The 57,671-nt window shown below is 71.7% G+C and carries 39 protein-coding genes (1 of these 39 only partly in view); 27 read left to right on the forward strand and 12 right to left on the reverse strand.

Features of this window, described 5'->3' with window-relative positions:
* Window positions 1-291 carry the end of an NACHT domain-containing protein gene (locus tag M8542_RS43045; RefSeq protein WP_257926166.1) on the forward strand. It extends 2,166 nt beyond the left edge of the window, so only the last 291 of its 2,457 coding nucleotides appear in the window; its start codon lies off the left edge, out of view; it ends in the stop codon at window positions 289-291.
* Between the two features lie 6 nt (window positions 292-297).
* On the opposite strand, the gene M8542_RS43050 is transcribed toward M8542_RS43045, so the two are convergent.
* On the reverse strand, window positions 298-5,208 hold the full coding sequence (locus M8542_RS43050; RefSeq protein ID WP_257926167.1) for a fibronectin type III domain-containing protein: 4,911 nt from the start codon (window positions 5,206-5,208) through the stop codon (window positions 298-300).
* 144 nt (window positions 5,209-5,352) lie between these two features.
* Here M8542_RS43050 and M8542_RS43055 point away from each other — a divergent pair, with 144 nt between their 5' ends.
* Window positions 5,353-5,733 (forward strand): hypothetical protein, encoded by a 381-nt coding sequence (locus M8542_RS43055; RefSeq protein WP_257926168.1) that lies wholly within the window; start codon window positions 5,353-5,355, stop codon window positions 5,731-5,733.
* Window positions 5,734-5,742: 9 nt separating this feature from the next.
* On the opposite strand, the gene M8542_RS43060 is transcribed toward M8542_RS43055, so the two are convergent.
* Window positions 5,743-6,501 (reverse strand): TetR/AcrR family transcriptional regulator, encoded by a 759-nt coding sequence (locus M8542_RS43060; RefSeq protein WP_257926169.1) that lies wholly within the window; start codon window positions 6,499-6,501, stop codon window positions 5,743-5,745.
* A gap of 102 nt (window positions 6,502-6,603) precedes the next feature.
* Between M8542_RS43060 and M8542_RS43065 the strand changes: the two genes are divergently transcribed.
* The 3 genes from M8542_RS43065 (at window position 6,604) to M8542_RS43075 (ending at window position 9,630) form a co-directional block, all read left to right on the forward strand.
* Entirely contained in the window at window positions 6,604-7,557 is a 954-nt protein-coding gene (locus M8542_RS43065) for an ATP-binding cassette domain-containing protein (protein ID WP_257926170.1), read from the forward strand.
* Window positions 7,550-8,332: an ABC transporter permease gene (locus tag M8542_RS43070; RefSeq protein WP_257926171.1), complete on the forward strand. Its 783-nt coding sequence runs from the start codon at window positions 7,550-7,552 to the stop codon at window positions 8,330-8,332. The genes M8542_RS43065 and M8542_RS43070 overlap by 8 nt, the downstream gene beginning before the upstream one ends.
* A 599-nt stretch (window positions 8,333-8,931) precedes the next feature.
* Window positions 8,932-9,630: a GAF domain-containing protein gene (locus M8542_RS43075; protein WP_257926172.1), complete on the forward strand. Its 699-nt coding sequence runs from the start codon at window positions 8,932-8,934 to the stop codon at window positions 9,628-9,630.
* Here M8542_RS43075 and M8542_RS43080 read toward each other — a convergent pair.
* Window positions 9,566-9,898, reverse strand: coding sequence for a cupin domain-containing protein (locus M8542_RS43080; RefSeq protein WP_257926173.1), 333 nt, complete (start codon window positions 9,896-9,898; stop codon window positions 9,566-9,568). The genes M8542_RS43075 and M8542_RS43080 overlap by 65 nt on opposite strands.
* Window positions 9,899-10,018: 120 nt before the next feature.
* Between M8542_RS43080 and M8542_RS43085 the strand changes: the two genes are divergently transcribed.
* On the forward strand, window positions 10,019-10,546 hold the full coding sequence (locus tag M8542_RS43085) for a TetR/AcrR family transcriptional regulator (protein ID WP_257926174.1): 528 nt from the start codon (window positions 10,019-10,021) through the stop codon (window positions 10,544-10,546).
* Between the two features lie 13 nt (window positions 10,547-10,559).
* Here M8542_RS43085 and M8542_RS43090 read toward each other — a convergent pair whose 3' ends face one another.
* Complete coding sequence (locus tag M8542_RS43090; protein ID WP_257926175.1) at window positions 10,560-11,405, reverse strand: phytanoyl-CoA dioxygenase family protein; 846 nt, start codon at window positions 11,403-11,405, stop codon at window positions 10,560-10,562.
* A 98-nt stretch (window positions 11,406-11,503) separates the two neighbouring features.
* On the opposite strand from M8542_RS43090, the gene M8542_RS43095 reads away from it, so the two are divergent.
* From M8542_RS43095 to M8542_RS43105, 3 genes are all read left to right on the forward strand, one after another.
* Window positions 11,504-12,499, forward strand: a complete 996-nt coding sequence (locus tag M8542_RS43095) for a LacI family DNA-binding transcriptional regulator (RefSeq protein WP_257926176.1) — start codon at window positions 11,504-11,506, stop codon at window positions 12,497-12,499.
* Window positions 12,500-12,634: 135 nt separating this feature from the next.
* Window positions 12,635-13,657, forward strand: a complete 1,023-nt coding sequence (locus tag M8542_RS43100; protein ID WP_257926177.1) for a hypothetical protein — start codon at window positions 12,635-12,637, stop codon at window positions 13,655-13,657.
* 45 nt (window positions 13,658-13,702) lie between these two features.
* Entirely contained in the window at window positions 13,703-15,025 is a 1,323-nt protein-coding gene (locus M8542_RS43105; RefSeq protein WP_257926178.1) for a hypothetical protein, read from the forward strand.
* Between the two features lie 14 nt (window positions 15,026-15,039).
* On the opposite strand, the gene M8542_RS43110 is transcribed toward M8542_RS43105, so the two are convergent.
* A complete protein-coding gene (locus tag M8542_RS43110; RefSeq protein WP_257926179.1) occupies window positions 15,040-15,450 on the reverse strand; it encodes an STAS domain-containing protein in 411 nt (136 codons plus the stop codon).
* A 310-nt stretch (window positions 15,451-15,760) separates the two neighbouring features.
* Between M8542_RS43110 and M8542_RS43115 the strand changes: the two genes are divergently transcribed.
* Complete coding sequence (locus M8542_RS43115) at window positions 15,761-16,018, forward strand: hypothetical protein (RefSeq protein ID WP_257926180.1); 258 nt, start codon at window positions 15,761-15,763, stop codon at window positions 16,016-16,018.
* Between the two features lie 265 nt (window positions 16,019-16,283).
* Here the strand turns inward: M8542_RS43115 and M8542_RS43120 are convergent, their stop codons facing one another.
* Window positions 16,284-17,030 (reverse strand): GAF and ANTAR domain-containing protein, encoded by a 747-nt coding sequence (locus tag M8542_RS43120; protein ID WP_257926181.1) that lies wholly within the window; start codon window positions 17,028-17,030, stop codon window positions 16,284-16,286.
* 110 nt (window positions 17,031-17,140) lie between these two features.
* Here M8542_RS43120 and M8542_RS43125 point away from each other — a divergent pair, with 110 nt between their 5' ends.
* From M8542_RS43125 to M8542_RS43160, 8 genes are all read left to right on the forward strand, one after another.
* Window positions 17,141-18,823 carry a hypothetical protein gene (locus tag M8542_RS43125; RefSeq protein ID WP_257926182.1) on the forward strand — a complete coding sequence of 561 codons (1,683 nt, stop codon included), beginning with the start codon at window positions 17,141-17,143 and terminating at the stop codon, window positions 18,821-18,823.
* 110 nt (window positions 18,824-18,933) lie between these two features.
* Entirely contained in the window at window positions 18,934-19,686 is a 753-nt protein-coding gene (locus M8542_RS43130) for a D-Ala-D-Ala carboxypeptidase family metallohydrolase (RefSeq protein ID WP_257926183.1), read from the forward strand.
* A gap of 123 nt (window positions 19,687-19,809) precedes the next feature.
* Window positions 19,810-20,103 (forward strand): hypothetical protein, encoded by a 294-nt coding sequence (locus tag M8542_RS43135; RefSeq protein ID WP_257926184.1) that lies wholly within the window; start codon window positions 19,810-19,812, stop codon window positions 20,101-20,103.
* A 146-nt stretch (window positions 20,104-20,249) separates the two neighbouring features.
* On the forward strand, window positions 20,250-32,594 hold the full coding sequence (locus M8542_RS43140; RefSeq protein WP_257926185.1) for a DNRLRE domain-containing protein: 12,345 nt from the start codon (window positions 20,250-20,252) through the stop codon (window positions 32,592-32,594).
* Between the two features lie 14 nt (window positions 32,595-32,608).
* Window positions 32,609-33,106, forward strand: a complete 498-nt coding sequence (locus M8542_RS43145; RefSeq protein ID WP_257926186.1) for a DUF4265 domain-containing protein — start codon at window positions 32,609-32,611, stop codon at window positions 33,104-33,106.
* A 31-nt stretch (window positions 33,107-33,137) separates the two neighbouring features.
* Window positions 33,138-36,902 carry a S8 family peptidase gene (locus tag M8542_RS50200; protein WP_276587905.1) on the forward strand — a complete coding sequence of 1,255 codons (3,765 nt, stop codon included), beginning with the start codon at window positions 33,138-33,140 and terminating at the stop codon, window positions 36,900-36,902.
* On the forward strand, window positions 36,899-37,945 hold the full coding sequence (locus M8542_RS43155; protein WP_308210333.1) for a Dyp-type peroxidase: 1,047 nt from the start codon (window positions 36,899-36,901) through the stop codon (window positions 37,943-37,945). The genes M8542_RS50200 and M8542_RS43155 overlap by 4 nt, the downstream gene beginning before the upstream one ends.
* Before the next feature lie 351 nt (window positions 37,946-38,296).
* Window positions 38,297-39,055 carry a hypothetical protein gene (locus M8542_RS43160; protein ID WP_257926187.1) on the forward strand — a complete coding sequence of 253 codons (759 nt, stop codon included), beginning with the start codon at window positions 38,297-38,299 and terminating at the stop codon, window positions 39,053-39,055.
* Here the strand turns inward: M8542_RS43160 and M8542_RS43165 are convergent, their stop codons facing one another.
* Genes M8542_RS43165 through M8542_RS43175 form a run of 3 tightly spaced genes read right to left on the reverse strand, consistent with a single transcriptional unit; the run spans window position 39,056 to window position 41,626 of the window.
* Window positions 39,056-39,712, reverse strand: a complete 657-nt coding sequence (locus M8542_RS43165; protein WP_257926188.1) for a winged helix-turn-helix domain-containing protein — start codon at window positions 39,710-39,712, stop codon at window positions 39,056-39,058. It lies immediately after the preceding gene.
* Between the two features lie 31 nt (window positions 39,713-39,743).
* Window positions 39,744-40,376: a helix-turn-helix transcriptional regulator gene (locus tag M8542_RS43170; protein WP_257926189.1), complete on the reverse strand. Its 633-nt coding sequence runs from the start codon at window positions 40,374-40,376 to the stop codon at window positions 39,744-39,746.
* The gene (locus M8542_RS43175; RefSeq protein WP_257926216.1) at window positions 40,373-41,626 is read right to left on the reverse strand and encodes an AfsR/SARP family transcriptional regulator; all 1,254 of its coding nucleotides are present in this window, start codon (window positions 41,624-41,626) and stop codon (window positions 40,373-40,375) included. The genes M8542_RS43170 and M8542_RS43175 overlap by 4 nt, the downstream gene beginning before the upstream one ends.
* Before the next feature lie 56 nt (window positions 41,627-41,682).
* Between M8542_RS43175 and M8542_RS43180 the strand changes: the two genes are divergently transcribed.
* From M8542_RS43180 to M8542_RS43190, 3 genes are read left to right on the forward strand one after another with little or no spacing between them, the layout of a single operon-like run.
* Window positions 41,683-42,354: a response regulator transcription factor gene (locus tag M8542_RS43180; protein ID WP_257926190.1), complete on the forward strand. Its 672-nt coding sequence runs from the start codon at window positions 41,683-41,685 to the stop codon at window positions 42,352-42,354.
* Window positions 42,351-43,601, forward strand: a complete 1,251-nt coding sequence (locus tag M8542_RS43185) for a sensor histidine kinase (protein WP_257926191.1) — start codon at window positions 42,351-42,353, stop codon at window positions 43,599-43,601. Before M8542_RS43180 ends, M8542_RS43185 begins: the two co-directional genes overlap by 4 nt.
* 46 nt (window positions 43,602-43,647) lie before the next feature.
* Entirely contained in the window at window positions 43,648-45,456 is a 1,809-nt protein-coding gene (locus M8542_RS43190; protein WP_257926192.1) for a fibronectin type III domain-containing protein, read from the forward strand.
* Here the strand turns inward: M8542_RS43190 and M8542_RS43195 are convergent.
* Window positions 45,453-46,709 carry a serine/threonine protein kinase gene (locus tag M8542_RS43195; protein ID WP_257926193.1) on the reverse strand — a complete coding sequence of 419 codons (1,257 nt, stop codon included), beginning with the start codon at window positions 46,707-46,709 and terminating at the stop codon, window positions 45,453-45,455. The genes M8542_RS43190 and M8542_RS43195 overlap by 4 nt on opposite strands.
* Before the next feature lie 147 nt (window positions 46,710-46,856).
* Between M8542_RS43195 and M8542_RS43200 the strand changes: the two genes are divergently transcribed.
* From M8542_RS43200 to M8542_RS43225, 6 genes are all read left to right on the forward strand, one after another.
* The gene (locus M8542_RS43200; protein WP_257926194.1) at window positions 46,857-47,582 is read left to right on the forward strand and encodes a hypothetical protein; all 726 of its coding nucleotides are present in this window, start codon (window positions 46,857-46,859) and stop codon (window positions 47,580-47,582) included.
* Window positions 47,583-47,586: 4 nt separating this feature from the next.
* Entirely contained in the window at window positions 47,587-47,907 is a 321-nt protein-coding gene (locus M8542_RS43205; protein WP_257926195.1) for a hypothetical protein, read from the forward strand.
* 19 nt (window positions 47,908-47,926) lie between these two features.
* Window positions 47,927-49,288 carry a hypothetical protein gene (locus tag M8542_RS43210; protein WP_257926196.1) on the forward strand — a complete coding sequence of 454 codons (1,362 nt, stop codon included), beginning with the start codon at window positions 47,927-47,929 and terminating at the stop codon, window positions 49,286-49,288.
* 152 nt (window positions 49,289-49,440) lie between these two features.
* Window positions 49,441-50,400: an AAA family ATPase gene (locus M8542_RS43215; RefSeq protein ID WP_257926197.1), complete on the forward strand. Its 960-nt coding sequence runs from the start codon at window positions 49,441-49,443 to the stop codon at window positions 50,398-50,400.
* A 2-nt stretch (window positions 50,401-50,402) separates the two neighbouring features.
* Window positions 50,403-51,527, forward strand: a complete 1,125-nt coding sequence (locus M8542_RS43220; protein WP_257926198.1) for a DUF58 domain-containing protein — start codon at window positions 50,403-50,405, stop codon at window positions 51,525-51,527.
* The gene (locus M8542_RS43225; protein ID WP_257926199.1) at window positions 51,524-53,653 is read left to right on the forward strand and encodes a transglutaminase TgpA family protein; all 2,130 of its coding nucleotides are present in this window, start codon (window positions 51,524-51,526) and stop codon (window positions 53,651-53,653) included. The genes M8542_RS43220 and M8542_RS43225 overlap by 4 nt, the downstream gene beginning before the upstream one ends.
* A gap of 137 nt (window positions 53,654-53,790) precedes the next feature.
* On the opposite strand, the gene M8542_RS43230 is transcribed toward M8542_RS43225, so the two are convergent.
* Window positions 53,791-56,802 (reverse strand): AfsR/SARP family transcriptional regulator, encoded by a 3,012-nt coding sequence (locus tag M8542_RS43230; RefSeq protein ID WP_257926200.1) that lies wholly within the window; start codon window positions 56,800-56,802, stop codon window positions 53,791-53,793.
* A 129-nt stretch (window positions 56,803-56,931) separates the two neighbouring features.
* The gene (locus M8542_RS43235) at window positions 56,932-57,066 is read right to left on the reverse strand and encodes a hypothetical protein (RefSeq protein WP_257926201.1); all 135 of its coding nucleotides are present in this window, start codon (window positions 57,064-57,066) and stop codon (window positions 56,932-56,934) included.
* Between the last annotated feature and the right edge of the window lie 605 nt (window positions 57,067-57,671).

A 57,671-nucleotide genomic window follows, 5' to 3' on the forward strand; every position in this document is an offset into this window, starting at 1 on the left:
GTCGAGAACCCGGGCTTGCTGGGGCTGCCCTCGCTCAACACCGGCCCGATCAAGCTCGTCGTCGGCGAGTTCGACCGGATGAGCCCACAGGAGCGCGGAAAAGTGGCGGACCAGGCGCGGGAACTCGGCGGCGATCTGCGATTCATCGAGCTGTCCGATCCACTGCCCTCGGCGGATGTCGTCCCGACCCTGCTACCCGAACTGCTGAACACGATCGACGGCGCTTTCGGCCCGTATCGCCGTTATCACGCAACTGTCCACAATGGAGTCGTCGAAATCACCGAGTGGTGAACCCCGCTACCGCGCACCCTCCATCCGCCCCGTCCCCGGATCACCTCCGCAATTGCCCGTGTTGCTCGAGATCATCTTCCCGGTGGCCTCGTCGTTGACGACCACCCTCGCCGGCGACACCGGCGCCCCGTGGTCGTTCTGGTAGTACCACTCCCCGGACGCACTCGTGGTGAGCACGATCGTCTTGGTCTCGACGAGGGTGAAGTAGACCTTGATCCGCCGGTTCGGCGGATACCCGGTGCCGTGCACGTAGGTGTCCGAGTGGGGCACCTCGGCGTGCCAGTCACACCGGTGGTCCACATTGGTCCACGGTTGCCACAGCTGCACCGAGATGGTGCTGGAGAAGTTCCCGTAGAGCAGGTAGTTGAGGGACTGCAGGTAGAACTGGTAGTTGTGCCCCGGCGTGAGGCCGTCGACCGTCCACGACACCCCGGTCACCGGGTAGGGCAGCTGGTGGAACCCGGTTTCGAACGCCGTCACGTCCCTCATGTAGATGAAGTAGCCCGTCGTGTTCGCCGACGGCGTCCACAGCAGCGTCACCGAGAACACGTCCCGCACCGCACGGAGGCTGGTCGGCCCGGCCGGGATGTACCCGCCCGCGATCGACGACGTGACGTTCGAGTACCCGCCGCCGAGGTAGCCGTTGAGGGACCGCAGCTGGAACTCGTAGGTCGCGCCGGGCACGAGGCCGTCGGCGTTCCACGACGACCCGGTCACCGGGTACGGCAGCTGCTTGAAGGCCTCCCGGGCCGTCACGTTCCGCTGGTACACGTAGTAGCCGGTCGCGTTCGCGGCCGGGGTCCACGACAACGCGACCCGGCCGTTGGCCCCGCCGGCCGCCACCCCGACGAGGTTCCCCGGCCCCGCCGGCGTGACGCCGCCCGACGTCACCGTCACGACACTCGAATAGCCGCCTTCGAGGTAGCCGTTGATCGAGCGCAGCTGGAACTGGTACACCGCGCCCGCGACCAGGCCCCGCGCGGTCCAGCTCGAGCCCGGCACCGGGAACGCCAGCCGGGTGAACCCGGGCTCGGGCGCGCTGGCGTTGCGCACGTAGACGTAGTACGCGGTGGCGTTCGCGGCCGGGGTCCAGTTCAGCGTGACCGCGCGGTCCCCGGCCGTGGCCCGCAGGTTGCCCGGCCCGGCCGGGGTGACGCCGCCCGCGGTGACGCCGGCGACGTTCGAGAAGCCGCCGCGCAGGAGCCCGTTGACCGACTGCAGCTGGAAGTCGTAGCGGCCGCCCGGAGTCAGCCCGCTCGCCACCCAGCTCGACCCGGTCACCGGGAACGGCAGCTGGGTGAAGCCGGTTTCCCCGGCGCTGACGTTGCGCTGGTAGACGTAGTAGCCGGTGGCGCTGCCGACCGGCGTCCACGTCAGGGTGGCCGCGCCGTTGCCCGGCGTCGCCCGCAGGTCGGCCGGACCGCCCGGGGTGGTTCCCCCGGCCGTGACGCCCGCGACGGTGGAGAAGCCGCCGCGGACCAGCCCGTTGACCGACTGCAGCTTGAACTCGTAGCGGCCGCCCGGGGTCAGCCCGGCCGCCACCCAGCTCGACCCGGTCACCGGGTAGCGGAGCTGCGTGAAGTCGGCTTCCCCGGCGCTGACGTTGCGCTGGTAGACGTAGTAGCCCGTGGCGCCGCCGACCGGCGTCCACGCCAGGGTCGCTTGGCCGTTGCCCGCGGTCGCCCGCAGGTCGGTGACACCCGGCGGCCGGGTGCCGGTCAGCGTGACGTCGGCGGTGTTCGACAGCGCGCCGAGGATGTTTCCGTTCACGCCCTGGACGCGGTACTGGTAGTGCGCCCCGGGCACCAGCCCGGCGCTGACCCAGGACGGCCCGGCGACCGGCCACGGCAGCTTCGTGAAGGCCGTTTCGCCCGCGCTGACGTTCTTGACGTGGATGTAGTAGCCGGTCGCGTTGGCCACCCGGGTCCAGGACAACGTCGCTTCGCCGTCGCCGGAGGCTTCGGCCGTCAGGTCCGTCACGGCGGCGGGAGCGGGCCCGGTGACGGTCGCCGTGGCGGTGTTGGACAGTCCACCGCGGAGCCGGCCGTTGGCCGCCTGCAGCTGGAACTGGTACGTGGCGCCGGGAGTCAGCTGCTCGGCCACCCAGGTCGGCCCGGACACCGGCCACGGCAGCTCCATGAAAGCGGTCTCCCCGGCCGTGACGTTCTTGCGGAAGACGTAGTACCCGGTCGCGTTGGCCACCGGGGTCCACGACAGCGTCGCGCGTCCGTCACCCGGGGTCGCCGTCAGGGTGGTGACGGCGGCCGGGGTCGCGCCGGTGATCGCCACCGTGGCCACATTGGACAGTCCACCGCGGATCCCACCGTTGACCGCCTGCAGCTGGAACTGGTAGGTCTCCCCGGCGTTCAGCAGCTCCGCCACCCACGTCGGGCCGGACACCGGCCACGGCAGCTGCGTGAACGTCGTTTCCCCGGCCGTGACGTTCTTGCGGAAGACGTAGTACCCCGTCGCGTTCTCGACCGGGGTCCACTGCAGCGTCGCGGACCCGGTGCCCGCGGTCGCCGTCAGGTCGGTGACGACGCCCGGCGCGGGTCCGGTCGGCGTGGCGGTCGCGACGGTGGAGAACACGCCTTCGGCCGTCCCCTTGGTGGCCTTCAGCTGGAACTCGTAGGTGTGCCCGTTGGTGAGCAACCCGGCTGTCCACTGTGGACCGGTGACCGGGTAGGGCAGCCGGGTGAACGCGGTCTCCCCGGCGGTGACGTCCTTGGTGTGCACGTAGTAGCCGGTGGCGCCGGGGGAGAGCGTCCACGACAGGTCGACCTGCCCGCTCCCGGCCGTGGCGCTCAGCTGGGGCACGACCCGCGGCCCGAGCGGAACCGCCGGGTACGGCCGCGGGTAGGCCGTGCCGACGGAGAAGTCGCGCGCGAGCGTGTCGGCGAACGCGGCGGCGATCTTGCCCTCGCCCCGCGCGTTCGGGTGCGTGCCGTCCCACAGGTCGTCCTGCGGCACGATGTCCTGGCCCGGCTCCGCGACGGAGATCTCCGAGTCCATCGTGGACAGTTCGGTCGCGGCGCGGCGGAGACGTCCGTTGAAGTCGGCCACCGAGGCCGCGAAGGCGGGTTCGCTCTGCGTGCGCTGGGTGGGCAGCAGCGTGCCGAAGACGAACTGGACGCCGGGATCGGCGCCGCGCGCGTTGGCGACGAAGGTGCGCAGGCTCGTTTCGGTCCCGGCGGGATCGGCCATGCCGAACCCGAGGTCGTTGATCCCGAGCAGGACCAGCAGGTAGTCCGGGTGGTGGGCCGCGACATCGTCCCCGACGCGCGCGGCGGCGCCCGCCATCGACTCGCCCCAGATCGCGTCGTGGTGCTGCGCGAACGCGGGATCGGCGTAGGTGTGGTTGTCGTTCCAGGTGTTCGCGACGTTGTCGAACAGGTCGTCGCGGGGTCCGACGAGCGCGAGGTCCGCCCCGGCCGCGGTTTCGTGCTTGTCGAAGCGGTAGCGCCAGGTGAAGTCGCCCGCGCTGCCCTGGCTGATCGAGTCGCCGACCACCATCACCTCGGACGGCACGGAGAGCCGGATCGGCGTCGTGCCGACGCTCGCGCCGCGGCGGTTGACGGCCCGGATGACGACGGTGAGCGGCAGCTGGTCGTCCCGCACCGTCACCGACGCCGCTCCGGCGTGGTCGACCACCGCGACCAGCTGCCCGTCCGGGGTGACGACCTCGTAGCCCTCGGCGGGCGGCGGGCCGGCCAGCGGCGGCTGCCAGCTGATCGTGGCCGATTCATGGTCCGCCGCGGGCGCCCACGTCACCGCCGTCGGCGCCCCGGGCAGCCCGGTGTACGGCCCCGGCGAACCGACGTGCACCGAAGTGGTCGCGACCGCGGACTGCCCGGCGTCGTTGGTGACCTTGAGCCCGACCGGGTAGTCCCCGGCCGCGGCGAACGACGTCTCCAGGAGGGCGCCGTCGGAAGCGGTGGCGTACCGGCCGGAGCCGTCGAGGTCCCACGCGTAGCTCAGCGGCCGCCCGGCGGGATCCGACGACTCGGCGGCGGAGACGACGAAGGGCTGCCCCGGAACCGCGCCGTCGACCGGGGTGATCGTCGCCTCGGGCCCGCTCGACGGCGGCGCCGGGCGCACCCGCGCGGCGAAGAACTTCGCGGCGTCGACCGGGTAGGTGTCCTGCCCCGGGCCGTCGCCGACCGTGGGGTAGTTGCCGTGCTGGGCGAACTCGAACGTCTTCACGAGCGGGTTGAGCAGTGACCACCGCAGCAGGCCCTGGCAGACCGGGTCCAAGGCGTGGCAGTACGAGCGGACCTTGTCCCACGGCGCCGGGAACTCCGCCGGGGGCGCGCTGTTGAACCAGTTGGTCAGCAGGCCGTTGCGGTTGCGGTCCAGGGTGCCGAGGCTGGTCCGTGACCGCCCGTTCAGCAGCGGGTTGCCGAACAGCGCGACGCCGAGCACCCGGTCCCGCTGCGCGGAGGTCAGCGCCCGGTAGACGGTCTCGGTGACCTGGGCGCCCTGGCTGAAGCCGGACAGGACCAGCTGGGTCCGCTCCTGGCAGGCCGAGATCACGGACTCGGCCTTGCGCTTGAGGTTCGCCACGCCCTTGGTGACCGATTCGTTGTACCGGCCCAGGATTCCCGTCCCCACCGCGGCCCCGGCGCCGAGCCCGTTGACCCAGCCCTCCCAGCCCTTGACCGGGACAGCGGGGTACTGCTCGGCGGTCTCCTCCGGCGTGGGCGCCACGCCGTTGCCCCAGATTTCGACGGTCTTCCCCGCGGCCTCGGCGGCGGTGCGGAACTCCCGGGCGAACTCCTCGACGGTCGGCCCGAGCCCGTTGACGTCGGTAGCGCTTTCTCCGGACCCGCGGGAGCCGAGGACCAAGAGGTCCGGACAGGATTCGTCGGCGCGCGCGGCCGGAGTGGGCAGCGCGAAAACGCCGAGAAAAAGGGCCACGACCACAAAGAGGATTCCCCAGCAGCGCATTCCGGCTTCCCCCCAGTAGAACCACGGAACCCAAAACCTAGACGGCGCCGGACGGCCGGGCTATCCGCTGCACGGGCCTACTTTCCGGCGACATCGCGAGGTAACCTGCGGGACATGGGACTCCTCGGCCGGCGCCGGTGGCGCGCCCGGCAGCGCGTGCGCCTTTCGGCCGTCGCGGACCGCATCGGCGCGCGGAACGGTTCCGTGCTGAAAGACGAGTTCTCGGGGGGAACGGGGTTCAACGGACCACTCACCTTGGGGGTTATTACCCTCCGAAAAGGATCGCCGGTCGAAATCTCACGCGAGCAGATCGACGCCGCGCTCGCCATCGGCTACACCCGGCCGTCCCCGCCGCCCTGCGACCAGGTGTGCGGGTTCGCCGTCACCCCGGACCTGCCGGTGCTGCACATCAAGACTTATGCGGCGGGCAAAGTCATTCCGCACCACGGTGAAGTCCCCGAGGGGCAGACTGGCGTCTCGGTGAGCTTGACGTAGAAGGCGTTCTCACGCCTGGCGGTCGATGAGTGTCTCGATGCCGTCGAGGACCCGCTCGAGCCCGAACCGGAAGTCGTGGTCGAGGCCGTCGAACTCCTCCTCGGCGAACGTGCCCGCGTCGACCACCGCGTGCAGCGCGGGGAACTCCGCCCGCGTGGTCAGCTTCTTGATCAGCTCGCCGTACCGCGGCATGACGCGCGCGGTCGTCGGGTCCGCCGATTCGAACGCCGCCGTGATGTCGCTGCTGAGCATGGCGAAACTGCGCGTGAAGCTGGTGACGAGCAGGACGGCCGACAGCTTGTCGTGCTCGGCCAGCCCGGTGCTGCCGAGCGTCCGCAGTCCCCACTCCATGAACCGCAGCTGGTGGGGCATGACCGGCGCGCCGGTGACCGGGATGCGCAGGACCCACGGGAACCGGCGGTAGGCGGCGAGCTCGATCTCGGCCCACCGCTCGAGCCGCGCGCGCCAGGTGCCCTCGGCGGGCTCGACGGCGTCGAGCCCGCCGAACGCGCCGTCGACCATGAGCGCGAGCAGCTCGTCCTTCGAGGCGAGGTAGCGGTAGAGCGACATCGCCGACGCGCCGAGCTCCCGCGCGACCCGGCCCATGGAGACCCCGCCGATGCCTTCGGCGTCGGCGACGTCGATGGCCGCCGCGACGATCCGGTCCAGCGACAGCCCGCGCTTGGGGCCCTTGGCCGGCCGGTCGCGCACGCCCCAGGCCAGCTCGAAGCTGGCCGGGAGCCCGGTCTCCGTGTCGTCGCCGCTCATCACCCTGACCTCATCTCAGGGATGTCCCTGATTCACTGTTTACGCCTTACGCAATAAAGTTTATCCGGTACGCAGTAAGTCCGCCGACTCCCAGGGGGAACCATGACCGGCGAACCAGCGATCGAGGCTACCGGCCTCACGAAGTCCTACGGCTCGGTGCCGGTGCTCCGCGGCATCGACCTGCACGTGTCGCCGGGCAGCGTGTTCTCGCTGCTCGGCCCGAACGGCGCCGGCAAGACGACCACCGTGCGCATCCTGAGCACCCTGACCCGGCCCGACACCGGTTCGGCCTGGGTCGCGGGGCACGACGTCGAGCGTGACCGGGGGCTGGTGCGCCGCAGCATCAGCCTCACCGGCCAGGACACGGCGCTCGACGAGACGCAGACGGGCGCGGAGAACCTGCTGATGATGGGCCGGTTGTGCCGCCTGTCCCGGCGCGCGGCCGGCGTCCGGGCGGCCGAGCTGCTGGCGCGGTTCGACCTCGGCGAGGCCGGTTCGCGCCGGATCAGCACCTACTCCGGTGGCATGCGCCGGCGGCTCGACCTGGCCGCGAGCCTGATCGCGGCGCCCGCGGTGATCTTCCTCGACGAGCCGACCACCGGCCTCGACCCGCGCAGCCGCGCGGCGATGTGGACGGTGCTCACCGAGCTCGCCCGCTCCGGCGTGACGATCTTCCTGACGACGCAGTACCTGGAGGAGGCGGACAAGCTGGCCGACCGGATCGCGCTCGTCGACGGCGGCCGGATCGTCGCGGAGGGCACCGCGGCGCAGCTCAAGCAGCGGGTGTCGGGTCACCGCCTGGACCTGACACTCACCGACGGGGCCGCGTTCGACGCGCTCGCCGCGCACCTGCGCGACCGGGCGCTGTTGCCCGATCGCGAACGGCTCTCGCTGTCGGTCGCCACCGACGGCACGGCGGGCCACATCCGGTCACTGCTCGACACGCTCGACCCGGCCCGCACCGCGGTGACCCGGTTCGCCGTGCACTCGGCGACCCTCGACGACGTGTTCCTGGCGCTGACCACCACCCACGACAAGGAGCGAGCCGGTGTCTGAAGTCCTTTCCACTCCCCGTCCCGCCTCGACGCTGGGCGACCTGGCGGTGATGGTCCGCCGCGCGACGACGTTGACGCTCCGCAACGGCGACGCGCTGATCACGTCCCTCGCGCTCCCGATCATGCTGATGCTGTTGTTCGTCTACCTGTTCGGCGGCGCGATCCGGACGGGCACGGCGTACGTGACGTACGTGGTGCCCGGCGTGATCATGCTGTGCGCGTCGTTCGGCGCGTCACTCACGGCGGTGGCGGTCACGAACGACATGACGAACGGCATCATGGACCGCTTCCGCTCGATGGACGTCCGAGGCGCCTCGGTGCTGGGCGGCCACGTCGCGGCGAGCACGGCACGCAACCTGGTGTCGACGGCACTGGTGCTGGGTGTGGCGTTCCTGATCGGCTTCCGGTCATCGTCGTCCACGGTGGACTGGCTGGCGGCGGCGGGCCTGCTGCTGGTGGCGATCGTGGCCCTGTCCTGGGCATCGGCGGCGGTCGGCCTGCTGGCGAAAACCCCGGAAGCGGCCAGTGGGTTCACGTTCTTCGTGATGTTCCTCCCGTACCCGAGCAGCGCCTTCGTCCCGGTCGACACGATGCCGGCGTGGATCCACGGGTTCGCGGACAACCAGCCGTTCACGCCGCTGATCGAGGCGCTGCGCGGATTCTTGCTGGGCACGCCGGTGGGTGACAGCGCGTGGATCGCGTTGGCTTGGTGCGGCGGGATTCTCGTGGTGTCGATCGCGGCGACGGGACGGTTGTTCAAACGCCGCACGGCGTGACCAGCTCGGCGGGCCGGGCTGTTCCACTCCCACGTCGCGGGCGGCACCGCGCGGGTTGGGCCCCGTCCCGGTAGCGTTCAGACCGCGGGCGGCGCGCTACCTCCCCCCTCGGTGCGCCGCCCGCCCCCCGACACCGGTCACTCGGCCGGACACCGGAGCAGGCCGCGAGGCTCGCCGCGGACCGGGCGCGCTGAAATGCGCCTGGGAGCGACGCTCGCCCGCCTGGCTTCGGGACCGCCGATCGCGGTCGCCGAGCGGGCGAGACGCCGTGAAGGCGAAGGGTTCGAGAGCCTGTGGACGCAGCAGAGCGTCGGCCGCGGGTTCCTGGTCCACCCCAAGCGTCCGGTGGGCCGCCGCTCCTGCTCGGCTCGTGGGGCGCGAACGTCGAGTGGGCGGCCCGGGAGTTCGACGGCTGGCTGGTGTCGGCCTACCGCCGCACCCCCGAGCAGATCATCGCCGCGCATGATCGCTTCCGGACTGCCGGTGGCGGGCGGTCGTGTGCGCGATCCCGGTGTCCGTCCGGGTTCGCGCCCTCCTCGATGCGGGCTGAACGCCGGGACCACTTGTCCGGGCCGCGGTTCGCGCGTGACCATGGGGTCGTGACGGGTCCGGACACGAGGCGGCTGCTGGCCTCGGCCATCGAGGTGCGACGCCGCTCCGCGCACCAGCGTGGGCGGCTGACTGCCGAGTTCGACCAGCGTCTGATCGACGCCGAGGTCCGGGACACCCGAAGCCGCTTGGTGCGGTCGGCCCACCGCCGGGCCGGGGGTGCGGCGGCCGTGTTGTTCGACACCGAGTTCCTCGCCGTCGCCGACGCGCCCGCGACCTGGCACGCCATCCTGGACGCGGCCCTCGGCGTCGCGGAGGCGTGTGACCTGCAACTGCTCGACGGCGGCACGCTGATCATCGGCGCGCACCACGGGTTCAGCCGGGAGTTCCTGGACTTCTTCGCGGCCGTCGACGCCACCTCGCCGACGGCGTGCGGCCGCGCGTTGGCGACCGGTGCACCGGTCGTGGTCGACGACGTCGCCGTCAGCCCGGTCTTCGCCGATCGCGCCGTCCGCGAAGTCCTGCTCGACGAGGGTTCCCGGGCGGTGGCGTCCTATCCGCTGCACACACCCGGCGGCGCGGTCTTCGGCGTCCTGTCGTTCCACCGGACCCGCCCGCCGGCCCGCTTCGGCGGCCTGGAGCACCTCATCGCCCGCGGCGCCGGCGCGGCATTGGCCCGCACGCTCAAGCGGGGCTGGGACCCAGCGGCGCCGGACTCGGCGCAGTCGAAGCGGGACGCGCTTCCTTGAGCTCCACGAAGATCGAATGAGTCGCGGTCTCGCCGATGTTGCGGCCGGCGTGTTCCTGCGCGGGAAGCCAGCGAGCCACACCGGAGGGCAGATCCACCTCCACCGCGGTGTCGCCGGTGCTGATCCGGCGCCGGAACGCGCTCAGCGTCACCATCACGGAGTCCGGATGCCGGTGGGGGGACGTGCGGCCGCCGGGAGCGTCGAGGTATTCGAGGACGCGGACTCGGTCGTTCTCGAGCACCACGCGGTAGAGGTCCGGATTGGTCACCACTGGGTCTTCGGACATGGCCTGACTCCATTCATGGGACTTCGGTACCATGATGGCATGGACGTCCCATATGAGTCCACGGGTCGACGTCATCAGAAGGCGCGGACTCGGGCAGCCCTGGTGAGCGCGGCGCGGCAGCTGCTCGCCGATGGTCTTTCCCCGACGGTCGAGGACGCGGCGACGAAAGCGGCGATCTCCCGCACGACCGCTTACCGGTACTTCGCCACTCAGCGCGCCTTGCTGCTCGCCGCGCACCCCGAGGTGCGCCCGGGAACGAGCCTCCTGCCCGCGGACGCGCCGTCCGATCCGGTCGCGCGCCTCGAACTGGTGATGCGGGAGTTCACCCGGATCACCGTCGAATGGGAACCGCAGCTGCGCGCGCAGTTGCGGTTGTCCCTCGAGCCGGGGGCCGGCCAGCCGGAGCTGCGGCAAGGGCGGGCGATCGGCTGGATCGAAGAGGCGCTGAGCCCGCTCGGCGGCACCCACCCCGGCATCGACATCCACGCGCTCGCGGTGTCGATCCGGTCCGCGACCGGCATCGAGTCCCTCGTCTGGCTGACCGACGTCGGCGGGCTCGACCGCGCGGCCGCGTCGGCGACGATGACCCGGTCCGCGCTGGCCATCTTGCGCGCGGCGATGGAACCGTGAACCCACGGCGCGTTCAGGAACCGGATTCGCCCATGACGAGGCCTTCGATGGTGTGCTTCTGGACGATGGGCGTCAGCTCGTCGACCACCGGGCAGCCGAGGTGCGCGCGCACCGCTTCCGGCAGTGTCGCCCAGAAGCCGCGGGTCACGGCCGTGTCGTGCCGCTCGTCGTTGCCCGCGCCGGGGGCGTTGAGCCCCAGCACCAGCACCGGGCGGCTCTTCGCCGAATGGTTGGCGGTCCCGCGGTGCACGGTCAGCGCGGAACGGATCGAAATGTCGCCCATCCGCGGGAACTTGCGCACGGCGAGCTCCCGGTAGCGCGGGTACGCCTCGCGGGGCGGGAACATGCCGTGCTCGAACGCCGTCCCGTCGTCCCACTGGGTTCCGGGTGCGATCTCGAACGGCCCCATGTCCGGTTCGGTGTCGACGGCGGTCACGTTGACCGCGAGGGAGTTCAGCCTGCGGTGCCGCGCGGTCTCCTCGGGCATCGGGAAGTCGCGGTGCCACGGCTGGTCCACCGCGCCGGCGAGCGGGACGTCGAAGCCGACCTCGACGATCCGGTAGTCGGGGCCCAGCACGGCCGCGGCGATCGCGGTGACCCACGGGTGGGACACCAGTTCGGCGAACCCCCGCAGCTGTTCGGGGTGGATTTCGACGTAGTGCCGGTTCGGGCCGCGGCCGACCGCGCCGCCGGCCCGGGAGCGGGCCTCGGCGAACGCCGCGTCGATGTCCTGGCCGAGCCGCCGGACCCAGTCGCGGTCGAACGCCCGCGGCAGGCCGATGATGCCGTCCTCCCGCAGGCGGCCGGTCAGCTTCGCGAGCTCCGCGGACGGCAACGCGGCGGTGTGGGGTGCGGTCACTGGGCCTCCCGGGTTGGCACGACATCGTGACAAGTCCAGTTTGCAACGTGGCATGCCACGTTGCAAGGTCTATGCTCCGGGTGCGCGGAAGGAGCCCGATGAACCCGAAACTGCGAGACGTCGCCGAACACGCCGGCGTGTCGGTGCGGACGGTGTCCAACGTGGTCAACGGCTTCCGCTACGTGGCCCCGGCGACCCGGGAGCGGGTGCAGGCGAGCATCGACGTCCTCGGCTACCGGCCGAACCTGGCCGCCAGGACGTTGCGCCGCGGCCAGACCGGGCTGATCGCGCTGGTCGTCCCGGAGATCGATTCGCCGTACTTCGCCGATCTCGCCGCGCGGACGGTGCGCATCGCCGAAGCGCGCGGGCTGACGGTGCTCATCGACCAGACTGACGGTGACCCCGAGCGGGAGAAGCAGCTGCTGCACGGCAGGCGCGGCCAGCTCGTCGACGGGGTGCTGTTCAGTCCCTGGGCGGTGCCGCCGGCGGAACTGACCGCGCGCACCGACACCGTGCCCCTGGTGCTGCTCGGCGAGCACGACGGCCCGGCGGGGGTCGACCACGTCGCGATCGACAACGTCGCGGCCGCCCGGGAAGCCACCGGACACCTGCTGTCCCGGGGCCGGCGCCGCATCGCGGCGATGGGCGTCCAGCCCCGTTCCCTGAACGCGACCGCTCGCCAGCGGCTCGAGGGCTACCGGGCGGCCCTGTCCGCCGCGGGCCTGCCGGCCGACCCGGCGCTCGAGGTGCCGGTGCGACGGCTGCACCGCGCGGACGGCCACCAGGCGATGCTGGGCCTGCTCGACCGGCCCCAGCCCCCGGACGCGGTCTTCTGCTTCACCGACGAGCTGGCCTTGGGCGCCCTGCGTGCGGCGGCCGACCGCGGTGTCGCGGTGCCGGACGCGCTCGCCGTGGTGGGGTTCGACGACATCGAGGACGGCCGCTTCAGCGTGCCCGCACTGACGACGGTGAGCCCGGACAAGACCCGGCTCGCCGAGCTGGCCCTCGACCGCCTGGTTTCCCGGTTCACGGGTCCGCAGCCGCCGAGATCGCTGGTCGCGCCGCACCGCCTGGTGGTGCGCGAAACGACGTGACCACGGAAGTGGGGCACCGCCTGCGGCATTCGGGTGAAGTAGCTCCGCGGTCGTCAACCTGCTCTCCGATGCCGGCGTGGTGGCCGCGAGCCCGGCACCTCCGGGTTCGTCCGACCGGCTTTCCGGGGAGGCGAAGTGTCCACCCACCGTGGTCTGGTGTCGCGAGCGCTCTTGGTGGTGGTGACCGCGCTGGCGGCCGTGGTGCCGCCGGCGGCTGCTGGTTCGCCGCCGCCACTGTCCGTGGTGCTCGGATCGAGCGGGCCGGCGAACGCGGCGGCCGTCCGGCTGCAGAATTCGACCGCGCGGTCGCGGGACGTCACCGGCGACGGCTGGCCCGACCTCATCGCCCGGCAACCGGACCTGAACAACGGGACGTTGTGGATCTACCCCCACACGCGCAACCCGCAGGGGGCCGTCTTCGGGGCCCGGGTGCTGGCCGGCACGAACTGGAACACGATGAACTGGATCGGCGTCGCCGAGCTCACCGGTGACACGCCGGAGTACGAAACCTCGGCGTCGGCACCCGCGGACCTGCTCGCTCGGCGCACCGACGGCACGTTGTTCGTCTACCCGCACAGCGGAGCCCTCAACGGCAAGTACACCTGGGGGACGCCGGTCACCGTCGGCACCAACTGGAACATCTACGAAAGCCTGATGCTCGCCGACATCAACACCGACGGCTACGACGACATCTTCGCGGTCGACAACGACGAGCAGAAGATCTACTTCTACCTGCACACCGGAACGTTCGACGGGAAGTCGACCTTCCGGCCGCGTCAGCTCTTCGGGGACGGTTACTCGGACCCGACCGGCACGCTGTTCTTCACGGAATGGAGCCGCGAGGACCCGGACCTGGGCGGGATCGAGGCCGGTGGTCTCGGCACCGCGATCCGCCATACCCACAAGCTCACCGTGGGCGCGGGCACATGGGACACCAGCGACCCGTGGACGTTCACCGCCGGACAGTTCGCGCCGGCGACGACGCAACGGGTCTTCCTGATGGATGTCAACGGAGACGGCAAGAACGACGTGGTCAAAGCCACGCCCACGGGAACGTTGGTCTACTACCCGTTCAACGGCTGGAAAGCCAACCCCGCGCTGGGAACACCGAGAACGATCGGCACCGGCGGCTGGCAGGCCATGGATCTGCTGACCTGAGCCCCGCCGGCCCCATCGGTCCCCTCCGAGACAGGTGATCACGCTGTGAAGACGACCATCAAAGTTGCCGTGTGTGCCCTCGTGGCCGGCTTGGCCGCGCCGCCGGTGTCGACTGCCGCGACGCCGCTCTCCGGTGTCGACCCGGCGGTGCTCGACCCCAGCCGGTCAGCGGTCTTCCACGGCTCGGCGACCGACGCCGAGGCTGTCCACCGTGCGAGGCTCGGCTCCGGGCCGCAGGGCGCCGCGCTGTACGACCTCGCGGAATCGAGCGGCTACGTCGTGCAGACGACGCCCGCGATGCTCGCCGCCGGTGCCGAGATCGACCCGGTCACCTTCGACGAGTGTCAAGCGCACCAGGTCACTCCGGAAAAGCCGTTCTGGTACAAGAACAAGTACAACGCGTGCAGTTCGGAAAGCCTGGGGGTGCAGTACTGGGAGATCGGGGAGGAGGGGCCGTACCTGGCCGGAACGTCCGTGTTCACCAGGAGTTCCATCGCGATCGCGCAGGCCGGGGAGAACCGGGTGAAGTTCGGCGTCCGCCTGGTCCACGACTACGACCTGGGCCGCGTCGACGACGGCACGACGTTGGCCCTCAAGATCGGCTGCCTGGAGACCGACCTCGACCCGAACCGCGTGGGCACCTGCACGGTCTCGCCGGGTGAAGTGAAGAAGACGCTGGGGCAGTGGAAGGCGGAGCAGGGGGCGAACCCGGCGTGGTTCGAGTCCACGATGGTGATGACCAAGGTGCCGGCCGACAAGTACAGCGCGGAGAAGCGTGGCTACTTCTCGGTGGACGAAATCGCCACCACGGAGGACTCGACCGGGGTCAGGACGGTGTTCCACCCGGCCGCGAACGTCCGGTGCGACGAGGCCACCTACGTGTCCGGAAGCAGGTGCGTGTTCCAGAACGTCGCTTCTTCGCTGGCCCTTTACACCAGCGACCCGAGGCACGGGGAGTCGGCGAAGTTCATCAAGGACGCGCAGACCGATCTCGTGCTCACCTACCCCGGTCTGCTGGGCAAGAAGGTGCCCGGCCGGTGGGGAGAAGAACCGCTGCACCGGCTGTACAAGGACTACGACACCGAGCACGACATCGCGGGCTCACGCCGCAAGGTCCGCCGCGCCTGCCAGGTTCGGTGGGGCGTCGGCTACACGCTCAACGCGGCCGGCGAAGTGCTGCAATGCGACGAGTACCCCTTCGCGACCACTTACGAGAACTCCGCCAGGGTGGACGACAGCACCCAGTTCACCTACGCCGTCAGGCCGGTCAACGCCCTGCAGAACGAGACGGCGGGACAGGTGTACGCGAAGTGGCTGGCCGACGACCACATCCTGGACGGCGACCCGTTCTACGTGATCATCTACTGAGGCTCTTCGCCGGCTCAGCGGTCGACGTTCCAGCTCGCGTTCGCCCGGCTGACGAAGGACGTCCGGCTGCCGGCGTGCAGCGCGGCGGACCGGGTGGGGTAGCAGTCCAGCACCGCCGCGAACCCGGTGGTCCGCAGCACGTACTCGACCAGGCGGTTGCCCCCGGTGACCACCCGCAGGCGGGTCGCGCCCGCGGCGTCGTGGGTGAGCCGGATCGAGCGCGCCCCGGCAGCCCCGATGAACGCCAGATCGGACAGGTCCAGGACGAGCACTTCGCGTTCTTCGCCCAGCAGCCGGACCACGGCACCGGACAGCTTCGGCGTCGTCCCGGCGTCCAGCTCCCCGGACAACGCCAGGGCCACGACCCCCGTGCTCGTCTCCAGGCGCACGATCCCCAGGCGCTCCGGCTCGAACGAGATGCCCACTGCCGCCACCTCCCCGCAACTCCTGGCTCCTACCCCGTGCGGTGGTTCGCCAAACGGTCCGCTTCGGCACGACCGTCTCAGCCCGTTGTCGCCCGTGACACGACGGCATAACGGCGCTGCCACCGCGAGCACCCCCTTGTGGCTGCAATTAGCCCGAGTGGGGTACGGCCGCAACACGACAGTGTTGATCTCTTCGGTAAGAGGTAACCCTGTCGGCTCAAATCTCGACCGAAACCGGTAACACGTCGCGACACTACGTCACAGCCAGCTCGGCGTTGCGTGTCGCCCGGGCGACGGAGAGGACGGCCGGATGAGCGCGCACCACCCCTTTCTCGGGATGCTGACGTACCGGGCGCGGCATGCCCGTGCGCCGTCGCGGTGGTGGCCGGTGCCGGCGTTGCTGGTCGTGGCGGCAGTCATCGCGATCGCGGACAGCCCGGGGGTGATCGTCGTGGTGAGTGTGGCGGCCGCGGTCGTCGGGGTGCTCGCCGGGGTCTGGCGGCGGTGTTCCCGCGCCGTCGCTCAGGTCGAGGAGATCCTTTCGGCCGAGTTGGATCGCGACGACTGAGCCGGACAGCCGGGCCCTGGTCCGGTGCGGCGATCATCGTGACGGTCACCGGCTGCGGCCTTCCGGCGCGGCGCGAACCGGCCGGCACCGGAGCCGTCACGGGCGGCCGCGGCCTCCTGCTGATCGGCAAGACCGCCGACGAGCCGCACGTCGCCACCGGCAGCGACGGCACGAAGATCACGATGAGCCGGCGCCCGGCCGGCTTGCCCGGTGGGGCTGAAGACCGAAGTCACCCGCTGCGGCCGACCGCCTCGGGGATCATGGGTCACTGCCGCTTGGGGGACGCGGTGGCCTCGGCCACGAAGTTCTCGGCGACGTCGCGCAGTTTGACGTTCTGGTCCTGCGACGCCTTGACGAGCAGGTCGAAAGCGTCGTCGGGCTGGATGCTGTGCAGGGCCATCAGGATGCCCTTGGCCTGGTCGATCACCGCGCGGGAAGTGAGTGCGGTGCGTAGCTGCCCCATGGTCTCGCGCGCCGCCTGGTGCCGGCGTGTGCTGCGCAGCGCGGATTCGGCGGCGGCGGTGTAGAGGTCCAGCAGTGCCGCGTCGAGCGCGCCGAAGCTGTTGCCGCCGGTGTCGAACAGGTTGAGCGAACCGTGGTACTGGTGGTCGATGAACAGCGGTGCGGACAGGTAGGCGACGACCGAGAGATCGTCGGCGACCGCGGCGAACTCGGGCCACTGCTGTGCCGCGTCGGTCACCTTGACGCGTTGGAGCTCGCCGGTCCGGGCGGCTTCCAGGCAGGGCCCTCGCCCGGCGTCGTACTGCGCCTGGTCGACGTGGTGCGCGCTGTCACCGGTCGCGGTCGCCGTGTACGGGGCGCCGTCGCGCAGCAGCGTGACGCTGGCGATCTCCGCGTCCGGCACCGCGTGCAGCACCTGTCGGCAGATCCGCTGCAGGACCACGAGCAGTTCCTCTTCCCCGGCGAAGGTGCCGGCCAAGCGGTCCAGCGCATCGGTGACGTCGTCCACTCTTCGTACGGCGTGCCGTTCGGACAGCAGCTTCTCTTCCATGTACGTGCTCCCTCGTGGTGGGCTCCGCGCCCATCCTCGGCGGCGCGAGCGGCGAGCGCCAGCCTCGTCGATCCACCGTGCTCGGCCACCGCTTGTGGAATCCTCGGTGGGTGGAGATCGACGAACTCGCCGAAGCCGCCCGCACCGGTCGCGAACTCGACCTGACCGGCGGGGCGCAGCTCGACGCGGCCGTGCTCGTCGAGCTGCTCTCGCGGGAACGGCCACCGCGTGCGGTGCGGCTCCGAGGCGCCCGGATCACGGGCGAGCTGGACCTCGGCGCCATGACGATCGACTGCCCGCTGGCGCTGGAGGACTGTGTCTTCGACGGTGCGGTGCGCTTCACCGAGACGGTGGCGAAGTCGATCAGCATGCGCGGGAGCCGGTTCGGCTACCTCCGGGCGGATTACCTCCGGACCAGCGGATTCCTCGATCTCGCCCGGGTCGAAGTCGCCTATTTGCTGAACATCGGGAGCGCGCACGTCGGCCACGACCTCTACCTGGGCGGCGCCCGGCTCGGCCGGACCGACAAGACCGCTCTGCTGGCCCTCGGGATCGAGGTCGGCGGCAACCTGCACGCCCGGGACCTGAAAGCCGAAGGAGCTTTGGTCTTCACGGACGCGCTGGTCAGCGGCCACTTCGACTGCTCCGGCGCCGACGTGCGCAACCCCGGAGACCGGGCCCTGACCGCGGACAACCTCCAGGTGGGGACGTTCATGGGGGCCGAAGGGTTTTCGGCGCAGGGGGTGGTCTTCCTCAGCGGGGCCCGGATCGGCGCGGAGCTGGTCTTCGATGACGCGCAGCTGTCCAACCCGGACGGTTTCGCGCTCTCGGCGGACCGCATTTCCGTGGCCGGGGACCTTTCCTTCCGGAACGGCTTTTCGGCGGACGGTTCCCTTCGCCTGGTGCAAGCACACGTCGGCGGCCGGATCGTCTTCGACGGGCAGGTGCGGGCCGAGCAGCATCCCGCGTTCGTCGGTGACGGCATTTACGTCGACGGCGATGTGGAGTTCCGCCGGGAGTTCACGACGAACGGCGAGATCCGGCTGTTCGACGGCCGCGTCGGGCACACACTCCGGTTCGCCGGGACGAGCACCGTGCCGGCCGGCGGGGCAACGCTCGAGCTGAGCTCGTTGCAGGCGGACGTCATCGAGCTGCTGAACGCCGAACCGTTCCAGGGCAAGGTCGACCTGATCCGCACCCGGGTCCGGGACTTCGTCGACCGGCCGGAAAGCTGGTCCCCGGCGATCGGGCTGCTCGGGTTCGAGTACCAGACACTGCGCAACGACGAGGTGAGCGTGCGGCAACGCCTGTCGTGGCTGCGCAGTGACGGGTTCGGCTATTCGCCGGCCGGCTACGACCAGCTGGCCGCGGCCTACCGGCGGCTCGGCCGGGTGGAAGCCGCTCGCCGGGTGCAGGTGGCCAAGCAGTGGCGGCGCCGCCGGGTCCTGAACCCGGTGGGAAAGCTGTGGAACTGGCTGCTGTACGTCACTGTCGGGTACGGGTACCGCACGTGGCTGGCCGGCCTGTGGCTGGTGGTGCTCGTCGCACTGGGGACGACGTTGTTCGGCGGCGCCTTCCGGTCGGACATGCGGGCGTCGGCGCCCGTGGGCCCGGCGTTCCAGCCGGTGGCCTACGCACTGGACGTGCTCGTCCCGATCGTCGACCTCGGTCAGAAGAAGGCGTGGTACCCCCAAGGCGGCGCTCAGGTGTGGTCGTGGGTGTTCACCGGTGCGGGCTGGGTGCTCACGACAGCGGTGGTCGCCGGTCTCACCAACGCGCTGAAACGGGACTGACCGGACCCATTGTGGTGCGAACACCCCACAGTGCGGTGCCGAGAACCGGATTAGCGTGCGGGACGGTGAATCGCCGACCTCACCTCCCTCGCTCGAAAGGTGTTCCTGTCATGCGCGTTCGTCTTGTCCTGCCCCTGCTCGCCCTGATGGCCGGGATCGGCTCGGCGGTGGCCGCGCCGGCAGCCGCCGACCCGGGTCCGGTGACGGCGGAGTCCGCCACCGATGCGTGTTACAGCTGGGGACGCACGCTGGCGCAAGGAGCGTCCGGCGACGACGTCCGGCAGCTGCAGATCCGGGTCGCCGGCTACCCCGGTTACGGTGGCGTCCTGGCCATCGACGGCCAGTTCGGCCCGGGGACCAAGGCGGCGGTCACCCGGTTCCAGCAGGCCTACGGGCTCGGCGCGGACGGCATCGCCGGGCCCGCGACGTTCGCGAAGATCTATCAGTTGCAGGACAACGACTGCACGCCGGTGAACTTCGGCTACGCCGAGCTGAACCGGTGCAACTCGGATTGGTCGGGCGGCAACGTTCCCGCGGCGACGGCGAAGGCCAACGCGCTGGTGTCGATGTGGAAGCTGCAGGCGATGCGGCACGCGATGGGGGACCGCCCGATCGTCGTCAACGGCGGTTTCCGCAGCGTCGCCTGCAACAACGCGGTCGGCGGGGCGGCCGCGAGCCGGCACCTCTACGGGGACGCGGTCGACCTTGGCGCCGGGGCGCAGGGCTTCTGCGGGCTGGCGCGGCAGGCCCGCAACCACGGCTTCGCCGAGATCCTCGGGCCGGGCTACCCGGGCCACAGCGACCACACCCACGTGGCGCACCGATCGGGCCGCTTCTGGTCGGCGTCGTCCTGCGGGATCTGACTCCGTCGAGGTCGTCGGCCCCGACCCGTTCCCGGCTGGGCAGGTGTCCACAGTGGACGATGTCGGGGCCGGGCCGGGCGAAGTGGCTGTCCCGCCGTGCGTGGCGCCGCTACGCTGGCTCGCATGACTCGACTTGCTCGGCTGGCAGCCGTCGCCCTCGTGCTCGCGGCGACGCTCTCCGCCTGTGGTGACGAGCCACCCGCGCGGGACGCCTTCGTCGCGAAGCTCAAGTCCGATCCCCGGACCGAGGGGACGCCGGACCCGGCCGTGCAGTGTATCGCTGACTGGTACGTGGCCTACGCTACCGAGGAAGAGCGTGACGCTTTCCTGAACGGCCAGGTGGTGCCCGCCGCCGGGGGCGAGCAGGCCCGCGCCGCGATGGTGGACTGCCTCAAGAGTGCCGCCGAACCGCGGTGACGGAATAGCCTGTTTGGCCCTGTGGCACGGATTGCCCGATTCGCTACGATCTTCCCGGGAAGATCGGCAAGGCTTCTTCGCCTGGGGGAAGGTGGCCGCCGGTCCATGATGTGGGGGGATCGGTGCGCGAGTCGCGTCGTTTTTTCGTGCTGTCCAGAATCGTCGTCCTGGCACTGGTGCTGGCGCTCGTGTGCGTCGGTCTGCCCGGATCTTCGCCGTTCGGCACGTCCGGGCCCGCACCGGGCACGGCGGCCGCGAAGGACCCCGGCCCGCCGAAACGCGTGCGCGAGCTGCCCGACCGGCGCACCGCCGGGGCGCGGGTCTTCGAACTGTCCGACGGCCAGTACGAAGCCGAGGTCTCCGCGCGCGCCCAGAACTACCGTGACGGCCAAGGCGCCTGGCAGCCGATCGACACGACCGTGCGCGAGAACGCGCGCGACGGGTACGTCTTCGCCAATGACACCAACGCTTTCGCCAGCCGGTTCGGCAACCGCACCGACCGCCTGACGAGCTTCGCCCTCGGCGGCACGCAGGTCGAGCTGGGGATTGACGGGCCCGCCCGCGGGATCGAGCCGAAGGTCGAGCGGAACTCGGTCAGCTACTCCGGCGCGTTCGACGGCGCCGAGGTCGGCTACCAGGTGACCCCCGGCGCGCTCAAGGAAAACATCGTCCTCGCCGCGCCGCCGAAGGACGCGACGTACCGGTTCACCCTGCGGCTGGCCGGGGTGGTCGCGCGGGCCCAGCCGGACGGGTCCATCGCCTTCTTCCCGGCCACCTCCGACGGCCCGCCGCTGTACGTGATGCCCAAGCCGTTCATGGTGGACTCCGCGCCCGGAACCAAGTCCGTGCACGGGAAGTCGCGCAGCGACAAGGTGACCCAGCGCGTCGAGCAGCGGGGCGACAAGATCACCGTGGTGGTCGAGGCCGACCGCGGGTGGCTGGCCGCGCCGGAGCGCGCCTACCCGGTCGTGATCGACCCGACCATCAAGGTCGAGACGTCGTCGAACGGCGGCCAGGACGTCCAGCTGTGGTCGGATGCACCCAACGGCAACGACTCCGGGCTCTACCAGCTTTCCGTCGGCACCGACACCGCGGGCGTGGCCCGCAGCCTGGTCGCGTTCGACACGACCGTCGTGCCGACGGGCACCAGTCTCACCTCGGCGAAGCTGCGCGCGTACTACGACAACGAGCTCTACACCGGCGTCAACGACGTCACGGTCGAAGCCCGCCGGGTCACCGCCGCCTGGAACGCGAGCACCGCCACCTGGAACAACGCCGCCGGCGCGTTCGCCGAAGCCGGGTTGTCCCCCGCGGTCAAGCGCAAGGGCGTGACGAACACCTGGTCGGAGTGGGACGTCCGCAACATCGCGCAGTCCTGGGTTTCCGGCACCACCGCGAACCAGGGCCTGCTGCTCAAGTCCACCGACGAGACGCTGGGCCGCGGCGGCGCGATCTACCTGGCCGGCGACTTCGCCTACAACGGCGACACCGAGACGTTCCCGAAGCTGCTCCTGACCTACGGCCGCCCCGGCGCCACGCTGGCGCCGATCACCAAGACCTACGCGACCGGCGCCGAACTGGCCTGGTCGCCCTACACCGACCCGGACCCGGCCAGCCCGAACGACGACATCGTCGAGTACCAGGTGCACCGGTCGGTTTCGCAGGTGTACACGCCGTCGGCGTCCACTTTGGTCACTTCGCTGGCTCCCCAGGCGAGCCGGTTCGTCGACACGACCGCCCCGGTCACCCCGGACAGCGCGCCCGACCTCGGCTGGAACGCCGCCTACTACATGATCGCCGTCAAGACCCGCGACGGCCAGGTCATCCCCGGCGCGACCCAGCTGACCCGGACGCCGAAGGCGGGCCAGGTCCGGCAGATCTTCCGCGCCGGCGCGGACACCACCCTTTCGGCCACCCAGCCGAACGCGAACCTCAACAGCCTGACCGGCCAGCCGTGGCTGCAGGTCGGCAACAACGGCGCCACCCTCGGCAAGACCCGGACGGTCGTCAAGTTCGACGGCGTCTCCGCGATCCCGCCCGGCACCACCGTCGTGGACGCCGACCTGTCGCTGTGGGGCTTCTACTCCAACGGCTCGGGCGCGACCTTCGACGGGCACCCGCTCGCCAAGCCGTTCGTGGAGACCGAGGCCACCTGGAACCGGGCTTCGGCGGCGACGGCGTGGACCACACCCGGTGGTGACATCGGCACTCGCGCGGACTTCGTCTCCGGCCTCCCCGACCGGCCGACCTGGCACATCTGGGAAAACGCCGGGATGGTGCAGAACTGGGTCAACACCCCCTCGGCCAACAACGGCTTCGAGGTGAAGCTGCGCGACGAGGCCGGTGCTCAGCAGCGCGTGCTGTTCCTCTCCGACGAGGCTTCGGAGCCGATGCTGCGCCCGTCGCTCGCCGTCTCCTACCTCGGCTCGCCGCCCGCCCAGCCCGCCGCGCCGGTGGTGTCCTCTGTGGACTACCCGGCCGACGGGCAGCCCCACGGCGCGGCCGGCCGGCCCGGCGTCTTCACCCTGAAGCCGGGCAACGGCGTCGCGATCAGCAAGTTCACCTACCAGCTCGACTCCGACGCGCAGCCGACGGAGGTGGCGGCGACCGGCCAGCTCAACCTCACCCTGACTCCCGCCGCGTCCGGCACCCGCAAGCTCACCGTCCGCGCGCTCACCGCCACCGGCTATTCCTCGGCCGCGACCACCTACACGTTCGTGGTCGCCGACGCGCCGCGGCACAAGAAGGTCAAGAGCGACTTCAACGGCGACGGCAAGGACGACGTCGTCACGTTCACCCGCGCGGACACCGGGGACGTCTACGTCTCGCTGTCCGACGGCACGAAGTTCGTCCAGGACGGCGCGAAGTGGCACGAGCTGTTCGCCGGATCGACCGAAATCCCGCTGACGGGTGACTTCGACGGCGACGGCAAGGCCGACATCGCCACGTTCACCCGTGGCACGGACGCAGCGGTCTGGGTCGCGTTGTCCGACGGCACGAAGTTCGCGCCGACGCCGGTGAAGTGGCAGGCCCACTTCGCGACCGGGGAAGAGATCCCGCTGGTCGGTGACTTCGACGGCGACGGCCGCGACGACATCGCGTCCTTCACCCGCGGCACCGACGCCGACGTCTGGGTCGCTCTCTCCGACGGCACGAAGTTCGCCGCCAACCCGGTCAAGTGGCACGATTCCTTCGCCGCCGGCACCGCCATGCCCGCGGCCGGCGACGTGAACGGCGACGGCAAGGACGACATCGTCTCCTTCACCGGCGGCGACGCGGCCGACGTGTTCGTCGCGCTGTCCGACGGCGCCAAGTTCACGCCGTCCGCGGCCAAGTGGCACGACAGCTTCGCGCCCGACGCCGCTCGCGGTGCGGTCGCCGACGTCGACGGGGACGGCAAGGACGACGTCGTCGCCTTCACCGGCGGCCAGGTCACCGTGGCGACGTCGACCGGTGCGGCGTTCGGCGCCGCCCGGCAGTGGCACGCGAGCTTCGCGCCCGGTGACGAGCTGCCCGGCGTCGGCGACTTCACCGGCGACGGCAAGTTCGACATCGTCTCCTTCACCCGCGGCACGACGGCGAAGGTGTTCGTCGCGCCCTCGGACGGCGCCCGCTTCGGCACGGGCGTCCAGTGGCACGGCCACTTCGCGGTCGGCGCCGAGGTCCCTCGCCCGAGCATCTTCGCGGCCGGCCCCGGCACTCCCGCACCGGTCCCGCCCGCGGCGCCGGTGGTGACCTCCGCCGACTACCCGGACGACGGCCAGCCGCACGGCGGCGCCGGCCGGCCGGGCGCGTTCGTCCTGCGCCCGGGTGACACCGTGCCGATCGCGAAGTTCGTGTACCAGCTCGACACGGACACGCAGCCGACCGAAACGCCCGCCACCGGCCAGCTCTCGGTCACCCTCACGCCGGGTTCGGCGGGCGCTCGCACGCTCACCGTCCGCGCGGTCACCGCCGGCGGCCTGGTGTCGCCGCCGTCGGCCTACACCTTCGTCGTCGCCCAGCCCGCGCAGCCGCCCGCCGCGCCGGTCGTGTCGTCGGCGGACTACCCGGCCGATGGGCAGCCGCACGGCGCGCCCGGCCGGGAGGGCACGTTCCTCCTCAAGCCGGGCAGCGCGGTGCCGGTCACCGGCTACCGCTGGCAGCTTGACGACGGCGGCCCGGCCGACGTCGCCGGCACCGGCGAGGTGCTGGTCAAGGCCACTCCGGCGACGCCGGGGCAGCACAAGCTGACCGTCCGGGCGCTCGGCGCCGAGAACACCGTGTCGCCGGTCACCACCTTCACCTTCGTCGTCGCCGACCCGCCGGGCGGGCCCGGCGCGCCCCAGGTCGTTTCGGCGGACTACCCCGCCGGCGGCGCCCCTCACGGCGCGCCCGGCCGGGAAGGCACGTTCACCTTCCGCCCGACCGGCTCGACCGCGATCGCCGGCTACCGCTGGCAGCTCAACGGCGGTCCGGCCGCGGAGGTGGCCGGTGCCGGCAAGGCGCTGGTCAAGGTCACCCCGGTCACCGCGGGGACGCAGACGCTGACCGTCCGCACGTTCACCACCGCGGGCGCGGTCTCGGCGCCGACGGACTACGTCTTCGAGGTGGCCCAGCTCGCCGCACCCGACGCGCCCGGCGTGTCCTCCGTGGACTACCCGAACGACGGCCGTCCGCACGGTGACGCCGGTCAGGAAGGCGCGTTCACGTTCCGGCCGTCCGGGACGACACCGGTTTCCGGGTTCCGCTGGCAGCTCGACGACGGCGCGACCACGGACGTGCCGGGCAGCGGCGAGGTCACCGCGCGGATCACGCCGCCGACCGGGGGCACCCACACGCTGACCGTGTGGGCGCTCGGCGGCGCGGGCGCCGCGTCGGCCCCGGCCGTCTACACCTTCGCGGTGGCGGGCGCGGCCCCGACGCCGGATCTGCCGACCGTCAGCTCGACCGACTACCCGGCGGACGGCCAGCTGCATGGCAGCCTCGCCCAGGCCGGCTCGTTCACCCTGCGGTCGCAGGGCGCCGTCGCGGCCGACGCGTTCCGGTACCAGCTGGACACCGACGCCGCGCCCACCGAGGTCGCGGCGGGCACCGGCACGGCGACGCTGTCGCTCACCCCGGTCCGCTCCGGCCGCCGCACGCTGACGGTGTGGGCCAAGGTCACCTCCTCCGGCGTGCTTTCCGCGCCGGCGAAGTACACCTTCGCGGTGGGCGCGCCGGCCGGGCCGCGCGACTACTTCTACGACGCCGCCGGCCAGCTGGCCGGGGTTACCAACAACTCCGGCGAAGCCGCCGCCTACCGCTACGACGCGGCGGGCAACCTCGAGGCGACCGACCGGTACCGCGCGGACACCGCCTCGATCTTCGCGGTGGTTCCCGCGCGCGGTCCGATCGGCAGCACGGTCGAAATCGGCGGAACCGGCTTTTCCGTGCAGGCCACCGGCAACCAGGTGACCTTCGACGGCGTTCCCGCGCAGGTCACCGCGGCCAGCGCCAATCGGCTGTCGGTCGTCGTCCCGGCCGGGACCGGTGCGGGTGCGGTGAAGGTCGTCGCGGGCGGCAGGACGGCCACCAGCCGCAGCCCGTTCACGGTGACGCGGGGCGTGCCGGCGCCGGCCATCTCGGCGGTCTCGGCCGACCGCGCCGACTCCGGCGACACGGTCACCATCACCGGGACCGGGTTCGACCCGGACCCCACGCGCAACGTGGTGCTGTTCCACCAGACCACCGCCCGCGTGAAGCAGGCCGACCCGGGCAAGCTGGTCGTCGAGGTCCCGGCCGCGGCGAGCTCCGGCCGGATCTCCGTGCGCACGCCCGGCGGCCAGGCCACGAGCGCGGGCGACTTCCTGATCGCCCCGCGCGGGTTCGTCATCGACCAGCTCGTCTATGGCGGCCGCATCGAGCTCGGCCGGCCGCTGGACCTCGACATCCCCGCGGGCAAGGCCGCGGTCGTCCTGGTCGAGGGCAAGGTCGGCGAGCGGCTGCACCTGGACCTGGAGAACAACACGGTGCCGGTCCGCTCGGCCATGTGGATGTTCACCCCGCACGGCGGCGACTTCGCCCGCCGCACCATGGGCGACCCACTCGACCTGTGGGCGGGCAGCACGCTGCGCCAGGACATCCCGGTGTTCGGCGCGAACGGCACCTACACGATCGTGGTGGCGCCGGACGACAACGCGGCCGGCAAGGTCCGGGTCACCGCGTCGCACGACCTCACCGGCGACAAGCTGACCCGCGACGGCACCGGGGTGCCGTTCACCGTGTCGGTCGCCGGCCAGCGCGCGGAGATCCCGTTCACCGCCACCGCGGGTGAGTGGCTCAGCTTCGGCCTGACCGACCTGAGCATGCCCGCCAACACCTTCGACGTGCTGGTCACCGAGCCGGACGGCCGGGAGTTCCACACCTGGAAGGCCTCGCTCACCGAATACACCCCGACCATGGTGTTCAAGGCCAAGCAGACCGGCACGTTCAAGGTGGGGGTGACCTTCGGCGCCGGCGAACTCGGCGCGGGCAAGGTGTGGCTGTCCGGCGTCATCGAGGCGGGCAGGCTCGCCGTCGACGGGCCCGGCACGCAGATGAAGATCAACCGTCCCGGCCAGTCCGTGCACATGCCGTTCACCGGCGTGAAGAACAAGCCGCTGCGCTTCGCCATCACCGAAAACACGCTCCGGGAGAACGGCCGCCCCGGCTACCCGGGCGGGATCATGGTGGAGCCGGACGGCAACCAGGTCGAGCTGCGCAACGGCACGCTGGAGATCAAGCCGCTGCCGATCCGCAAGGACGGCGAACACGACCTGTTCATGAGCGGCTGGGAGGCGGTCGGCACCGGCAAGGGCTGGCTGACCTCGGGTGTCGAAGGCGGCACCCTGCCGGTCAACGCCCAGACCAAGGTCACCTTCGACCGGCCGGGCCGCGAGTACTGGTTCGACTACGACGGGGTCAAGGACAAGCCGCTGCGGCTGTTCGCCCGGGCCAAGAGCCTGCCGGGCAACCTGACCATGCGGGTCTACCAGCCGACCGGCGGCAAGCTGGTGGCCAGCACCTTCCAGAACACGCTCGACATCGCGGCGCTGCCGGAGACGGGCAGGTACCGGATCCACCTCGATCCGGGCTTCGCCACCACCGGCGACGTGACGATCGCCGCGTCCGAGCCGCAGGACCTCGGCGCGCTGACGCTCGACGCGCCCGCGCGAGCGGTGTCGATCACCGTGCCGGGGCAGACGATCGCCGCGAAGTTCACCGGCCAGGCCGGGCAGCGGCTCACCCTCGGGCTGGCGTCGGCGAACATCCCGTTCTCGAAGCTGAAGATCCTCAAGCCGGACGGCAACCAGCTCGACTTCTACTCCGCGCAGTACCTGGCCGGCGGCCCCACCGGGCTCGACCTGATCGCGCTGCCGGTGGCGGGTGAGTACCGGGTCCTGCTGGAGCCGATCGACGACGGCAGCATCCCGGTCGCCGGCGACCTCACGGTCGCGCTGTTCGGCGAGGCCGACGGCGGCAAGGCCGACATCGGCGGCGCGGCGAAGACGATCACCATCGCGCGGCCCGGTCAGAACGGGAAGCTGACCTTCGACGGCACGGCCAACGACGTGCTGCAGCTCGACATCACCCGCACGTTCCCGAACAACACGGGCGCCTACTACAGCCTGATCGCCCCGGACGGGACGGTCTCGCCGCGGCACTCGTTCATGTCGTTCGACCGCTTCAAGATGGCGGCGCTCAAGCAGACCGGCACGTACACGCTGGTGTTCGACCCGGCGGGCGGCGTCACGGGCACGATGACCGTGGCGATCTCCAAGCCGGCCACCGCGGCGGCCGTGGTCGCGGGCCGGGCCCCGGCCGAGCCACCGAAGCCGGTGACGCCGAAGTGCGTCCCGGCAGACCCGCCGCCTCCGGTGGGCAAGCCGGCGCGCGGCCTGGGCGCCCCCGAGGCGCCGCCCGTGCCGAAGCCCGTGCCGGCGCCGTCCGACTGCACGCCGTCCGGCGGCTGGCAGCCCGACAGCGCCAACCTCGCCGGCGCGGACTGGAGCACCCGCTACGACCCGCAGCCCGTCCGGGACCGGCCGCTGCAGTTCCCGGTCGGCTTCACCGGCGTGGTCGGGCAGGTCCGGTCCACCACCGGGCAGGTGCTGACCGGCGTGACGGTCAGCGCGGCCGGCCACCACGTGCCCACCGACGAGCAGGGGAAGTTCGCGCTGACCGACCTGGCCGCCGGCCACGTCGTGCTGCGCGTGGACGGCCGCACCGCGGTCAACACCGGCGGGCGCCCGTTCGGCGCGTTCGACATCGGCGTCGACCTGCAGGGCGGTCAGATGCTGGTGCTGCCGTACACCGTGTTCCTGCCGGAGATCGACGCGGCCGCCACCGTGCGGGTCCCGAGCCCGACCACCAAGGAGACCGTGCTGACCACGAAGGCCATCCCCGGCCTCGAGGTGCGGCTCCCGGCGGGCACGGTGGTCCGCGACGCCGACGGCAACGTGGCCACCGAGCTGAGCCTGACCCCGATCCCGATCGACCGGCCGCCGTTCCCGCTGCCGCCGACGAAGGTCCCGGTGTACTTCACCGTCCAGCCGGGCGGCGGCTACCTGTTCCCCGAGGGCGCCACGATCGTCTACCCGAACTACACGAAGGAGCCGCCGGGCACCCGCACCCAGTTCTGGAACTACGACCCGGACGGCAAGGGCTGGCACATCTACGGCTACGGCACGGTGTCCCCGGACGGCAAGCAGATCGTCCCCGACCCGAGCGTCCGCTTCTACCGGCTGACCGGCGCGATGACCGCGGTCCCGGGCATGAACCCGCCGCGGTTCGCGCCCCGGCCCAACGGCGCCCGGGTCGGAGACCCGGTGGACCCGTCGACCGGCTTGCTCGTCGACGAGACGGTCGACATGGTCGTCGACGACATCGCGCCGATCGAGATCAAGCGGACCTACCAGCAGGGCGACACCGACATCCGCGCGTTCGGCGTCGGCACGAGCTTCAACTACGGGCTCTACCCCTGGTCGCCGGGGATCATCGGGCAGTTCACGTTCCAGGAGTTCGACCTGGTGCAGCCGGACGGCAGCAAGATCCACTACCGCCGGACGTCGCCGGGCAAGGACTACGCGGGCGCGGTGTTCAAGGCCGACCCGACGCCGACCCGGTTCGACGGCTCGGTCGTGCGGTGGGTCGACAGCGGCTGGGACGTCACCCTGCGAGACGGCACGGTGATGGTGATCGGCGAAGAGGCGCCACTGCAGGAGATCCGGGACAAGTTCGGCAACACGACCACCCTGACCAGGGCGACCGCGCCGCCGGGCACCGACGGCAAGGTCCGCGCCAACGGGCCGGTCACCCAGATCACGTCGCCGAGCGGCCGCTGGGTGCGCTTCACCTACGACGAGGCGAACCCGCCCCGGGTGGCCTCGATCGAGGACAACCTCGGCCGGCGCGTCTCCTACACCTACGACCCGACCGGCCACCTGGAGTCGGTCCGCGGGCTCGGTGGGGGAATCAGCCGCTACACGTGGGAAAACGGGCTGCTCAAGACCATCACCGACGGCCGCGGCATCCGGTTCCTGCTCAACGAGTACGACGCCAAGGGCCGGGTGAAGCAGCAGACGGCCGCCGACGACGGCGTCACGAAGTTCGATTACGTCGAGTCGGGTGACGCGATCGTCGAAACCCGGGTCACCGACCCGCGCGGCCACGTCCGCCGGTTCACCTTCAACGCGGCGGGAGCGGTGCTCACCGACACGAAGGCCTTCGGCACGGCGCTGGCGGCGACCACGACGAACGAGTACGAAGCCGACGGCGTCCGGCTGAAATCGAGCACGGACCCGCTGAACCGCAAGACTTCCTACGTCTACGACGCGAACGGCCAGGTCAAGGAGCAGACGGTGCTGGCGGGCACCGCGGACGCCCGCACGGAGAAGTTCGAGCGCAACGGCCCGCACGGCGAGCTGACCAAGCACACCGACTCCTACAACAAGGACACGATCTACGGGCTGGACGCGCGCGGCGTCGTCCAGACGGTGACCGACCCGCTCAACCGCAAGACCACCTACGTGACCAACGAGAAGGGGCTGGTCACCAAGGTCACCGACCCGGCGGACAAGTCGTCGACGACGGACTACCTCGGCGCGGACCCGATCCGCACCACCGACCAGCTCGGCCGGGTTTCGACCACCGGCTTCGACTCGGCGGGCCGCGCGGTGCTGACGGCCGACCCCCGCGGAGCGGTCACGGAGACGACGTACACGGCGGCGGACGAGGTGGCCTCGGCGACCGACCCGCTCGGCCGCACGATGTCGTACGAGTACGACCCGAACGGCAACCGCACCAAGGTCACCGACGCCCGCGACGGGCAGACCGTGTTCGAGTACGACCGGATGGACCGGGTGCACCTGATCACCGACCCGCTGGGCGGCCTCGAAGAGGTCAAGTACGACGAGAACGGCAACGAGAAGAAGCGGACGACGCCGCGCGGCGTCGTCACCGAACACGACTACGACGACCTGGACCGGCGCCAGGAGACCCGGTTCGGCACGGAAAGCACCACGAAGTTCGGCTACGACCTCGCCGGACGCCTCAAGCGGACCGAGGACTCGGTGGCCGGGGTCGCCACGACCGAGTACGACGGCTTCGACCGCATCAAGGCCGAGACCACCCCGTCGGGCAGCGTCTCCTACGACTACAGCCCGACCGTGCGCGACCGGACGATGACGATCCCGGGCCGGGCCCCGGTGCGCCACGTCTACGACGCGGTGGGCGACCTGGCCGAGGTGCGGCAGAACGGCGTCACGGTCAGCACCATCGGCCGCGACCGGAACGGGCGGCCGGAACGGGTCGGCGCGCCGGGCGGCGGCATCTCCCAGACCTACGCCTACGACGACGCGGGCCAGACCAGGACGATCACCTACCGGGCGGGCACCACCGTGCTCGGTGACCTGGCCTACGGCTACGACGCGGCGGGCCAGCCGATCCGGACCACCGGCAGCTACTCCCGCTCGGTGCTGCCCGAGCAGTTCGGGCAGGCCGTCTACGACAAGGCCAACCGGATCCGCGCGATCGGCGCCACGCCGGTCAGCTACGACCCGGACGGCAACCTGCTCTCGGACGGGTCCGCTTCGTTCACCTGGAACGCGCGCGGCCAGCTGGCGACGCAGACCGCGCCGGGCCTGACGGCGTCCTTCGCCTACGGGGCGGATGGCCGGCGGCAGTCCCGCACGATCAACGGCGTCACCACCAGCTACCTCTACGACGGGGTCAACCCGGTGCAGGAGAAGGTGGCCGGCGGCGCGACCGCGACCGTGACCAGCACCGGGGTGGACGGGTTCCAGCTGCGGGAGTCCGGCGGCGTCACCCGCCGGTACCTCAGTGACGGACTGGGCAGCACGCTGGGCCTGGTCGACGACGCCGGCGCGGGCGCCACGTACAGCTACGAGCCGTTCGGGCGGACCTACGTCTCGGGCGACGACGGCGGGAACCCGTTCCGCTACACCGGCCGTGAGGACGACGGCACCGGGCTGTACTACAACCGCGCCCGGTACTACAGCCCCGGCCTGCAGCGGTTCCTGAGCGAGGACCCGATCGGGTTCGACGGCGGGAGCAACCTGTACGGCTACGTCGGCAACCAGCCCAACGCGCTGGTCGACCCGATGGGCACGAAGCCGGCCAACAGCTGCCCGATGAACAGCTTCACCCCCGGAACCCCGGTGCGGATGGGCGACGGGACCAGCAAGCCGATCGCCGAGGTGAAGCTCGGGGACAAGGTGCTGGCCACCGACCCGGTCACCGGGCGCACCGAGGAGCGGGTGGTCACCGCGACCATCGTCGGTGAGGGGCTGAAGCACCTGGTCGACCTCTCGATCGACACCGACCGGGACGGCACCGGCGACAGCGCGCTCACCGCGACCGACGGCCACCCGTTCTGGGTGGTGGCGGCCGGGGAGTGGCGGGAAGCGCGCGACCTGCGGCCCGGCGATCTGCTGCGCACGTCGGCAGGCACGTTCGTCAAGGTCACCGCGGTGGCCCAGCGCACGGCCGCGCAGCGGGTGCACAACCTGACGGTCGACGAGCTGCACACCTACTACGTGGTGGCCGGGCAGACGCCGGTTCTCGTCCACAACATCAACAGCCCGAACCCCAACGCCTGCGGCCCGAACGGCGAACCGATCTACGACATCCCGGGCGGGTCCAGCGGTGGCACGGGCGCCGGCAACGGCATCCCGAAGTCGATGCGCAAGGACTACAACATCGGCGCCCAGGCGGATCCGGCCAAGGACATCCCGCTGTGCTCCTACTGCCGGACGAACAACGCCAACGCCGTCGACCACGTCTACCCGAGGAGCAAGGGCGGCGACCTGACCGACCCGAACACGACTCCGATCTGCACGTTCTGCAACAGCTCCAAGCGCGACCGGGTCGCTCCGCTGAACCCGCCGCCGGGTTACTCCGGCTGGTGGCCGCCGCCGTGGTGGCCCTCGAACATGAAGGCGACCGTGGGGACACCGATATGGATCCCGTAGCTAGGGTGCCGGCCATGGTGAACGAGATCGTCTACGTGACGCACGAGGATCCGGTGTGGCGGCCGGAGCCCGCCTACATCGCGCTGGTCGACCTGGCCCCGTTCGGGCTGGAGGGGCAGCAGGAGCAGGTGTGGCTGAAGCCGTCGGCCGACGGCGTCTTCGAAGTCGCCTGCATCCCCTTCTGCGCCTACGGAATGGCGCTGGGGGACCAGGTCGCCCTGGCGGACGAGCGGTTCGTCGGCCGGGTGGTCGCCCGGTCCGGCCGGCGCGTGTTCCGGGTCTTCTTCACGGAGCCGCGGCCGCCCGGTGACGCGCGCGAAGGCCTGCGGACCGCCATCGCCGAGGGCGGGTTCCTGGCCGAGTGGCAGGGCGACCGGCACGTCGCCATCGACGTGCCCGACGGCGCTGCCACCTCGGCGGTGTGGATGGCGGTCCGGGAAGAGATCGAGAACCAAACGGCGTACTGGGAATGGGCGGACGGGGAACCGTTCCGGACGACGGCCGACGCGTGATCGCCGGCTGATGCGAGAGACTGGGGGAGCAATGCGAGCGTTGGCGGGCTGGAGACGGCTGCTGGTCGCCGGCTTTGCGGTGTCGGTGTTCGCCGGCGTCTTCGGCGGTGAAGCACACGCCCAAGAGGGGCAGGTGCACGCACCCGCGGGCGCTCAGGTCGTCGACGGGAGCTACATCGTCACCCTGAAGCCCGGCACCACCGCCGCGTCCGGGGCCGGGGTGCTCACCCGGAAGCACGGCGGGAAGGTCAGCCGGACCTTCGGCAAGGTGCTGAGCGGCTTCTCGGTGCACGCCTCCGAGGCGGAAGCCAAGCGGCTGGCCGCCGACCCGCGGGTCGAGCGCGTCGAGGCCGACACGATCGTGCGCGGCACCGGGGTCCAGACCACGCCGCCGTGGAACCTCGACCGGGTCGACCAGCACAGCACCGTCCTGGACGACACCTACACCTACGCCGAGGCCGCGGGCGCCGGGGTTTCGGTGTATGTCATGGACACCGGGGTGCGCACTTCGCACGCCGAGTTCGGGGGCCGCGCGAGTGTCGGCTTCGACGCCATCAATGACGGCTGGAACGGGCAGGACTGCAGCACCGCCGGCCACGGCACGCACGTCGCCGGCACGATCGGCGGCGCCACCTACGGCGTGGCCAAGAAGGCCAAGCTCATCTCCGTGCGGGTGCTCAGCTGCGAGAACACCGGCTCGGTCAGCCAGATCATCGCCGGGGTCGACTGGGTGACCCAGCACGCGCAGCGTCCGGCCGTGGTCAACATGAGTCTCGGCGGCGGCAAGTCGGACGCCGAGGAGCTGGCGATCAAGAACTCGATCGCCGCGGGCCTCACCTACGTCGTCGCCGCGGGCAACGACAACCGGGACGCCTGCCAGGCCAGCCCGGCCGCGCTGCGCGAGGCGATCACCGTCGGGGCCAGCAACCCGGTCGACGAGCGGGCCCGGGAGTGGAAGGACACCCCCGGCGTCACCCTCGGGTCGAACTACGGGAGCTGTCTCGACCTCTTCGCGCCGGGCGAGGCGGTCAAGTCCTCGCACAACGCCACCGACACCGCGACGGTGACGCTGCACGGCACGTCGATGGCCAGCCCGCACGTGGCGGGCGCGGTCGCGCTGCTGCTTTCCCAGTCGCCGAACCTGACCCCCGCCGAGGTGACGACCACCCTGCTCGGCCGCGCCACCACCGGCGTGCTCAAAGCGGCCGACCTGGGCGCCGGCTCGCCGAACAAGCTGCTCTACACCGGGGTGCCGCCGCGCGCGGTGTGCGCGCTGGCCGACGACACCCGCCGCCCGGTGCCCGACCAGGGCTCGGTCACCAGCACGCTGCAGGTGACGGCCTGCCCGCGCAAGGTCGCCGGCACCGCGCGGGTGCGTGTCCGGGCCGAACACCCGTTCCGCGGCGACCTGTCGGTGAAGATCACCGCGCCCAACGGCCTGGAGCAGGTGCTCAAGGAGGCCGACGGGACCGACGCGGCCGCCGGCCTCGACGCGACCTACCCGCTCACCGGAATGTCCTCTGTGGACGCGAACGGGGAGTGGAAGCTGGTCGTGACCGACAACTTCGGCTTCGACGAAGGCACGTTGACCCACTGGGACCTGGTGCTGGCCGAACCGCCGGTGGGCCTGCCTGCGGTCACGTCGGCGACCTACCCCTCCGACAGCCTGCCGCACGGCGGCGCCGGCGTGCCGGGCACGTTCACCTTCGCGCCGGGCGACGCCGTGCCGGTCGCGAAGTACTCCTACCAGCTCGACGGTGAGACGTCGGCCAAGGAGGTCACCGCCACCGACAGCCGCGCGACGGTCACCGTCACCCCGCCGGCGGCCGGGCACCGGACGCTCACCGTGCGCGCCTTCAACGGCGTCGGCGAGCCCTCGGACGTGTTCGTGTACGACTTCCTCGTCGCCGACCAGCCGCCGCCCGGCGCGCCGGTGGTGACCTCGTTCGGCTACCCGGCCGAAGCGCAGGCGAACGGTGGCGTCGGCCTGCCCGGCACCTTTGTCTTCAAACCCGGCGGGTCCGCGCCGGTGACGAAGTACGTCTACCAGCTCGACACCGACGCGTCGCCGTCCGAAGTGGCCGCCACCGGCCAGGTTTCGGTCGGGATCACCCCGACGGCGGCCGGGGTGCGGACGCTCACCGTGCGCGCCGGCAACGGCGGCGCGCTGTCCGCGCCGACGACCTACACCTTCACCGTCGCCGGGGCGTCCGACGTGGTCGACGGCGGAACGCTCACGGTCGAAGGCGCGGCGGTCGGCGCGGCCATCCCCGCCGGCAAGGTGCTGAAGTACGGCTTCGACGGCACGGCGGGCGACCGGCTCGGCTTCGGCCTGACCGCGAACTCGCTCGGCGTCGACGCGCGGCTCTGGCTGGCCGACCCGTCCGGGCGGGCGACCACGGTGGAGCCGGACAACGGGCCGAGCGCCATCACGGCTGGCAGCGCCCGCTCGGCGCCGCTGCCGACGCTGGCGGCGACCGGCCGGTACTCGTTGTTCGTCGACCCGGACGGCGCCGGCACGGGCAGCGTCACCGCGCAACTGGCGCGCAAGCTCACCGGCAGCACCGACACCTCGGCGCAGGGCTACCCGTTCACCCTGACCAAGGCCGGTCAGCTCGCCGAAGCCGGCTTCGACGCCACGGCGGGCGGCTGGTACGACGTCGGGGTGACCGAGCAGCCCGAGTTCCAGCTCCTGTCGGTCGACGTGTTCGACCAGAACAATGTGAAGGTCGTCCCCACGCAGTTCCCCTTCGGCACCCACTCGATCCGCTTCCGGGCCACCGCCGCCGGCCGGTACCGCCTCGTCGCCGGCTTCTACTTCGGCGACACGGGCAGCGGCAAGCTCTGGTTGTCGTCCGAAGTGGACGGTGGCGTCGTCACGACGACCGGCGCGGGCAGCCCCGTCACGTTGTCCCGGCCGGGGCAGAGCGCTCGGCTGCGGTTCGACGGAACGGCGGGACAGCGGCTGGGCATCGGGTACACCGGCACGAGCCTGCACCCGAACGCGGCCGTGACGGGACCGGACAGCTCGCCGGTGGCGGTGACCGGCCACACGGGCGGGGCGTCCCTCGCCCCGCTGACCCGGACGGGCAGCCACGAGCTCGTGGTCGAAGGTGGCACCGGTCCGGTCACCGTCTGGCTGTCCGAGGACGTGGCGGCCGGCGCCCTCACGACCACGGGCGCGGCCAAGCCGGTCACCCTCGCCCGGCCCGGCCAGCACGCGCGGGCGACCGTGGACGGCACGGCCGGGCAGCGGTTCGGCCTCGCGACGACCGGCGGGACCACGGGCTTCACCGAGTTCGACGTCGCGCTCAACAAGCCGGACGGCACGCAGTTCGAGACGGACGGGGCGCTGATCAGCCCGGGCAGCCACACGTTCGCGCCGTTGCCGTCGGCCGGGCGTTACGAGCTGGTGCTCGGCTCCCGGCGGAGCGCGACGGGAACGGTCACGCTGACCCTGTCCGAACCCGCCGTGGCGGGCACGATCACGGTCGGCGGCGCGGCGGCGACGGTGTCGGCGGGCCGGGCCGGGCAGGCCGGCCAGGTCGCCTTCACCGGCGTGAGCGGCGACCGGCTGCGGCTGACGTTCGGCAGCAACACGATGACACCGCAGACGGCGTTCAACGTGACCGTGTTCCGGCCGGACGGCACCAAGCTGGTGGACCGGGCCCCGCGGACGGACCTGACGCCGTACGACCTGCCGGCGTTGCCGGTGGCCGGGACGTACGTGGTGCTGGTGGAGCCGTGGTCGGCCTCGACGGGCTCACTGGCGGTGGGCCTGGCGAGGCAGCCGTGACCGTCGGCAGGCGGGCGTTCCTGGCCGCGGTGGGCGCGCTCGGCCTGGCCGGGTGTGCCCCCGCGGCGGCGCCACTGCCGCAGCAGCGCCCGGCCGGCCCGCGGCAGCCGGGTGTGGTGACGCCGGCCCCGCCGCGGACGGAGCTGGCGGCGTTCGACGTGACCGCACGCGACCGGGAGGGCCTCGCCGCGGTCCTGCGCGCCCTGAGCGAACCGGTGCCGGGCGTCACGCTGACGGTCGCGGTGGGCGCGTCGCTGTTCGACGGCCGCTTCGGGCTCGAACGGCCCCGCCTGCTGACGCCGATGCCGTCGTTCCGCAGCGACGTGCTGGACCCCGCCTGGTGCCACGGGGACCTGCTGGTGCAGGCGAGCGCCGCGACGGCCGAGCCGCTCGAACGCGTGTCGGCCACCAAGATCCCCGGCCTGGCGCCCCGCTGGCGTCAGGCCGGGTTCCACCCGGACGCGGAGAACCGGAACCTGTTCGGCTTTCGCGAAGGCGCGGGCAACCCGGACGCGGCGGACTCCGCGCTGATGGACCGGCTGGTGTGGGTCGGGCCCGGTGACGACGAGCCCGCGTGGTGCGCCGGCGGCAGCTATCAGGTGGTGCGCCTGATCCGCCTGGCCACGCCGACGTGGAACTCGAAGCCGGTGCCGGACCAGGAGCGCGTGTTCGGCCGCGCGAAGGACAGCGGCGCCCCGCTCGGCCGGGAGACCGAAACGGAGATCCCGGACTACGCGAGCGACCCACGCGGCGAGGTGATCGCCCTGGACGCCCACATCCGCCGGGCGAACCCGCGGACCCCGGACAGCGACGCCCACCGGATCCTGCGCCGCAGCTACTCATTCGGCGACGAGGGGACCGGCGCGGGCCACATCTTCATCTGCTTCCAGCGCGACGTCGAACTTGGTTTCGCGACCATCCAGAAGCGCTTGGCGGGCGAAGCGCTGGAGCGCTACACCCTGCCGTTCGGCGGCGGGTACTACTTCGTGCTGCCGGGCCGCGCCGACGGGCACGACCACCTCGGCCAGGCAATGCTGGCCTGACCCGGCCGGTTGACACCACAGTGGACAGTGGGCGAGCGGACGAAATTCTTCTGTAACCCACAAAACCCCGGGCCGAAGAGAATCAGACCTGGGGTGGTGGGTGTGCGCCATCAGGGACTCGAACCCCGAACCCGCTGGTCAAGAGGAGCGGCTTGAACCGGTGAGTATTTCGGAGGCAGCTTGCTGCCATTGGGGCTGTGCCGGGCGCGCATCGCTGCGACGCTCGGAGCCATGAAGAGAAATCTTTGGTGGGTAACGGTTCCGGTCGTTCTGACGCTCGCCGGGTGCGCGGCCGCGCCATCGCCCGACTCCCCGAGTTCGAGCCCGAGCCCGGTTCCGAGCGCCGGCTCCGTGCCGATCCAGGAGCTCGTCTCCTGGATCGACGGTGCCTGTGGCGCGCGGACGACGTTGGAGAAGCTCAAGAAGTCGAGCTCGACGGCGTACGAGCGCGTGCGCACTTCGTCGGACCGGACCGGGATGGAGGCGTGGAACTACGTCGGCTCCCGGCTGGTCGATCTGCAGGCGCTGGAAAACCAGCTGTCCGGCCTGCCACCGGTCGCCACCCCGGCCACCGATTCCTGGCGGACGACACTGCGGGACGCCCTGACCTCGCCGAAGGCCCAGCTCACTGCTTTCCATCAGCTCACCACTTCCGGCAGCACGCCGCTCACGGAGCTGCAGATCCGCGCGAGCCAGGCGGCCGACCTGGTCGCGAAGCTGCCGGTGCCGGAGTTCGATCCGGTCCTGAACACCGCCTACGCCCAGGCGCCGCGATGCACTCCGCCGAAAACCAGCGCGCCCACGACCGCTCCGCCGGCCGTGCCGCCGCCGGCCGCGGACGGGCAGAACTACGCCTCCTGCGGGGACGGCCGGTGCGAGGTCAAGGTCGCCAAATCGGCGCGGATCCCGGTCTTCGAGCTGAGGTTCGCCACCACGTTCACCGGCGGCACGGTCTCGCTGAGTACGGCTTTCCCGGGCGGTGGCCGCAGCACGATCAGCATCGGCGAGAGCGGGACGGCCACGATCGGCAGGCCCGACGGCAGTCAGATCGTCATCACCTTCAAGGGCGTGAACGCCGGGGCCGCCGTGCTGGACGTGACGACGAAGTGATCAGCCGCGCAGGACGTACCCGACACCGCGGACGGTGTGGATCACCGGTGGCGGGCCGAGCTTGTGCCGCAGCTGAGCGATCAGCACCTCCAGGACGTTGGACGTCGGCGCCACCTGTTCGTCCCAGGCCGCGTCGGTCAGCTCGCGCCGCCGGACCGGCTGCCCGGCCGCGCTCAGCAACGTCCGCAGGACCGCGAACTCCTTGCCGGTCAACGTCAGCAGGACGCCCCCACGCCGCGCCTCGTGGCGTCCGGTGTCCAGCTCGAGGTCGAGATACCGCAGCACCGGGGCGGGGCCGGCGTCCCCGCGACGGCACAGGCTGCGCACGCGCAGCACCAGTTCGGCCATCGCGAAGGGTTTGACCAGGTAGTCGTCGGCCCAGGCCAGGCCCTCGACCCGGTCCGCGACGGCGTCACGCGCGGTCAGGAGCAGCACCGGGACGTCCCAGCCGTCCCGGCGGCGACCGCTCACGTAGCCGAGGGAGTCGCCGGCGGGCAGCATCCGGTCGAGCACGACGCAGTCGTAGGCGTTGACACTGAGTGCTTCGTCGGCGTCCGGGAGGTCCGAGGCCACGTCGACCGCGAAGCCGGAGCCGCGCAGCGACAGCTCCACTGCGATCAGGAGATTTTCGTCGTCCTCGGTGACCAGCACGCGCACCCACCGACCGTAGCGTGGCGCGACCGCAGCGTCACCCCGTGAGCTCCAGCAGCCAGCCGGCCTCCTCCGCCTTGGCCCCGGCTTGGAACCGGCTGCGCGCACCGAGCCGGTGCATCAGATCGGACACCATCCGGCGCACCGTCCGCACCGAGATGCCCAGCCGGGCCGCCGCAGACTCGTCGGTGTAGCCGTCCGAAAGCAGGGCCAGCAGATCCAGCTCCCGCCCGGTCGGTCCGCACCCGCCGCGCGCCGCGCCGGTGAGCGGGGTGGCGGCCGGCCAGAGCCGGTCGAACAGCCCGACCACCGTGGTGACCACGCTCGGCAGGCGGAACGCCGTGAGCTCGCCGCGGTGGTCGTCGGGCAGCAGCGCGAGCGCACCGTCGACGACGACCGCGGCCATCGGCACCGCCGCCACCGTGCGGATTTCGGCGCCGTGGCGGGTGAACGCGTCCAGCCGCCTGCCGATCTCCGGGGTGAGCCTGGCCCGGTCCGGCACGAGCAGGCGGTAGCGCACGCCGCGATCGAGGTTCTCGCGGTCGGCGCCGCGGAAGGCCAGCAGCGGGTCGGCGATGGTCGTCATCGCGGTCGCGATCAGCACTTCGCGTGCCGCCGTACGGGTGCCCAGCGCGGAAACGTGTCCATAATGGACTGCCGTGGCGGTCACGCGACACGCTCCAGCGGAGCCGGTGCCCGGTCGAGCCGCACGGCCCGGGCGCCGGTGAGGGAGAAATCGCGTGCCCGCGTCGTGACCAGGGCGGCGCTGGGGCCGGTCGCGGGCAGCAGCGACGCGACCTGCGCGAGGTCGGCGGCGTCGTCGAAGACCAGCAGCACCCGCCGCCCGGCCAGCTCGGAGCGCCACAGCGCGGCTCGTTCATCCACATCGGACGGAATGAGTGCCGGCGGGAACCCGATGCCGCGCAGCAGCCGGTCCAGCGCCGCGGCCACGGTGACCTCGCCACCGTGCAGGTCCACGAAGAACTGGCCGTCGGTGAAGCGCTCGCTGACCCGGTGCGCCGCGGACACCGCGAGCGCGGTCTTGCCCGCACCGGCCGGCCCGGAGACGACGGCGACGGGCGCGGATCCGGTCAGCGCCCGGTCGAGCGCGGCGAGTTCCCGGTCGCGTCCGAGCAGCGGCTCGACCGCCCGCGGCAGCTCGCGTCGCGGCCGCTCCGGCGCGGCCGCCCCGTGGACCGAGCGCAGCGCCTTCATCAGCTCGGGCCCCGGCCGAACCCCCAGCTCGGCCGCGAGCACCCGGCGGGCCCGGTGGAACGTGGTGAGGGCCTGCGCGGGACGTCCCAAGGTGTGCTGGGCCCGCATCAGCCGCGCCCAGACGTCCTCGCGCAGCGGGTCGTCCGCGGCGAGCGACTGCAGGGTGGTCACCGCGTCGCCGGTGCGCCCGAGGCCGAGCTGCGCGTCGGCGAGCGTCTCCCGCAGCCGCCGGTGCAGTTCACCGAGCCGTTCGACGGCCTCGTCCGCGACGATGTCCAGTCCCTCGAATGGCCGGCCCCGCCACAGCTGCAAAGCCTGCTTCACCAGCGTGAAAGCCCTCCCCGGCGCGTCGGCCAGCGCCGCTCGCGCTTCGCGCGCCAGAGCTTCGGCGTGGTCGGCGTCGAGCTCGCCCGGGCCGACCCGCAGCCGGTAGGCGCCTGCGCGGCCCTCGATGCGCGGTCCGCCGTCGTACTCGGGCAGGAGCCGCCGAAGCTGCCACATGTAGGTCTTCAGGTTCGCCTCGGCCGACGCGGGCGCGTCCTGTTCCTGCCAAGTGTTTTCGATCAGCCGATCCACCGCGACCCAGGCGTTAGGCTGCACCAGCAGCACGGCCAGCACCGTGGCGGGTTTCCCGCCGGCCGGCCGCCCCGTGACGCCGTCGCGGCCACGCACCTCGAGTGGCCCCAGGACCTGGAAGAGCACCATGCTCACACCCCCTGCTCTGTGTGTGCCTACGATCGCGCCATGTACCTGAGGTTCCGATGACAGCCGCGCGCGTGCTGGTGGTGGAGGACGACGAGGACCTCCGCGTCGCGATCGCCGCCGAGCTTTCCGGCAGCGGCCTGCGCGTCCGCGAGGCGGGCGACCTCGCCGAAGCCGCCACGGCGCTGACCGCGGGCGGGTTCGACTGCGCGGTCTTCGACCGGATGCTGCCCGACGGCGATTCGATCGGTTTCGTGCACGAGCGTCGCCAGGCGGGCTGGGCGGTCCCGGTGCTGTTCCTGACCGCGCGCGACAGCCTCGCCGACCGGGTGGCCGGATTCGAGCACGGCGGGGACGACTACCTGGTCAAGCCGTTCGCCGTGGCCGAGATGAGCGCCCGCGTCCACGCGCTCCACCGCCGCGCCGGCGCCGGGCGGCCGTCCGTGCTGCGGCACGAGGACCTCGAAATGGACTGCGCCCGGCGGGAAGTCCACCGCGACGGCACGCTGCTCACGCTGAGCGACAAGGAGTTCGCGGTGCTGGAGTACCTGCTTTCGCGGCCGGACCAGGCCGTCGGCCGGGACGAGCTGATCGAGCACTGCTGGGACACGAGCACCGATCCGATGTCCAATGTGGTCGACGTCGTGATCCGGCGGCTGCGGCTCAAGCTGCGCGAGCCCGAGCTGATCGAGACCGTCCGCGGGCGCGGCTACCGGATGGCGGCCCGGTGAAGGGCTCCGCCGCCGGCCGTCTCCGCCGCCTGCGCTGGGTGCTGACCTGGCTGTTCACCGGGCTGAACGCGGCCGGGCTGGTCGTGTTCGCCTGGCTCGCCGTGAGCGCGGACCTGCAGCAGCGCGAAGTCCGGCTGGACGGCGAGCTCGGGCGCGTCACCGCGTCGGTCAAGCGGCTGATCATGGGTGAGGGCGACACCGTCACCACCACCTACGTCGGCCAGGACGAGCTGAACCGGCAGTGCCCGCAGTTCGTGATCCTGCCCAGCGGCGCGGGTGGTTTCCCGGCCTACGCGAGCGGGCAGACGTGCGTGCCGATCGACACCAGGCAGCTGCAGGCCTTCGCCGATCTGGCGGTGCGGAACGGGGCCGAGCTCAACGGCTACAGCAGTGGCACCGCGGGCGAGATGGTCCGCGTCGGCGTCGAGCCCTTCCGCAACCGGAACAACCAGGACGCGGGCGCGATCGTCGCGGTCGCCGACGCTCGCGACGCTCTCGGCGCCCACGATCGGATGAAACTTCTGGTCATCGGGGGATGTGTGCTGCTGGTCGGCGCCATCGGCGTGGCCGGGCACCTGCTGTCCGGGCGGGCCATCCGGCCCGCCACTGCTGCTTTGGAGCAGCAGGAGGTCCTGCTGGCCGAGACCGCGCACGACCTGCGGACGCCGGTCGCGGCGCTGCGCGCGTTGGCCGAGGCGGCGTTGCGCAACCCCGCCGAAAGCGACGAACTCCTGCCTCGGACCGTCCGGCTCGCCGCGCGGATGGGCGGCATCATCGACGGCCTGCTCGTGCGCGCGCGGCTGGCGGCCGGGGTCGAGTCGCTGGCCATCCAGCCGGTCTGGCTGGACCAGCTCGTCGCGGGCGTCGTGGCGGAGACCCCGGCCGGGAGCGCGCAGGTGACGCTGGTCGCGGCGCCGTCGAAGGTCGCCGCGGACCCGACGCTGGTCCAGCGCGCGGTGGCCAACCTGCTCGACAACGCGCTGCGCTACGGACGGCGTCCCGGCGCCGAGGCGATCGTGCACGTGACCGTCGCGGGCGGCCGGGTGACCGTCGCGGACAGCGGGCCGGGGATCGACGCGTCGGTCGCGGAGGAGACGTTCGACCGGTTCTCCAGCGGCGGCGGGTCGAGCGGGCTCGGGCTGTCGATCGTGCGGTGGGTCGCGCTCGCGCACGGCGGCAGGCTGCGCGTCTACAACGCCGAAGAAGGCGGCGCGATCTTCGAGCTGGAGCTGCCGGAAGCCGCCTGACCTGCGGATGTATCCGATCTGTACCGGCGTCTCCTATGATCGGCACGTGCCGGAGAGGGGATTCAAGCGGCGACTGCCGCTCACTGTGCTGGCCGCCACCTGCCTCGGGCTCGTGGTCGCCGTTGCCACCGGGGCCGTCAAACCGGTCCCCGGGCTGGAGCTGACGCAAGCCGGGCACTGGGTCGCGAACCCGGGTCTCGGCCTGGTCTTCTTCGTCAACGGCGCCAACCGGAGCGTGGACGCCCAGGCTGCCGTGCCCGGCCTCGAACCCGGCTCGGACGTGGTCCAGGGCGACACCAGCGCGTACGTGATCGGCCGGCAGCGGATCATCGAGCTCGGCAAGTCCGACCTCACCGTCGACCGCACGCTCGACCAGCCGGTGACCTCGGAACGGCCGGTCTCGCTCGAGACCGCGGGCGGGCCCTACCTCGTCTACCGCGAGGCCGGCCGGGTGGTCCGGCTCGGGGACGCGTTCACCTCGATCGACTCGGGCGGCTCCCTCGGCGATCCCGTGGCGACCTCGGACGGCACGGTGTGGCTGCAGCGCACCGGCGACGGGATGCTGTGCAAGCTGCCGAAGGGCGGCGAGACCCTCGGCTGCTCGGTGCAGGCCGCGCGCGGGCACACCGGCGCGCTGACCGTCGTCGGCGACACCCCGGTGTTCGTCGACACCACGGAGGACACCCTGCAGACCGTCGCGGACACCGGGCTCGGCAAACCCCTGGCGATCAACGCGTCGCTCAGCCCCGCCGCGCAGATCGCCCCCGCCGACGCGGACGGGCGGATCGCGGTGCTCGAACCGGACGCGCGCAAGCTGTACTTCGTCGACGCGAGCGGGCTGAGTGCCGGGCGCGCCGCCGGCCGTCCCCAGGCGGTCGACCTCGGTGACGGCAACTACGCGCGGCCGACCGCATCGGCGTCCTCGGTCGTTCTGCTCGACCTGACCAGCAACACCGTGCTCACCTACGCCCCCGACGGGACGAAGCGCCACACGATGCCGGTCCCGCCGGAGAACGGGTCGCCGAAGCTCTCGCGCGGCGAGGACAAGCGCGTCTACATCGAAGGCGCGCAGGGGGACCACGTCCTGGTGGTCGATCAGGAGGGCACGGTCGCGCCGGTCGCGGTGACCGCCGACAAGAAGCCGGTCTCGCAGGTACAAGCGCCGCCGCCCTCGACGTCCCAGCTGCCCCCGCAGCGCGGAACTTCCGGCGGCGACCGGCCGAAGCCGCCGCCCGCCGCTCCGCCCCCGACGTCGCAGAAGGCGCTTCCGGCGAGCCCGCCCGGCGTTCCCGGCGGTCTTCGCGCGACCCTGGCGGGCACGACGGCGAACGTCACCTGGGGCGCGGCGACGCCGAACGGCGCGGTCGTGACGGGCTATCGCGTGTCGTGGACGCCGTCGTCGGGCTCGGACGCCGGTTCGGCGGTGCTGGGCGGCGGCGTGCGTTCGACGTCCGTCCCGAGCCTGCGCGAAGGCGTGACGTACACGATCACGGTCGCGGCGGAGAACAGCGCGGGCCGTGGCGCCCCGGCCACGGCGAGGGTCACCCGGCCCGCCGCGCCGAAGCCGGCGATCACCATCAGCCGCGGCACGACCGGGACGTACGACTCGTCTTGTGAAGCGCCGGCGTGCGCGAAGATCCGAGTGGTCATGAAGGGCTTCAAGCCGGGCACCCGCGTTCTCGTGCGGCCGTGGTCGAGCGACCCGGACTACGACAACGAAGGGCGCACCATCGACATCCCCGCCAGCGGTGGCTACACCTTCGAGGCGTTCGACTTCGCTCAGGTCGGGAACCAGGTGTGGGTGCTCACCGACACCGGGGTGAAGTCCAACGTCATCACCTGGAAGTCCGGCTAGCGGACGCAGCGGGCGCCGCGGATGCCCTTGCTCTGGCTTTCGTAAAAGTGCACGCTGTCCGTTGCCTGGACGACGAAGCAGTACTGGCGGCCGGGTTCGACGTCGACGCGGTAGCTCGTGCCGCTTTCGACGAGGAAGGTCTTGCGTGGCAGGTCCGCGCCCGCGACGATGACCGCGTAGCGCAACGTGGATTCGCTGCCGCGCCAGGAAAGTTCGACAGAGGTGCCGCGGTCGACGGGATCGGCCAGGTCGACCCGTACGGGGTCGGCGGTCGGCGTGGTGATCGCCGGTTCGGTGCTCGCGGGTGGCACGCTCAGCTCGCTCGGACGGTTCTGCAGTACGAAGACCAGGGCCGCGGCGAGGACCGCCGCCCCGGCCGCGACGCCGGCGATCAGCCAGGTTTTCCCCTTGCGGCGGGATTTCGCGTGCTCCGGGCCGTACTCCAGGATCGGTGCGCCGAGGGGGCGCGGGGTGGCCGCGGTGCCGGGTGTCGCGCCGAGCCGGGTGGCGACCAGGTCGGCGTCGATCGGGCGCTCCATGGGGGCGCGCGCCAGCAGTGAGGCGACGAGCGGGCCGAGACCGGCCGGGAGGCCCGGCCGGCCGATCGGCGGCAGCGGCTCGCTGAGCACGCGCAGCGTCAGCTCGTCCGCGGTCTCGCCCGGCCGTTCCCGCGCCGGGGAATGGCCGGTGAGCGCGAAATACAGCAGCGCGCCGAGGCCGTAGAGGTCGGTGCGTTCGTCGCGGGTGCCGTCGGTGATCGTTTCCGGCGCGAGGAACCCGACCTCGGCATCCCCGGGGAACGCCTGGCGCAGCGCGAGCCCGAAGTCCGCCAGCACGGGCGCGCCGGACGCGCGGAAGAGCACGTTGCCGGGCGTCATCCCGCCGTGGACGACGCCCGCCTGGTGCGCCGCGGCGAGCGTCGTCGCGAGGGCTTCGCCCAGGGAAAGCACGTCCTGGACGGACAGCGGCCCGAACGTCCCCACGAGGTCGGCCAGCGACTGCGCGCAGAGCTCCATCCGGACGCCGAAGCGGCCGTCGGGAAGTTCCTTCGCTTCGGTGGGGACGAGGACCGTGCCGAGTTCGCTCAGCGTGCCGAGCGCGGAGAGTTCCTTGTCGAGCTCGGCGCGGGTGCGGCGGTCGGCCCGGCCGGGGTACACCTTCAACGCGAAGGCTTCGCCGGTGGCTTCGTCCATTCCGGCCAGCACGATGGCGGCCGGGCCCTCGCCCAGCGACACCAGCTCGTCGTCGTCCATCGGCCCCAGTCTGTCATCCACCCGGCGCCGGCGGCGAGCGTGTCCGGTTCCTGCCGATGTACCGCGGATGTATCCGCCCTGGACCCCGCGAGGGACCCTGGCTGCCGCGGCGCCGGTTCCGGGCCGCCCGTGACCAGGGAGACGAACATGAAACAGAATCTGCGGCGCGCGGCCGTCTACGGGGTGGCCGGGCTGGCGACCGCCGCGATCGGGGCGGTGACGGCGAACGGGCTGGCGGAGAGCGCGGTCGACAACGCGGCCGCGCCGGCTCCGGCCCCCGCGCCGGTGGCACCCGCAAAGGTGGCGCCGAAGCCGGTGGAAGTCCTGCCCAAGGCGCTCGTGGCGCCCGCGCCGCCGGTCGCACCGGTGCACCACGTCAAGCCCGCTGCGGCCCACAAGCCCGCTGCGGCCCACAAGGCCGCCGCTCCGGCCGCGTTGTCGAAGCCCCGCGTGAAGGTGCGGCAGGCGGTGCCGCAGAAGCGGTACGTGGTGCAGGCGGCGGCGCAGGCCCCGGCGGCGACTCCGTTGAAGGTCGCTGTCGCACCCTCGACACCGGCGTTGGACAACGCGGTCACGGCGGTCGGCAACGCCCGTCAGGCAGTCAAGGACGCCGGAAAGGCTTTGCACGACGCCAAGAAGAAGCTCACGCAGTCCGAAAAGGACTTGGAAAAGCTGCGCGACTCGATGAAGCCGACGTCGGGCAAGCGGCCCTGCCACGACGCCCCGGCTTCGCACCTGATCAAGAAGACGACGCACACGTCGCACACGTCGGGCACCACGGTCACGAAGACCGCGAGCTCGTCGGGCAACGGCGCGTCCTCGTGGTCCAGCGCGACGTCGACCAACGGCACGGCCTCGGCCCACGCCGGGTGACGCCATGACCGCCACGCTGGAGCCGACCCGGTTCATCGTGATCCCGCAGGAGGTCTGGGAGCACGAAGACGCGCCGCCCCCGCCCGCCGACGAGTTCGAGACCTTTCCGGAAGACGACGTGGAATTCGTGCCGTGCGAGCCGAAGCCGCTGAGCCTGGCGGCCTACACCGGCCTCGGCGGCGCTTCGGGCTCGCTGGTTTTCGGCATCGCGGCCGGCGTGCTGATGACGTCGCCGCTGGGCCTGGTGATCGGCGTGGCGGCGGGCGCTTTCGGCGGCCTGATGGGCCACTCGCTGGCCGAAGAACTCTACGAACGAACCCATTAGGTTCGGAAAGGAGACGACAGTGGACAAGGTAATCCGAGGATTGGTGGCGGCCGGTTTCGGCGTGGGGGCGGCCGCGGTGTTCGGTGTGCTGGGGGCGCAGTCCGCGGACGCGGCCCCGGCGCCGGCACCGCCGAGTTCGCCCGCGGACATCGCGAAGCAGGATGCCGCGGACAAACGGACCGCCCAACGCCCGAAGGTGAACTCGGCTGCGGAAAACACGAAGCAGGACGCGGAGGACAAGCGTACGGCGCAGGACGCCGGGAATCCGGAGCGGAAGGCGGCCCGTGCACAGGGCCGTAAGAACGAAGACCAGCAGAAGTCCGAGTCGAAAAAGGACCAGCCGAGGGCGAATTCGTCCGATGATGACCGGAAGCAGGACGCGGAGGACAAGCGTACGGCGCAGGATGCGGGGAATCCGGAGCGGAAGGCGGATCGTGCGAAGGGGCGCGAGAAGGCTGAGCGGCGGAAGTCCGAGTCGGATGAGGAGCAGCCGAGGGCGAATTCGTCCGATGATGACCGGAAGCAGGATGCCGAGGACAAGCGTACGGCGCAGGATGCCGGGAATCCCGAGCGGAAAGCGGATCGCGCGAAGGGCCGTGAGAAGGCCGAGCAGCTGAGGGCCGAGCGCAGGGTGAATTCGTCCGCTGACGATCTGAAGCAGGATGCGGAAGACAAGCGTACGGCGCAGGATGCCGGGAATCCGGAGCGGAAAGCGGACCGCGCGAAGGGCCGGGAAGCCGCGGACCTCGAAGCAGCTGAACGTGACGCGGAGTCGTCCGGATTCAGCTTTACGGATGGTCTCGCCACCACCGGCGCGACCGGTGACGGCGTCAACGAGGCGTCAAAAGAAGCGCTGAAAGAGGCTAGGAAGGAGGCTGTGAAGAAGGCCCGCGCAGCTCGCGACGCGGCGAACGCCTACGCCAAGGCGTCAAAGGCCGCGCGACAGCGCGGTGTCGTGTCGGCGGCAGAGCGTGCGCGGATCGCCGGTCTCAACGCGAAGGCGGTTGCCGCGGCTGACGAGGCGAAGGCCGCGATCTTCGACGGCACGAAGGTGCCGAAGGTGGTCGGAAAGTTCGCCGGCAAGATATCTCCGGTGGCTATCATCGCCAGCGAGGCGTACGAGATCGGGGAGAACGGCAAGCCCTGGGACGAAGCCGTCGCCGAAGGCGTCGGCGCGTTTGTCGGAGGCGCCCTCGGTGCGGCCGGCGGTGGGGCGCTGGGAACCGTGGCGGTGCCCGTCCCCGGCGTCGGGACCGCGGTCGGCGCCACAGCGGGCTCACTGGCCGGTGGCTACCTCGGCGGTGCCGCCGCTGATAGCGGCTACAAGTGGCTGAAGCAGAACATTCACACGCCGCCGGGCTATCACCGCTTGGAGAAGTAGGCCTCGGACCAGGGGTGGGTGGCGCACGTCCGCGCCACCCACCACGGCGGATGTACCGCGGATGGCCCGTTTCCGTACCTGGTCGCTTACGCTGAGCAGGTGGCAGGATGGGGCCGAACGGTCCAGTGGGGTCGACGCCGGAGGGGGCAAGGGTGAGCAAGTCCAGGGCCGGGGAGGCCTACGACCTGATCGCGGCGAACGTCCGGGGGGTGATCCGCGGCAAGCCCGAGGTCGTCCGGCTCGCCGTGGCCGCGCTCTTCGCCGAGGGACACCTGCTGATCGAGGACGTCCCCGGTCTCGGCAAGACCACGCTGGCCCGCTGCCTCGCCCGCAGCATCGGCGGGAAGTGGAGCCGGATCCAGTTCACCCCGGACCTCCTGCCCGGCGACATCACCGGCGTCACGGTCTACCACCAGAAGGACGAGAAGTTCGCGTTCCACCCCGGCGGTGTCTTCTCGAACATCGTGGTCGCCGACGAGATCAACCGCGGGACGCCGAAGACGCAGGCCGCGCTGCTCGAGGTGATGGCCGAGCGGCGTGTCACGGTCGACGCCGTCGGGCACGAGGTGCCCCAGCCGTTCCTCGTGGTCGCCACCCAGAACCCGATCGAGATGGAGGGCACCTACCGGCTGCCCGAGGCCCAGCTCGACCGGTTCCTGATGCGGATTTCGGTCGGCTACCCCGACCTGCAGTCCGAGGTCATGGTGATCATGGGGGACTGCGCCGGCGTCTCCGCCGACGACCTGTCCCCGGTGGTCGACATCCCGATGCTGCTCGACGCCATCGCCGAGGTGCGCGCGGGCCACCTCGACCAGGCCGTCTGCGAGTACGCCGCGCGGATCACCGCCGCCACCCGCGGCCATTCCGCTGTGCGGTTCGGCGCCAGCCCGCGCGGCAGCATCGCGCTCGTCCGCGCCGCGCAAGCGATCGCGGCCACCGAAAGCCGCCAGTTCGTCACGCCCGACGACATCAAGGACGTCGCTGTCCCGGTCCTCGCGCATCGGCTCGTGCTCACTCCGGAGGCCGAGATGAACCAACGCGGCGCGGCCGGCATCGTGGCCGAGGTGCTCGCGTCGGTCCCGGCACCGGCGATGAACCACGCGGGCCGCTGACCATGCGGCTGACCACCCGCGGCGTCGCCCTGCTCGTGGTGTCGGTGCTGCTGCTCGTGGCCGCCGAATGGCTGGGCTTCGTGCTGTTCCGCGTCCTCGGTGCGGTCGGGCTGGCCGCGGTGATCGCCGCCGTCGCCGTCACCGCGCGCGGCCTGCGTGTCGACGTCGAGCGCGAGGTGTACCCGGACCGCGTCGAGCGCGGCCGCCCGGCGCTCGCGAAGCTGCAGGTGCGCAACCCGGCCACCCGTCGCCAACGCGGGTTCGACGCCCTCGACAAGGCGGGCAGCACCGTCCGCACCGTGCGGGTCCGGCCCCTGGCTCCGGATGCCGAGGCGACCTACCGCTACGAGCTGCCGACCGGCACCCGCGGCCGGATGCCGGTCGGGCCGCTGGCGCTGCACCGCCTCGACCCGTTCGGACTGGCCCGCAACCGGCTGGTCGCCGGCGAAGTCGCCACGCTCTGGGTACACCCGCGCCGGCATCCCGCCCGCGCCCTGATCGGCGGCTATCCGCGCCACCACCACGACGGCGCCACGACGGACGACTCATTGCGCGGCTCCCTCGATCTCCGGGACGTCCGCGAGTACCAGCCCGGCGACGAAGTCCGGCACCTGCACTGGAAAGCCACCGCGCGGACCGGCCGGATGATGGTCCGCGACTACGCGGATCCGCAGCAGCCGCGGTTCACACTCCTGCTCGACACTCGCTCGGCGACCTTCCCGCCCGCGGTGTTCGAGGAGGCCGTCGACGTCGCCGCGTCGCTGCTGCACGCGTCCGCGATGGCCGGGCACCACACCCGGCTCGTCTGCTCCGGTGGCGCCGACCTCGCCACGAGCGGCGGCCCGCTCGCGTCGCGGCTCCTGCTGGACGAGCTGTGCCAGCTCGGCCAAGACAGCGGCCAGGCGCTCGTGCCGCGGGAGCTGACGGCCGCACGCGACCAGGGTGGCTGCCTGACGGTCGTGACCACCGGCGGGCTCGACGGACTCGCGGCCCTGCGGCCGCGCTACTCGTCCCTGTTCCTCGTCGATCTCCTGCCCGGCAAGCCCTTCGCGGTGCCGGGTGTGCGGGTGATCAGCGCCGCCGACGCCGCGCACGCCGTGCGCCGCTGGAACGAGGTCGTGGGATGAGCCGCCTCGCCGTGGTTCCCGTCCTGCTCGCCGCCGCTGTCGCCGGGCTGTTCTTCGTTCCGGTCTTCGGGGCGACGGCGTTGCTCGCCCCCCTCGGCGTCCCGCTGCTGCTGATCTTCGTCGTCGCGGAGATATGCGCGCGGTGGGAATCCGTGGCACTGTGGCGGCCGCCGCTGCTGCTCGTCGCCGGGCTCATCGGTGTGATCGAGACGGTCCTCTTCCCGACCACGGCGTCCGGAATTCCCACCGGGGAAACGTTTTCCGTGCTCGCCACCGGGGTGACCGACTCCTGGCGGCTCGCTCTGCAGTCGACCTGGCCCGCCCGCCCCGACGCCGCTTCGCTGTTGTTCGTCCCGTTGCTGGTGCTGCTGGCCGGAGTGATCGGAGTCGAACTGCTGCGGCTGCGCCGGCCGCTGGTCGCGTTGGTCCCGAGCTTCGCCGTCGTCGTGCTGAGCCAGTTTTTCGTCGGGCTGTCAGGGTTTCCGGCACTCTTCGGCGCGTTCGGATACGCGGCCGTGGCGGCCGGGCTGTGCGCGTTGCTGCCGCAGGCCGACGCCGAGGGCAACCGAGGGATGAGACCCATGTGGGCGCTGGCCGTCCCGGCGCTCGTCCTCGGCGTGGCGGGCGCGCTCGTCACCGGCCTCCTCCTGCCCACGCCCGTTCCCGGGTACTCGCTGAAGCAGGACCAGGTCGCGCCGCTCGGCGCCCGCGTCGCGAGCCCGCTCGACGACATGGCCCACCGCCTGGAACATCCGGACACCCCGCTGTTCTCCTTCCGGGGTGACGCCGACACCGACCGGTGGCCGCTGGTCGTGCTCGACGATTTCGACGGCGCCAACTGGACGCCCGGCAGCCGCTACCGTCGATTGGGCACCGAACTCACGCCCGGCCCCGCGGTGACAACGACGTCGCAGCGCCGGACGGCGACGATCACCATCAGCGGGCTCACCGGTCCCTGGCTGCCGACCCAGACCTGGCCCGCGGCGGTCGGCGAAGTCGCGCCGCTGGTCGAGGAGTCGCAGGGCACGCTCTGGCTGCCGCACGCCGGCAACGCGCCGACGACGTACACGCTGAGCTGGTGGTCGCCGCAGCTCAACCCGGCGGACCTGCTCGACGCGCGGCTCGACCCGGCCGCACCCGGTGGCCTGGCGGGCGTCGGTGACCTCCCACCGGAGGTCGGGAAGCTGGCGCAGGAGGCCGTCGGCGAGCTGCGCCCGAGCTTCCGGACGGCGCTCGCGCTGGAGCGGTTCCTGCGCGAGCGCTGTCGGCTGGCCACCGGCGCGGGGCTGCCGAGCGGGCACGGCTGGCCGCAGCTGAAGAAGTTCCTCTTCGAAACCAAGCTCGGCACGAGCGAGCAGTTCGCGAGCGCGTATGTCGCGATGGCGCGGTCGCTCGGCATCCCGGCCCGGCTGGTGGTCGGCTTCCGGACGCCGGACAGACCGGACGCGAGTGGCGCCTACACCGTGCACAACGGCGATGTCGTGGCGTGGCCGGAGGTCGCGGTCGCCGGTGCCGGCTGGGTCGCGCTGGATCCGGCCGGTGCCGCCCGGACCGGCGCGAGCAGCGGCAACACCGGTCTCGCCGCGGTGACGCAGCAGGCCCGCGCGCAGCTGCCGCCGGCGGAGCAGCTCCGGGACCGGCCGCTCCCCGGCGACGGCCCTGGTCCCGGTGACGGCGCCGGCGAGGGTGGATGGACGTTCCCGACAGCTCTCCTCTTGATCGGACTGGCAGCGCTGCTCGTGCTGTGGTTCGGCGGGATTCCACTGCTCAAGAGCTTGCGGGCGTGGCGGAGGCGGCGCCGGCCGGGCATCGAGGCGGTGATCGGCGCGTACCGTGAGGTCAAGGACCGGCTGCGCGAGCACCGCGTCCCGTGCACCGCTGGGATGACCGTCCGCGACTTGGCGGTGGCCGCGCACGGCGTCGGCGGCGAGCCGACAACGGATGGGCTTCGTCTGCTGAAGTCCACAATGGACGTCGCATTGTGGTCGGGCGTCGGAGTGGGTGTGCACTCCGGGCCGCAGGCTTGGGCCGCGGTACGCGAAGTCCGGCGCGGCCTGGCGCGGCGCGGAGTGCGTGCCCGGCTGCGTGCCGCGGTGGACCCGCGCACGCTGTTGACCCGGTTCTGAGCACCCGCGCTGAAGAAGCCGTGCGTTCGCATCCGGGGTGAGCGCCTGGTTTCGGCCACTGCTGTCGGTGAAAGGTCGAGCGCTCCCTGTGCCACGGTGCCGCCACCTTTCCGCACTGCCCATCCTCCCCGGGGGCGTCAAACTTCCGATCGACGGGGTGAGGGACCCGGTCCACCCGGGGACTGGTGGTCACCGAGCCGGCCGAGCTCGGCGGCGATCCGGTCCGCGATCGGCAGGTCGGTCGCCCGCGCCATGGACAACGCCGTGGTCCAGTGCGTCGCTGCCGACCGGTGGTCTCCGGCGGACAGGGACGTTCTGGCCAGGCCATCGTGCGCGAGCACGTCGGTGTAGCTGCTTCTGTCCCGCGTGGACAGTTGCAGCGCCTGGATGAAGCAGTGCCGGGCGTCCTCCACCGTGCCGGCCGCCGCGTGGATCCGGCCGAGGGCTGTCAGTGCCCGGTTCTCGACGTCTCTGTGCCCGATGTCGCGGGCGAGAGCCAGCGCGGTCCGGCCTTGCCGGAGCGCGTCGTCGATCCGGCCTTGCGCGCGGAACGTCTCGGCCAGGAACACGAGACTGCGCGCTTCGACTTCGGTGGCGCCGATCCGGTGGGCCAGCGAGCCTGCTTGTTCCAGGTACCACCGGCTGTCATCGGTGTCACCGCGCTCGGTCAGGGCGTAGCCGAGGTTGAGCAGGGCGGTGGCTTCGAGGTACGGGTTGTCCAGGTCGGTCAGCGCCAGTACCTCACGGCTGCAGTCGATCGCCGCGTCGTAGTCTTCGACACCGGTGTGGGCGACGCCGAGGTTGAGCAGCGGCGCCGCCCGGTCGCGCGGTGTTCCGCCGGTGAGCAGGCTCGTGGCGCGCAGCAGCGTCGGGATCGCCTCGCGGAAGTGTCCTTTGCGGATGTGCGCGATCCCGATGTTGGTGTGCACGCGTCCGGCGCCGAGCTCGTCGCCCAGTTCTTCCTCGAGCGCGAGCGCGATCCGCAACGTGTGCAGTGCCGCGTCCAACTGCCGGACGGCGATGAGCGCGAGGCCCTTGTTCCGGTGCAGCACCGCTTCGGTTCGGTGGTCGCCGTGGGCCTTGGCCATGTCCAGCCCGCGTTCGTAGACGTCGAGCGCCTCGGCGAGGTATCCGCGCCGGACCAGCAGCGGGCCGAAGGTGACTGCGACGTCGGACGCGATGTCCGGCACCGCGTGCTTGGTCGCCACTTGCAGAGTGGCCACGAGGTTGCGGTGTTCCGCGGCGACCACGCCTCGCGCTTCTTCGGCGGATTCGAGGAGCGGGTCGCCGGGTTCACCGGGTGTGGCACCCGACCGCCCGGGGTCGAGGACCCGTTCGGCCGCCCGGCCGAGTGCGAGGTAGTGCTCCAGCAGCCGCCGGATCGCCGCGTGGCGTTCGGCTGCCGTGCATTCCTCGAGGACCGTCGTGTGGGCGTACTGGCGGAGCAGGTCGTGGAAGTGGTAACGCGTCGCAGCGTGTTGCGCCAGCAGGTTCGCGTCGACGAGGTCCTCCAGCAAGCGGCCGGCCGCGATCACCGGCACACCGAGGATCGCCGCCGCTGCGTGCGCGTCGAAATCGCCGCCCGGCATGAGCCCGAGCAACCTGAACCCGGCGCGCTCGGCCGCGCCGAGGTGCTGGTAGGACACGGCGAACGCCGCGGCGACACTGCGGTCTCCGGCGGCGAGCTCGCCGAGCCGGTGGTCCTCGTCCCGCAGCAGTTCGGCGAGGAACCTGGGGGTCCACGTCGGTCGTGCGCGCAGTCGTGACGCCGCGATCCGGATCGCCAGCGGGAGCCGGTCGCAGAGGCTGATGATCTCCTGCACGACGTCCGCGTCCATCGCCGGGCGTCCCGGTTCGGCGATCCGGCGGAAGAGTTCGGCTGCTTCGTCGGCGCTCAGCAGGTCGAGGGAGAGCGACGTCGCACCTTCGAGCATCGCCAGCCGCCGCCGGCTCGTCACGATGACCTGGACGCCCGGGGTGCCCGGCAGCAGCGGCCGGATCTGGGCGGCGTCGGCGGCGTTGTCGAGCACGATGAGCATCCGACGGCTGGCCACCGAGGCCCGCCACAGGTCGGCGCGGCGGTCGAGGTCCTCCGGGATCCGCTCCGGCTGGACGCCGACGCCCCGTAGCAAGGCGTCCAAGGCCGTGGACGCCGGTGTCGGGGACTGGCCCGGTGTGTGACCGTGGAGGTCGAGGAAGAGCTGGCCGTCCGGATGCTGATCGGAAAGCAGGTGCCCGGCCCGGATCGCCAGCGTCGTCTTGCCGATGCCGGGCATCCCGTCGAGGGCTGTGATGACGACCGCGCTGCCGTCCGCTTCTCGGGTCAGGCCGATCAGCTGGTCGATCTCCTTGGTCCGGCCGGTGAAGTCGGCGACGACTCGTGGCAGGTACCGGCGCTCTCCGGGGATCTCGGTGACCTCGGATTCGGCGATCTCCTCGAGGATGTGTTCGTACTGCGCCTTCAGCTCCCGGCCGGGATCGACGCCCAGCTCGTCCGCCAGAAGGATCCTGGTCCGCGCGTACACCTGCAGCGCTTCGGCCGCTCGGCCGTCGTGGTGCAGGACGGCCATCTGCCTGGCGACCAGCGTTTCCCGGACGGGGTGCCGGGCCACGAGACCGGCCACCCGCGCGGCCAGGCCGCCAGTGGCGCCCAGGTGCAGGCGGAGCTGGATCAGCAGCTCATGGGCGGCGAGGAACTCTTCGTCGAGGATCGCCGCGGCGTCGGTGAAGGCTCGCCCGTCCAAGCCGGTCAGCGCGTTCCCGCGCCAGAGCCCGAGCGCCGAATCGAGCAGGGTTGCCGCTGACCGGGGATCGGCCGGCGCTAGCTTCCTGGCTTGGCCGACCAGCTGCTGGAAACGCAGGGAATCGACGTCGTTCTCCGCCACGACCAGCCGGTAGCTTCCGCCTTCGCTGGTGATGGCCGCGCGAGCATCGCCCAACGCGCCTCGCAATTTGGCGACGGTGTTGTAGACCTGGTCGCGCGCAGTCGAGGGTGGTGACTCATCCCAGAGCGCGTCGATCACCTGAGACGGGCGGAGGGAGTGGTTCGCATTGAGGGCGAGGAACGCCAGCAGCCGCTGCTGGCGCTTGCCGCCCGAGCTCAGCCTGCGGTCACCCGACCACACTTCGACCGGGCCGAGAATCCCCACCCGTAACACGCCCTGACGGGGCGGCTCAGCTTCCACGTCGATCATTATCGCCCGGCAGCGGCGCGGGCGGACAGCATTGTGGCCGGCCGGAAGTCCCGGCCGGCCACGATCAGGCCGGTTCGGCCGGGCTCAGCAGCCCGTCTTCGACCCGACGCACCCCGATGCCGGGCTCGCCGACGCGATCGGCGACGCCTGGGCCGGCGTCTGGGCGACTGACAGCACGGCCGCCAACGCGATGACCACCGCGACTGCTTTCTTCTTCATATGTCGATCCTCCCCTTGATGTAGGGGACAGCCTGCCCGAGGCGGCTATCCAAAACCTATCCGCGGAGATCGGCCAGCTGACCTGGGTAAACGGGCTCACGTCGTGGTCGGGCGGGAGTGGCGGCGCCGGCGAACCGAGGAGTACGGCCGGCGCGCTGTCCGCGTGAAATGGGAGACGGATAGCCGAGCTGCCTACGGTGCCTCATACGTCGGCAGACAGCACTGCGGGGCGTCCGGTCGGCGTTTCGTCCGCCCGAGAGGGGGAGGCGTGGCCGGTCAGGACGGCCGCGACGATGATCACCCGAAAGGGGCATCGCTGTGTTTCACCGGCTGGAATCATCGGGTGTGCCGTGACGGTGAACGGGGCGGTTCGGCGATTCTGCGTCCTGGCGACCGTGGTGGTTTCCCTCCAGGCGCCGGGGCCGGGCTCGTCGGTCGCGGTCGCGGCGAACGCCGTCGTCGCCTCGTCCGCGAAGGCCCCTGTGGTCCAGGAGGTACAGGTACTCAGGACGCGAACACGGATCCACTGCGTGCCGCTTGGCCGGTCGCCGGGTTGCCGCGTGCTCCGGGAGGCCGTCGGAGTGACTGTCGTCTTCTACGCCCGC

This window comes from Amycolatopsis iheyensis (assembly GCF_024703995.1).
GTDB lineage: Bacteria > Actinomycetota > Actinomycetes > Mycobacteriales > Pseudonocardiaceae > Amycolatopsis > Amycolatopsis iheyensis.

Bases quoted from the DNA above. Each gene is read 5' to 3' on its own strand.
- M8542_RS43135 (WP_257926184.1), top strand. From the start codon at position 19,810: ATGACTCGACTTGCTCGGCTGGCAGCCGTCGCCCTCGTGCTCGCGGCG.
- M8542_RS43055 (WP_257926168.1), top strand. From the start codon at position 5,353: ATGGGACTCCTCGGCCGGCGCCGGTGGCGCGCCCGGCAGCGCGTGCGC.
- M8542_RS43120 (WP_257926181.1), bottom strand. From the start codon at position 17,030: ATGGAAGAGAAGCTGCTGTCCGAACGGCACGCCGTACGAAGAGTGGAC.
- M8542_RS43195 (WP_257926193.1), bottom strand. From the start codon at position 46,709: ATGGACGACGACGAGCTGGTGTCGCTGGGCGAGGGCCCGGCCGCCATC.
- M8542_RS43225 (WP_257926199.1), top strand. From the start codon at position 51,524: ATGAGCCGCCTCGCCGTGGTTCCCGTCCTGCTCGCCGCCGCTGTCGCC.
- M8542_RS43115 (WP_257926180.1), top strand. From the start codon at position 15,761: ATGAGCGCGCACCACCCCTTTCTCGGGATGCTGACGTACCGGGCGCGG.
- M8542_RS43180 (WP_257926190.1), top strand. From the start codon at position 41,683: ATGACAGCCGCGCGCGTGCTGGTGGTGGAGGACGACGAGGACCTCCGC.
- M8542_RS43205 (WP_257926195.1), top strand. From the start codon at position 47,587: ATGACCGCCACGCTGGAGCCGACCCGGTTCATCGTGATCCCGCAGGAG.
- M8542_RS43065 (WP_257926170.1), top strand. From the start codon at position 6,604: ATGACCGGCGAACCAGCGATCGAGGCTACCGGCCTCACGAAGTCCTAC.
- M8542_RS43220 (WP_257926198.1), top strand. From the start codon at position 50,403: ATGCGGCTGACCACCCGCGGCGTCGCCCTGCTCGTGGTGTCGGTGCTG.
- M8542_RS43130 (WP_257926183.1), top strand. From the start codon at position 18,934: ATGCGCGTTCGTCTTGTCCTGCCCCTGCTCGCCCTGATGGCCGGGATC.
- M8542_RS43095 (WP_257926176.1), top strand. From the start codon at position 11,504: ATGAACCCGAAACTGCGAGACGTCGCCGAACACGCCGGCGTGTCGGTG.
- M8542_RS50200 (WP_276587905.1), top strand. From the start codon at position 33,138: ATGCGAGCGTTGGCGGGCTGGAGACGGCTGCTGGTCGCCGGCTTTGCG.
- M8542_RS43175 (WP_257926216.1), bottom strand. From the start codon at position 41,626: ATGGTGCTCTTCCAGGTCCTGGGGCCACTCGAGGTGCGTGGCCGCGAC.
- M8542_RS43200 (WP_257926194.1), top strand. From the start codon at position 46,857: ATGAAACAGAATCTGCGGCGCGCGGCCGTCTACGGGGTGGCCGGGCTG.
- M8542_RS43235 (WP_257926201.1), bottom strand. From the start codon at position 57,066: ATGAAGAAGAAAGCAGTCGCGGTGGTCATCGCGTTGGCGGCCGTGCTG.
- M8542_RS43145 (WP_257926186.1), top strand. From the start codon at position 32,609: ATGGTGAACGAGATCGTCTACGTGACGCACGAGGATCCGGTGTGGCGG.
- M8542_RS43060 (WP_257926169.1), bottom strand. From the start codon at position 6,501: ATGAGCGGCGACGACACGGAGACCGGGCTCCCGGCCAGCTTCGAGCTG.